Raw genomic sequence first — 56289 nt, forward strand, 5'->3', positions numbered from 1 at the left:
CGTCGGCGCCTGATCGACACAGGCGCGCAGCGCTCCTCAGCCGCACATGGCCGGAGCGAATGCGGAGGTACGCCTGATCGTTCGCGACCCGGTCGCATCCATCCAAGGAGAAATCATGAAATCCAAACTGCGTGCGGCCGCGGTCGCCTTCGGAATCCTCGCCATCGGCTACTACCTCTTCTACGGCCTCACCTACACCCCCGACGAATACACCGGCGCGATGCTCGGCTGGGTCGGTCCCCAGATGGCCCTGCCGATCATCGCGCTCACCATCGTCCCGATCGTCTTCGCCTTCACCGGCGACGGCATTCTCGAAGCCTTCACCGGCCGCAACAGCAGCGAGTTCCGCGACGCCGCGGTCGGTATCGGCACCATCACCTCGTTTCGGCAGACCGGCGTCTCGGTGAACGACCAACCACAGGTCAAGATCGCTTTCCGGGTCGAGGGGTCCGACGGAAAGGTCTTCGACTCGCACGCCAAGATGATCGTGCCGCTCACCGAGCTGGCCCTGCTGCAGCCGGGCGTCGTCCTGCCGGTCCGGTATCTGCCGGGCCGCACCGACAAGGTCGAGGTCGACCGCTCCGGCGACAACGGCGCCGCCCAGCGCGCGATGAACGAATCGCTCATCCGCAAGGGCATCACCACCCGGGGCAAGCTCGACATCGCTGAACGCGGGCTGGCTGCCCAGGCCGTGGTCCGCAGCCTGGACGTCCCCGGCCGCATCCGCGGCGGCTACACCGAGATCGCGCTCGGTCTGGTGGTCACCCGCCCGGACGGCACCACGTTCGAGACCCGCGCCGAGAAGTACCTGCCGCCCACCGCGGTCGGACACGTGCAGGTCGGCCGGATCGTGCAGGTGCACTATCTCCCGGGCAACGAGCAGGAAGTGGTGATCTCCCTTCCGGTCAACGCCTGATGACAACGTCCTGCGCACTCGGCGCGCGCTGTGGCTGATCCATCCGCGATCGGTCACAGCGCGCGCCGAGTTTTGGTCGTCCGTTCATCTACGCGTTCCCGATGGCTCGCTTGGGCTGCTTACGGTGCCCGGAGTCCGTTCTACTCAGGAGTCACCGTGAGTCCGAAACCGCTCGCCCTGTTCGTCAAGCATGACGGTCAGTCGGCACGCGCCGCCCTGACCTGTGAATACAAGTGCGGCAACGCCTGCTTTCACGAGCCCCCGAACACCTCGGAGGGTGCCTACTTCGGTGACATCGTCAGCGGCCTCAACCGCCGTGGCCTGATCAAGGGCGGCGCGGCCGCGGTGCTGGCTGTCGGCGCCGCGAGTGCGCTGGCCGCCTGTGGTGACGACTCCGAGGCCGCGAAGACCCCGGCCCCGACTCCGGCCGGAACGCCCGGCACCGGAACGGCGTTCACCGCGGTGGCGCCGAACAAGGAAGACGCGCTGACCATTCCGGAGGGCTACGACCAGCAGGTCGTCATCCGCTGGGGTGACCCCATCTTCGCCGACGCCCCCGCGTTCGACTTCGACAAGCAGACCGCCGCGGCGCAGCTGAAGCAGTTCGGCTACAACAACGACTTCGCCGCGCTGATGCCGATCGAGGGCCAGGCCAACAGCTACCTGCTCGTGGTCAACCACGAATACACCACCGGCCCGATGATGTTCCGCGGGTACAACAAAGACGCGCCGACCGACGAGCAGATCGCGATCACCAAGGCCGCCCACGGCATGGCCGTGGTCGAGGTCAAGGGCGAAGCGGGCTCCGGCAAGCTCACCCCGGTCTTCGGTAAGTACAACCGCCGCATCACCGCCGACACCGAGTTCCTGCTCACCGGTCCCGCCGCGGGCAGCGCGTTCACCGTCACCGGTGCCGACCCCTCGGGCAAGAAGGTCCTCGGCACCTTCGCCAACTGCGCCGGTGGTGTGACTCCTTGGGGCACAGTGCTTTCCGGTGAGGAGAACTTCAACGGCTACTTCGCCAACGGCGACAAGGCCTCCGACCCGCAGGGGCGCGTCAAGCGCTACGGCTTCCCCAAGGGCGGCACGCCGAACCAGTGGGAGCGCACCGACAAGCGCTTCGACCTGAGCCAGGAACCCAACGAGGCCAACCGTTTCGGCTATGTCGTCGAGGTCAACCCGTGGGATGCCGCCGCCACGCCGATCAAGCACTCCGCGATGGGTCGCCTCAAGCACGAGGGCGCGTCGATCTACGTCACCGACTCCGGTGATGTCGTCTCCTACACCGGCGACGACGAGAAGTTCGACTACATGTACAAGTTCGTGTCCTCGCGCAAGATCCAGTCCGGCACCGGCGCTTCCGCGATGCGGCACAACCTGACCATCCTCGACGCGGGCACCCTCTACGTCGCCAAGCTCACCGGCGACCACGCCGACAAGATCGACGGCAGCGGCGCGGTCCCCTCCGACAAGGGCTTCACCGGCAAGGGCCAGTGGATTCCGCTGCTCGAGACCGGCGACGACGGCAAGGGCAAGTCCCTGGTCGACGGCATGTCCGCCGCGGAGGTGGCGGTGTTCACCCGCCTGGCCGCCGACAAGGTCGGCGCCACCAAGATGGACCGCCCGGAAGACTTCGAGGCCAACCCGTTCACCGGCAAGGTCTACGTGGCGCTGACCAACAACGACAACCGCGCCAAGGACGACAAGCCGGGTGTCGACGAGGCCAACCCGCGCAAGCTGAACAAGAACGGCCAGGTCCTCGAGCTCACCGACAACCACACCGGCACCGACTTCACCTGGTCGCTGCTGCTGGTCTGCGGTGACCCCGCCGCCGCCGACACCTATTTCGCCGGCTTCGACAAGACCAAGGTCAGCCCGATCTCCTGCCCGGACAACCTGGCCTTCGACCCGTACGGCAACCTGTGGATCTCCACCGACGGCAACGCCCTCAAGACCAACGACGGCCTGTTCTCGGTGATCCTCGACGGCCCCAACCGCGGTGAGACCAAGCAGTTCCTGACCGTGCCCAAGGGCGCCGAGACCTGCGGCCCGATCGTCACCGAATCCCACGTCATCGTGTCGGTCCAGCACCCCGGCGAGGCCGATGACGCCACCCCCGACAACCCGCAGTCCCACTGGCCCGACGGCGGCACCTCTCAGCCGCGTCCCGCCGTGGCGGTCGTCTGGAAGAAGAACGGCGGACGAATCGGCGTCTAGCCGACCCCCGATCCGCTGACGAAACCGCTACTCGGCTGGGCGAGTGGCGGTTTTGTCATGTCTGTCCTCAGCTGCTGCCGAACATTCCCGACATGTTGGCGAAGTGGGCGAGGTCGCCTTGCGCGCCGCTGTAGATGTTGACGTCGGTGCCGCCGTGGATGCCGGGGACCGTGCCGCGGTCGGTGGTTTGCCAGAAGGTCCAGGTGGGCCAGTTGCCGGGGACCTCGGGCTGGTCGTTGCCGCTGTAGTCGGCGATCCAGAGCGGGTATCGGGTGAAGGCGCTGGTGTCGGCCATCGCGGTCTTCCAGAAGTGCGGGTAGGTGTAGATGATGGGCGTGCGGCCGGTGAGGGTTTGCAGCGCGTTGAGGTAGCGGTGGGTCCAGTCGATGAGGGCGGCGGGGGCCAGGCCACCCGCGGTCTCCAGGTCGAGCACCGGGGGCAGGTCGAGGGGCCCGTTCTGGCCGAGGACCGTCGCGGCGTACATCGCGGCCTGCGGTTCGGGCGGCAGTTCGGGGCGTGCGAAATGGTAGGTGCCGCGCGCCACCCCGGCGGTGCGCATGAGAATGCTGTCCTGCACGAAGAACGGATTGATGTAGTGCAGTCCCTCGGTGGCCTTCACCATCGCGAACTGGTGTCCGGCCGCGCGCACCGCGTGCCAGTCGATCATCCGGCCGTCCACATGCTGCCAGGACGACACATCCGGCCCGCTGGGCTCCGCCTGCGCGGTAGCGGGTAGCGCGCAGGCCAGGGCGATGAGCGCAACACAACCACGAACCGTCGAACTCCACCGCTTGGTGTCCATGGCCGTCGACCGTAGTGACTTGTTGCCTGTGTGACCAGTGGTGTTGGTGAGTGTCTGTGAATAGTTACGGAAAGCCTGTCGGCCCGTGCCCGTATCTTGGTGCGGACATCGGCTGACAGAAAGTGGTGGGCATGGCGCGCAAGCGTGAGGTGTGGTTCGAACCGGCGGTCGCGAAGCCGGGGGCGCTGCGACCCGCGGTCTCGCCCGGCGACGACCCGATCGACGAACTGACCGTCACCGACGTCGAATATCGCGACGCGGATTTCGCCGAGCGTCACGTCTCCGGCATCAGCGTCGAGGCCTGCGTGTTCGACAGCGTTCGGTTTCCGAGCACCCTGCGGCACAGCACCATCGCCGAGTCCACGCTGCGGGTCTGCGATCTGGCCAACGTTCAGGCCGATGACTCGTCGATGATCGAATCCCTGATCGAGCACGGTCGTCTCACCGGATTGTCGTGGACCGCGGGTGTGCTCCGCGACGTCCTGATCGACTCCACGCGCGCCGACCTGTCCTCCTTCGCTCAATCCCGTCTGCGCACAGTGGTGTTCCGCGACTGTGATCTACGTCAAGCCGACTTCCAGAGCGCCGAGTTCCGCAACGTCCGCTTCGAACGCTGCAATCTCGTCGGAGCCCGCTTCGCCGGCGCGCGCCTCCAGCAGAACCTGCGCTTCGAAGACTGCGACCTCACCGGCATCTACGGCATCACCGCCCTGCGCGGCGCCACCATCAACGGCGGCGACCCGGAGGGATTGGCGTCGACTCTCGCGCGCGAACTCGGCATCACCGTCGAATGGCACACCGACATCGCGGAGAGTTAGCCGAGCCAATCGAGAACCGAAGCGGCAGTCCAGGATTGCTGCATGCTCCCCAGCGGAGCGCCGGTGTACGGCTCGTAGTACTCGGCGAAGCTGCCGTCACTGGCCTGGCGCAGACCTTCGGCGCGGAGCATGTAGGAGCGCTCGGCCCAGCCACGGCGGGCGAAGGCCCAGGAGAACAGCCAGCTCATCACCGGCCAGACGGGGCCGCGCCAGTATTCGCGGGAGCGGAAGTCCTTGGAGACCGGCGAGGTGGACGGTGGCAGGGCGTAGCGCAAATCGGGGTGGCCGCAGAAGCGTGGGCCTTCGAAAGTGTTGAGCAGGGCGCGCTCGGCGTGGCGGGGCAGGCCGCCCGAGATCAGCGGGGCGAACATGGCGAGGGTCTCGGTACTGATCCAGCGTTGCAGGCGGACGTCGTAGTCCTTTGCGGCGCCGGTCCGTTCGTCGGTGGTGGCGACCACGCCCTTGCGGAAACGTTCGGCCCAGCCGTGCAGTTCGCGGACGTCGGCGTGCGGTTGCTTGTACTCCTCGCCGATATCGGCGAGCACCTCGCAGGCCAGTGCGAAGATCGCCGACACGAACACGTCCTCCACGGCGAAACTCATCACCGAGGTGAGCTGGAAATCGTCGTAGTTCGCGCGGCGCATCTGCTCGACCAGCCACAGGTAGCGGTCGTACTCACGGTCGCTCGGCCGCTGGGTGGGGTCGGAGATGATCGAGGTGTCCGCGCGCCGGTACGGCGGAAGATCCGTCCCCGGAACGACATTGGCGTAGGCGCGGTCCCAGCGCGGGGAGTTGTCCATGCCGGATTCCCAGCCGTGGTACAGCGTGATGCGCCCGGTTTCCTTGGGGTCGCGGGCATGTGCGAGCCAGCGGTGCCAGCGCACCAGATCGGGCCAGCGGCGGTTCAGGAATTCCTCGGCGACCGCGCGGGTGGAGCGGCCGTGCCTGCGGGAATGGTCGAGGATCCGCTGCACGGCGATGGCGTGCACCGGCGGCTGGGTGATGCCGGAGGTGTCGGGGCCGTCGGGGGCGTTGCTCGCCAGCTTGCGACATTCCCACCGCGCGGGCCCGGGAAAGTATCCGTCGACGCCGTTGGCGAACACGATGTGCGGGATCATCCCGTTCTTCCACTGCGCCGACAGCAGCGTGTCGAGCTCGACCACCGCCCGCTCCACGCTCAACGGCGCCAGCCCCACCGCCACGAACGCCGCGTCCCAGCTCCACATGTGCGGGTAGAGGCGGGGCGCGGCACTGGTCATCGTGCCCAGGTCGTTGCCCCGCAGGAGGTAGGCGGCGCGGGCCGCGAGCTGCGTCGAGGTGAAACCTGGGTCGGTCATCTATCTATTCTGCGGTGGAGCAGGGCCTATGGCATCTCGACGGCACTGTGACGATCAGTACCCGGCTTGACGCGGCGTGTTCTGCGCCGCCGACCCGACCGAGCTGAGCATGGTGGTGATGCACAGCCCGACCAGCAGGTTGATCGCCGCGGTCGCGATCTTGGCGTCCAGGTCGGCGACCAGCGTGAACGGCAGAATCACCGCGACGGCCGTCAGGAGCAGGCAGATCCAGGTGAAGAAGGTGAGCGGGCTCGGCATCGCCAGCAACAGCACCATCAACAGTGCCGTGGCCAGCAGCGCGGCGGCCGCGGCGGCGATGGCGTAGGAGGTGGTGGAGACGGTGCCGTACGCGCCCGCGCCCTCGGGCGAGAGGATCGCGATACCGAGCACCCCGCGGATGAGCATGATCGCGACGACCACCAGCAACGCGGCCACGACGGCCGTGCCGATACCGCCTGCCCACAGCTTGCCCACATTGACCTTGGGCTCCGGTTCGCCCTGGGGATAGTGGGGCTGGCCCTGGCCGTACTGGGGCTGGCCCTGGTGCTGGGGATACTGCGGGTCCGCTGGTCCGTAGTTGTACCGGGGATCGGTCATAGTCCGACGGTACTAGTCGGTGCTGTCATCCGCGCGCGGAAACGGCCAGGGTGTCGAGATCTGCCTGCCCGCTAGCGTGGGATGTATGACGGTGACCAGTACTCCCGCCCAGACCGCTCTCATCACCGGCGCGAGCCGTGGACTCGGTGCCGCGATCGCCCGCGAACTCGCGCCCACCCACGACCTGCTGCTCGGTGCCAGATCCGCCGATGCGCTGAAGCCGATTCTCACCGAGCTGCCCGAGGCGACGGGCTGGCCGGTCGCGCTCACCGACTACGCGGCGGTGGCCGCGGCCGCCGAGCCGATCTCGCGACTCGATGTCCTCGTGCACAACGCGGGTATCGCCGACCTCGGAACGGTCGCCGAGTCCTCGGTCGAGCAGTGGCGCGAAACCCTCGAGGTCAACCTGATCGCGGTTGTCGAGCTGACAAGGGTGTTGCTGCCCGCACTGCGCGCCGCGAACGGGCACGTGGTGCTCATCAATTCGGGCGCGGGATTGCGCGCGCATCCCGGCTGGGGCTCCTATGCGGCCAGCAAGTTCGGGCTGCGCGCCTTCGCCGACGCACTGCGTCAGGAGGAGCCCGCGCTGCGGGTGACCTCGCTGTTCCCCGGTCGCATCGACACCGATATGCAGCGGGCGATCGTCGCCGACGAGGGTCGCGAGTACCGGCCGGAGGAGTTCCTCACCGCCGAGACGGTGGCCGGTGCCGTGCGAACGGCCGTCGACACCCCTCGCGACGGACATCCGACCGAGATCGTGTTGCGGCCGCGCTGACCGCGACGAGGCGATTCGGTATGGTCGCCGATAGCTGCGTCCAGGGGGTCGGCGCTGGAATTCGCACAGAGGTATCCGCTGGTTCAGGCGCGCGATGGATTCGGTGGGTACCGTGCCGCTGATTTGATCGTGCCCTGGCTCGTGGCGAGGTGCACCCGGCTCGAGTAGGGGTTTCGTAAGTGGATAGACGTCGAATGCTGGCGATGTTGGCCGCGGGTACCGCTGTGGCGCTGACAGGCTGCGCGACCGCCGAGGGCGAGACCGTCGAGGCGGGTTCCGGCGGCGAGATCCCCACGCCGCCGCCCGTTCCGACCCCCGTCCAGCCCCTGCTCCCGCCCCCGCCGGGCGGTCCGAAGTCGATCATTCCCCCGAAGCCCATCACCGCGCTGCCGGGCCAGGGGCTCACCATGGCACTGACGGTCGACGACGGCGCCAGCGCCGAAGTCGTCGGCGCGTATGTGAAATGGGCGAAGGACACCGGCGCCCGCTTCACCTTCTTCGTCACCGGCTATTACGACTCCTGGACCATCCACCGCGACGCGCTGCGCCCGCTGGTGGAGTCGGGCCAGATCCAGCTCGGCAACCACACCTGGGACCACGCCGCCCTGACCAAGATCAGCACCACCGAGGTGGCCGACCAGCTCGGTCGCACGAAAACGTTCCTGCGCAACAACTTCGGCGTCGACGGCACCCCGTTCTATCGACCGCCGTTCGGATACCACAACGCCACCGTCGACAAAGTAGCCGCCGACCTCGGCTACACCGTCCCCACCATGTGGTACGGATCCCTGTCCGACTCGGGCCTCATCACCGAGGAATACCTGATCGAGTGCGCGCACAAATACTTCGCCGCCCAGTCGATCGTCATCGGCCACGCCAACTTCCCCCCGGTCACCCACTGCTACGGCCGGCTGGTCGACATCATCCGCGAGCGCAACCTGTCGATGGTCACGCTGAACGACGTCCTGGAAGTACGAATCTGATCTCGCAAGAACATGGGTAACTCACCGGGCACGAGCTGACCCGCCCACCTCACAAAGCTTGCCGCGTACCCAACTCTCCCCGTACCCGGGTCTGGCCAAAAGACCCGGGGAGGCGGCTACGGCACGATGTTGACCATCTTCCCCGGCACCACGATGATCTTGCGGGGCGCCTGACCGTCGAGCAGGGCGATGACCTTCTCGTCGGCCAGGGCGGCGGCCTCGATCGACGCCGGGTCGGCGTCGGCGGGGACCTGGATTCGGCTGCGGACCTTGCCCTTCACCTGGATCGGGTATTCCACCGAGTCCGCCACCAGCAGTGCGGGGTCGGCGGCAGGGAAGGGACCGTGGGCCAGGGAGGTGGTGTGGCCCAGGCGTTCCCACAGTTCCTCGGCGATGTGCGGAGCCAGCGGAGCGAGCATCAGCACCAGCGGTTCCACGGCGGCGCGGGGGGCGCCGGTGGGGTAGTTCTTGGTGAGGTGGTTGGTCAGCTCGATCAGCTTGGCGCCCGCGGTGTTGTCGCGCAGCGCGGCCAGATCCTCGTCGACGCCGGCGATGGTGCGGTGCACCAGGCGCAGGGTCTCGTCCGACGGGGCGGTGTCGGTGGCCTTCACCGTGCCGGTTTCCTCGTCGACCACCAGGCGCCAGACGCGCTGCAGGAAGCGGTGCGCGCCGACGACGTCCTTGGTCGCCCACGGACGTGAGGTGTCCAGCGGACCCATCGACATCTCGTAGAAGCGGAAGGTGTCGGCGCCGTAGAGGTCGCACATCTCGTCGGGCGAGATGGCGTTCTTCAGCGACTTGCCGATCTTGCCGTACTCCTGGGAGACCTCGATCTCGACGCCGTCGGCGGCGGTCCAGAAGAACTTCGCGTCACGTTCGACGACCTCGGCGGCGGGCACGTACGCGCCACGCTCGTCGGTGTACGCGTAACCCTGCACGTAACCCTGGTTGTACAGGCGGCGGTAGGGCTCGCTGCCCGACACATCGCCCAGGTCGAAGAGCACTTTCTGCCAGAACCGCGCGTACAGCAGGTGCAGCACCGCGTGCTCCACACCGCCGACGTACAGGTCGACACCGCCCGGGTCGTTCGGGCCGTGCTCGGCCGTGCGCGGGCCCAGCCAGTACTTCTCGTTCTCCTCGGCGCAGAACGTCTCGGCGTTGGTCGGGTCGGCGTAGCGCAGCTGGTACCACGACGATCCGGCCCAGTTGGGCATGACGTTGGTGTCGCGGCGGTACTGCTTGGGTCCGTCGCCCAGATCCAGCTCCACGTTCACCCAGTCGGTGGCCTTGGCCAGCGGCGGGGATGGCTCGGAGCCGGCGTCGTCGGCGTCGAAGGTGACCGGCGCGAAGTCTTCCATCTCCGGAAGTTCCACGGGCAGCATGGATTCCGGCAGCGCGTGGGCCACGCCGTCGGCGTCGTAGACGATCGGGAACGGCTCGCCCCAGTACCGCTGACGCGCGAACAGCCAGTCGCGCAGCTTGTACTGGACGGTGCCGGTGCCGTGACCCTCGGCTTCGAGGTGACCGATCATCGTTGCCTTGGCCTCGTCGACCGAAAGCCCGTTCAGGAAGCCGGAATTCACCAGCTTGCCCTCGCCCGAGTGGACCGCTTCGGCCACGTTCCCGCCGTCGATCACCTCGATGATCGGCAGGTTCAGCGCGGTCGCGAAATCCCAGTCGCGGCTGTCGTGGCCGGGCACCGCCATGATGGCGCCGGTGCCGTAGCCGCTCAGCACGTAGTCGGCGATGAAGATCGGCACCTGCGAGCCGTCGGCCGGGTTGGTGGCGTAGGAGCCGAGGAAGACGCCGGTCTTCTCCTTGTTCTCCTGACGTTCCAGATCCGACTTCGCCGCGATCGACTTGCGGTATGCGGCAACAGCTTCCGCGGGGGTGGCGCTGTCGTTGGTCCAGCGGGCATCCGTATCGGCGGGCCAGGCGGCGGCGGTCAGCTTGTCGACCAGCTCGTGCTCGGGGGCCAGCACCACATACGTCGCGCCGAACAGGGTGTCGGGACGGGTGGTGAACACCTCGATGGTCTCGCCGTCCGCGTCGAACCGCACCTGGGCACCACGCGAGCGCCCGATCCAGTTGCGCTGCATGGACTTCACATTGTCGGGCCAGTCCAGGGTGTCCAGGTCGTCGACCAGGCGGTCGGAGTAGGCGGTGATGCGCATCATCCACTGCCACATGCGCTTACGGAACACGGGGAAGTTCCCGCGCTCGCTGCGCCCGTCGGTGGTGACCTCTTCGTTCGACAGCACGGTGCCGAGTCCCGGGCACCAATTGACGATCGAATCCGATTGGTACACCAGGCGATACGAGTCGATCAGCGCACCGCGCTCAGCGGCCGGCATGGTGTTCCAGTCGCCGTCGGGAACCGGACGCGCGCCGGTGGCGAACTGCTCTTCCAGCTCCGCGATCGGCCGGGCCCGACCGGCTTCCTGGTCGTACCAGGCGTTGTAGATGCGCAGGAAGATCCACTGCGTCCACCGGTAGTACTCGGGGTCGGTGGTGGCGAACGAACGCCGCGGGTCGTGGCCGAGGCCCAGCCGGTCCAGCTGACGCTGCATGGTCGCGATGTTGGCTTCGGTGGTCACCCGCGGGTGCGCGCCGGTCTGCACCGCGTACTGCTCGGCGGGCAGGCCGAAGGCGTCGTAGCCGAGCGCGTGCAGCACGTTGCGCCCACGCATGCGGTGGTAGCGGCCGAAGACGTCGGTGGCGATATAGCCCAGCGGGTGGCCGACGTGCAGGCCCGCGCCCGAGGGGAACGGGAACATGTCCTGGATGAACAGCTTGTCGGGCGGCGTCTCCCCGGCGAGCGGCCCGACCGGGTTGGGCGCGTTGAAGGTGCCGCGCTCGGTCCAGTTCTGCTGCCAGCGGCGTTCGATCCGCCCAGCCAGCTCGGCGTTGTACCGGTGCTGAGGTACGTCAGTCTCGGTTGCACGAGTGTCCTGCACGGTCCTGCCTTCTTGTTCTCGCCGATCCCCGGTAAACATCGTCTAACAGCGTAGAACGTGGACGCGAGGCGATTTCCCAAGGGCCGAGAACATGCCGCGCGGCCACGACGGCACGCACGGGCGGTGTGTGGCCGGTCACGCTCGGCGGGGAGCCCTGATTTCGGGCCTTTACGGGTGCGCTAGCCTGCATGAATGGTCGTCGTCGCTCTCCTGTTGTTCGCGCTGGCCGCGGTCGCGATTGTGACCGGCGTGCTCGGACTGCTCGGCAAACTGCCCCGCAACCGCTTCCTCGGTGTCACCACGGAAGCCGCGCTGCACAGTGACGACAATTTCCGCATCGCCAACCGCATCGCCGCCCCCACCTCCGTCGGCGCGGGCGCCCTGCTGTTCGCCGGCGGACTGGTCGTGCTGGTCGCCGGTGGTCTCGCGAGCGTCGGCGTAGCCGCCCTCGTCGCCGTCATCGCCGTCTTCACCCTCGGCGCAGGCGCCAACGCCGCCGCCCGCACAGTAGAGCCGCTCCTCCCGCCCGCCCCCGTCGGCGGCTGCGGCTCCTCCTGCGGCGGCTGCTCGCTCCGCGACACCTGCGCCCCCGCCAACTAACCCTCTAGCGGCAGGGTCCTGCGTTCCGGTACAACGGGAGCAGGACCTTGATCGGGGGGAATTGTGAAGGTTGTCGGGGCTGGGCTTGTTCTTGCGTTGATCGGGGCGATCGCTACCGGCTATTCGGTGATCGCGGGGGTCGTGCTGATCGTCATCGGGGCGGTCGCTGTCGTGGTCGGGGGCGTTCTCGCCTTTCGCGATCCCGGGGGTTCGCGGAAGTCGAAGCGGTGGTGGGCCGCGGGCTCGTCCGCGGGCGGGGTCAGCTGGTTCGGTGACGGTGGCGGGCAGTCACACGGCGGCGGTGGCGGAAACAGCGGCAGCGGTGGGCACGGTGGCGGCGGCTGTAGTGGTGGCTGCGGCGGTGGCGGCTGTGGGGGTGGCGGCGGCGAGTGATCGCTGAGCGCATCCTCGGCAGTGGTTGAGCCACAAGGGGATTGCAAGAACGCGCGGTTATGGTCGGCCTCGGATGGCCATGACCGGCACGGTCACGATTCCCACCACGCCGAACACTCCGACAATCATCGGCGGAAGGCCATCGGGCAGATCATTCAGGCAATTCGGTGTCGACGTAATGCGGCGACGCTCATCTCGGGGGAGGAACCATGGTCTTTGTCGTGGCGTTCATCGTCGCTGTCGTCGGGCTGTTGCTCGGCGGCGGAATCGGAGCAGTGCTGCTGGCGACCACGATCGTGCTGGTGCTGTTCGGGCTCGTCATGCTCGGTGCCACACCGGAAGCCAGAAACGAACGGGACGCGGCCGCGGTTCGCCGGGCGCGTCGGCGTGCGTCGTCGGGGCAGGCGCGGCAGGCGAAGAGCCGGCGAGGGTCGGCGTCGTCGAGGGGTGCTGGCGACGGGGGCTGCTGACCGGGCGGTTCTCACCGCTAGTCGGCCGCAAGGGGATTGCAAGTGCGCGCGGTTACGGTCGGTCTCGACACACCGGTCCAGGTAGGGGGTCCCCATGAACTTCATCGATGTGATCGCCACACTGCTCGCGATCGTCGTAGTCGCGGTATTTCTCGTTGTGCTCATCGGAGGTCCGGTGATGATCATCGGGATGATCATTCGGGCGACCGATACCCCGGCCGACAGGACCAGGCGCGCGCAGCGGGCCGCGAACTTACAGCGGGCACGCACGCACCAGCGGGCACGCACGCACCAGCGGGCAAGGCGCTCGGGCTCGAGTGGCTGGAGCTCCACTGACAGCAGCTGGTCCAGCGGCAGTGCCTGGTCGGCGAGCAGCGACTCCGGATCCAGCAGCGGCAGCAGTTGCGGCGGCGGTAGCAGCAGCTGCGGTGGGGGAAGTAGCAGTAGTTGCGGCGGCGGCAGCAGTAGCTGCTGACATCTGAACGGACAATCTTCATGATCTACGGTGCGGGAATTCTGGTAGCTCTGGTCGGGCTGATCGCCACCAGCCATTCGCTGCTGATCGGCCTCGGCCTGCTCGGCTTCGCGGTGACACTGCTGACGATCGGTGGTGTGCTGAGTTTCCGGAATTCGCGCCGCCTGCGGTCGAAATACCAGCGTCTGCGGATCGACACCGGCGGCAAGGCCGGTCGACGCGGGATCGACGACGCGGACTCGCTGAACGAAACCTACGGCGGCGGTTTCGGTGGCGGCGGCGGGGACTGAGGACTGGTCGCCGCGTCGGGCCGGCTGAAAGCGAATTGCAAGGACCAGCGATTACGGTCGGTCCAGACATACCCGATCGCACCACGCGTTCGACATTCGCAGGAGGTTTCCGATGGCCGCTACGCGTTCTGACCTGCGGGGGAGCAGGGAATACATGGCCGGGGCGCTGGTGCTGCTGGTTGTCGGGCTGATCTCCGCGGCGTACGGATGGATGTTCACGGCGGCGATCCTGTTCGGCTCGCTGGTGTTCTTCATCATGGGCGTCACCCGGATCGTGCTGCGGCCGAAGCGGGGTGCGGGCGGTGCTGCGCGCAGGTCGGGATGGCTTGCCGCGGGAAGCGCCGGTGCCGGGTTCGCCGGGACCGGTGACGGTGGCAGCGGTGACGGTGGCAGCGGGGGGAGCTGCGGTGGCGGCAGTGGGTGCGGCGGCGGGGGCGGTTGCGGCGGCGGGGGCGGGTGCTGAACCACGGATGACCGGGACCTGGCGGAGGGGGCCGGGTCCCGGTCGTGGTGACCCGGCCGGTGGCCGGGTCCCGGTCGTGGTGACCCGGCCGGTGGCCGGGTCGGGTTCCGTTGCCGAAGGGGCTACCGCAGGTCGACGAGGGCAGCGTGGACGGCGTGCCCTGCTGCGGGGTCGCCGACCGTGATGCGCGCGCTACCGTCCGGGTAGGCCTTCGCTTTGATACCGGCGCGGCGCAGGGCGGTGGCCACGCCGGGTCCGGGTAGGTAGAGGAAGTTCGCGTGACTGGGCGGTACGTCGATTCCGCAGGCACGCAGAGTGATTCGCAGGCTGTCGCGTTCGAGGTTGATGCGCTCGACCCGGTCGCGCAGTTCCGTGCCCGCCGCGTAGGCGGCACGCACCGCGGCGACGGACGCGGTGGGTGTGCCGAAGGGCAACTGCTGGTGGCGGATTCGTTCGATCAGTTTTCCGCGGCCCACGCAGTAGCCGATCCGCAGCCCGGCCAGTCCGTACGCCTTCGAGAAGGTGCGCAGGATCAACAGATTCGGGTGACGGTGCAGCAGGCTGTGGATATCGAGACGGTCCGCCGGATCGAGGAATTCGACATAGGCCTCGTCGAGGAGCACCGGTACGCGGTGCGGGATCGCGGCGAGGAAGGAGCGCACCGCCGCCGCGTCGAGGACGGTGCCGGTGGGATTGTGCGGGCGGCACAGCACGACCAGGCAGGTGCGCCGGTTCACCGAGCGGCGCATGGCAGTCAGGTCCTGATTGCCGCCGGAATCGAGGGGGATCGGGACAAGGGTCATCCCGGCCATCTCGGCCATGATCGGGTAGCCGTCGAAAGTGGGTGTGCCGGTGACTAGTTCACCGGCGCCGAGCGTCCGCATCACCTGCAGGGCGACACCGGTGGCCCCCGCGCCGACCACCACGTCGTCGGGCGAGACCCCGAGGTGATCGGCGATCACCCGCGGCAGTTCCTCCGGCAGGAACTCCGGATACCGGTTGGCCTGGGTGAGGGCGGCAGTCACCGCCGTCAGCACGGAGGGCAGTGGGGGAAAGGGGTTCTCGCTGAGACCGAGGTCGAACAGCGTGGGTGTCGCCGTGGTGTGGAACCGACGGGAGGGGATCGTCGGTTCCACCAGCCGCACAGTCATCGCGCGGCGCCCCAGCGAATAGCCGCGGCACCGGCGAAATCACCCGCGTGCGCGAATGCCGACAGGAGAACCACCGACCCGTTGCACAATCGGCCTGCACGGTTCTCCGCATCGAGAGTGACGGGAATGCCCGCAGCGAACAGGTTTCCGCACTGGTCGAAGGTATCGGGATGACGTTCGGCGGGCAGCTCCAGCGCGTCGTGCCAGTTGCGCAGGAACAGCCGGTTCGGCTGATTGGTGACGAAGGTGTCGATATCGCTGCTCTTCACCCCGATCCGCTTGCAGACCTCCAGCGCCACCTCCGGCACCAGCCGGTTGCCACGCGCGAACACCTTGGTGATCTTGGATTCGGAGAAGGTCACACAGCCCTGACCCTCGCCCGGCTCCCAGTACTTGCGCGGACCGTTCGTGGAGAAGTCCATGTCACCGGCGAATTCGGGATAGGTGCGGGTTTCGATATCGAGGATCGGTCCCGAATCATCCTTGCGCAGCAGGCCGATTCCGCACCCGTCGCCCGGCACCGGCGCCTGCGCCAGTTTCCGGATATCGGGCTGGGTGAACACCGGGCCCGCACAGTTCTGCGCGGCGACGATCAGCGCGGTCTTCGCCTCGCTGGTGGCCATCATCATCCGGGCTATCGCCATCATCTGGACGAACGCGGCGCACCCGCTGTTGTGCACGTCGAGTACCTGCGCCGGACGAGCGCCCAGCCGGCGAGCCAGTTCGGGGCCCGCGCCGAGCACGGGATTGTCGGGCAGCTGGGTGTGGGTGATGATGATGTCGATCTCGGACGCGAGGTCGGCGCCGTGGCGTTCACGCAGGACGGCGAACGCCTGCTCGGCCATGTCCACGGCGGTCTCGTCGCGGCCGATGTGATGACGGCCGGTCGGCGATCGGAACATCACGTTCTTCGCCATCCGCTCCGAGCGGGAGAACTGGGTGAAGTAGTCGGTCGGGACGGGGTCGCCGGGCAGATAGCTCGCGACGTCGACCAGACTCACCTGCGGCATGTTCACTGCATCCACTCCGGCTTGATCGGCAGCCCGTTGGCCGCGCGGTATTCACAAATGGCTTTGAGGTTGTCCAGCTCGAGCTGGTGTCCGGCGGAGAACATCTCCCAGAAGTCGCCCACCCAGACGGGGCGCTTCGGCGGCGCGGTTTCGGGGTAGCCGTTCTCGTCGTAGAAGGGGTGCTTGCAGTTGATCCACGTCACCACCGAGCCGGGCTTGTTGAACACCACCTGGGCGTCGACCACCCGCATCAGGTAGATCATCCAGAGGTGCTCGGACTGGTCCCACGCGCAGTGATAGTCGACGGTCATCGCGTCGGGATGGGCGACGGTGCGGGTGAAACACTTGGTCGCGTCACCGAGACGGTCGTAGGACAGCCACAGGCCGGGCTCCTCGGTTTCGGTGAATCCGCGCAGGCTGTAGGTCCATTCCTCGAGCGAGCGGGTGTCGGCGAGGTATTCGTAGACCTCGCGCGGTGGGGCCGCGATGTAGGTCTGCACGGGGCAGTAGTCGCCGAAGATCTGGTCGTGCGGATACACCGACCGCAGCATGTCCATGATGATCGGCGTTGTGGTCTCCCGGTCGGAGTTCTCGATGCGGATGACGCCGGGCACCACCTCCTCGGGGATGTCGGACAGGGCCGGCAGGGCGCTGATGGTCACGGGGTGCTCCTGGATGATTCGAGGGCTGACAGAAAGGGGAGGAACGGCGGGACTTCGTCGGGGTCGCAGAGGATTTCGAGGAACGACGGCCCGGTGGCGGCGAAGCTGAGGTCCAGTGCGCCGGACAATCGGGGGGCGTCGGAGACGGTGCGGGCGGGCAGCCCGGGGAACATGGCGGCGATGCCCGCTCCCAGGTGTGACGGTTGAAAACGGTTGAAGCTGTAGCGATCCCGGTAGTAGAGCTGTTCACGGGTGACGCACATGGCGTGCGCGTTGTTGTTGAACACCACGAAGGTGATGGGCAGGTCGTGTTCGATCGCGGTGTGGATTTCCATGCCGTGCATGAAGAACGCGCCGTCGCCGGCGATGACGACGGTGCGATGCGGGCCGTCGGGCGCGGCGCGGCGGGCGAACGCGGATCCGATACCCGCACCGAACGCGTAACCCATTCCGCCCATCCCGAGTGCGACCGTGAAACGTCCGCGCTCGGGTACCCGTAGGTAATGCACCACCGAGGCGCCGGTGTTACCCGCGTCGGCGAAAATGTCGGCGCCATCGGGCAGCGCGCGCTGAATCGCCTCGATGACGGTGCGATAGCGCAGGCCGGGTCCCGCCGCCGCGGGAACGGGCATCGGCGTGAGCTCGGCGGAACGCTGACTTGTTGTGGCCCCCGCCCCGATCTCGGCCAGCAGCGTGGCGATGGTTTCCGCGAGATCCGCGCTGGTGGCGTAGGTCGCCGCGAGGTAGGGAGCGTGCGCGCCGATGCTGAGCACCGGCAGGTCGGCCAGGGCCGCGTCGAGCCCGGCGCGGGCAGTGACCGGCAGGCGGGTGCCGACGAGTAGGCAGGCGCTCGCGGCCGACAGGGCTTCGGCCAGCTCGGCATGACCCATGCTGCCCGCGACACCGCAGTAGCCGGGGCCGGTGTTGGAGTACACGTCCTTGGCGTCGGGGGCCACGCCGATGGCGGCGTCGAGCGTGGCCACCAGTTCGGCGAGCTCAGCGCGGGCATCGTCGCGGGCGACCTGATCACCGGCGATGATCACCACCTTCCCGGTGCGCCGGGCGTTGGTGAGTTCGGTGGCGATGGTGTGTGGGGAAGTCGCTTCCGGGGAGGCGCGATCCAGCCGTACTCCGTCGGAGGGGGCCGCGACGGTGTCGAACTGTTGAGCGACGACGGCCTCCGGCATCAGTTGCTGCTGAACATCTTTCGGGATCAACAGCACCGCAGGCCCACCACTCTCCGCGGCGGTGATCGCCGCGGCGAGCTGTGCGGGCAGCTCGAGCGGATCGGTCACCCGAGCGCAGTACTTGCTGATCGTCGCGAACAACGCTGCCGCGTCGATGGATTCGGACAAGCCGCTCGAATCCTGGAACGCGCCGAGACCTTCCAGGCTGGTCGGCGGCTGTCCGATCAGCGCCAGCACCGGAACCCGTGACGTGAACGATTCGGCGAGTCCGGCAACGAGATTCACCGCACCACCGCCGGACGTGGCGGCCACGACACCCAGCCCGCCGGTGCTGCGCGCATACCCGTCGGCCATGGTCGCCGCGGAGAACTCGTGCTTGGCGACGATCCCGGCCGGTGCGCCCCCCGCATCGAAGATCGCGTCGTAGAGGTCCTCGATATTGGCGCCGTCGACGCCGAAGATCTGGGTGATTCCCCGGTCGGCTACCGTTCGTACCAGGTAGTCCACCACTCTGTCCGGCATCGGCACTCCTTCTCCGCGACGAAATGTGACGCCGTTGTGCACCGCGTCTGATGGGGTTACGAGGCGCGCCAAGGGGGAGTTCAGAGGGTGGGTGAAAACCACCCCTTGTGTGTACGTACACATATACGTATAGTGGGTTCATGCCCAACAAGACGATCTACGTAGCCGACGACGATCTCCCCGTGTTCCAGCGGGCGCAGGAGCTCGTCGGCGGAAACCTCTCCAGCACCGTGGTCAGCGCGCTGCGCAGGCTCATCGAACTGGAGGAAGGTCGTGAGGCCGGCTTCGAGGAGGTCGTCCTGCAGGTGGGTCGCGACGGTGTCCGGCAGGTGCGCTTCCAGGGCGTGCTGCTGGGTGAATGGCGCGAGGTCGGCGACAAGCGGGTGCTGCACCAGCAGGTCTACCGCAGCCGCAAGGGCAAGCTCGTGCTCCACACGCACTCGGCGCTGTGGTCGGAATACCCGACCGGGGACGCCGCGGGCGACATGAAGGACTGGAAATACTGGCGCCGCATGTTCGGCATCGGCGATCGGGCGTGGGACTGGGGTGACTACGAGTACGAGATCCTCGACGACCTGAAGGACCTGAAGGATCGCGTGCCCGACAAGCTCTATCGCAAGGTCGAGGACATCACCGCGCACCCGCAGATCGAGGAACTCGACATCTAGCTCCGTCCTCGGACGAACAACCACACACCGCACACACCGACCGCAGCCCCTGGGGGCTGTGTCGATAACTCATGCACATATTCGCAGCAATGAATGCAATCCTCTGGAAAGGGACGACCATGGTCAACTCGGCCATCACCGCACGCGGTCTCCACAAGGCCTACGGCGACAAAACAGTTCTCGACGGCATCGACATCACCGTCGCCGAGGGCACCGTGTTCTCGTTGCTCGGCCCCAACGGCGCGGGCAAGACCACCACCGTGCAGATCCTCACCACACTGATCGCCGCCGACGGCGGCGAATGCACCGTGGGCGGCCACGATGTGGCGACCGACCGGGGCGGGGTGCGTGAGCTGATCGGCGTCACCGGGCAGTTCGCCGCGGTCGACGAGCTACTGACCGGTCGGGAGAACCTGCACATGATGGGGGACCTCAACCATCTGCCGCGCCGCGAAACCCGCGTTCTGGCCGACGAATTGCTGGCACGGTTCGACCTGGTCGAGGCAGCCGACAAGCCCGCGAGCACCTACTCCGGCGGCATGACCCGCAGGCTCGATCTGGCGATGACGCTGGTCGGCAATCCGCGGGTGATCTTCCTCGACGAACCGACCACCGGCCTCGATCCGCGCAGCCGCCGCTCCATCTGGGAGATCATCCGCGGCCTGGTCGACGATCTCGGCGTCACTGTCTTCCTCACCACGCAGTACCTCGAGGAGGCCGACCAGCTGGCCGATCGCATCGCGGTGCTCGACAACGGCCGGATCGTCGCGGAAGGCACTGCGGCAGAACTGAAGCGCCTGATCCCCGGCGGCCATATCCGCATCGATTTCACCGATCAGCCCGATGTCGACGCAGCTCAGCGCGCGTTCGGCTCGACGGCGAAGGTGGTCGAGGGCACCGACGGGCTGACCCTCGCCGTGCCCAGCGACGGCGGCGTGCGATCACTGCGTGCCGTCCTCGACCTCCTGGATGCCGAGAACATCGAAGCGGGCGGCATTTCCGTGCACACCCCCAACCTCGACGACGTCTTCCTCACCCTCACCGGCATGAGCGGTCAGCGGCCGGAGGCGGAAGCGGAGCGTGACCACGCAGGCCGCCCGAGCATGCCCATTGTCAACAGCCGCGCCACCATCGAGCAGGAGACTCTGCGATGACCACTCAGACCAAGTCCAAGTCCAAGTCCAAGTCCTACGCCGTCGCCGACACCATGACGATGCTGCGGCGCAACATGATTCACGTCAAGCGCTATCCCAGCATGACGTTCAGCATCATCATCATGCCGATCGTGCTGATGCTGGTGTTCAAGTACGTCTTCGGCGGAGCACTCGAGAAGTCCTCGGGCGGCAGCTATATCGACTATCTGGCGCCCGGCATGATGCTGCTGTTGCCCGCCTACCTGACGGTGTCGGTAGCGGTCTCGATCGCCACCGACGCGAGCAAGGGCATCGTGAATCGCTTTCGGGTGATGGCGATCTCGCAGTCGTCGGTGCTCACCGGGCATGTGCTCGGCGCGCTCATCCAGGCGATGGCGGGCGTTGTCGCGATGACCGCCGTCGCGATGCTGGTCGGCTTCCGGCCCAACGCGAACGTCGTGGAGTGGGTCGGCGCGTTCGGGCTGCTCGCCCTGGTGACCTTCGCCTTCACCTGGCTCGCCATCGCGCTCGGCCTGCTCTCGCCCACCCCCGAAAGTGCCAGCAACGCACCGTTTCCCATCGTGCTGCTGCCCTTCCTCGGCAGTGGCCTGGTCGCTACCGACACCATGCCGGTCGGCATGCGTCAGTTCGCCGAATACCAGCCCTTCACCCCGATCACCGAGACGCTGCGCGGACTGCTGATGGGTACCGAGATCGGCGCCAACGGCTGGGTCTCGCTGGTCTGGTGCGCGGTCATCGCGGGCGGCGGCTTCCTGTGGTCGAAGTCGATCTTCCGCAAGCAAGCGAAGTAGCCTGTCGCGCACACGGTCCGGTCTCCCCCGCGGAGACCGGACCGTTTCGCGTTCAGACCTGGGCGACCAGGACCGTCCGGCCGGAATCGATGGACGTGATCTCCACTGTGCTGATCGAATCCGGCGGGGCGTCGATGGTGCGATCCACCGTCAGCTCGGTGCCGGGACCCGCGGGCCACTGGTCGAGTTCGAAGCGCTGCTCACCCGCGGTCACCACGAGCCCGTAGGTGCGGGTGTAGCCGGAGCCGTAGGCGCTCGGCGCGTAGCTGCAGGTCATCACCAGGCGCGTGCGGTCGCCGTCGCGCACCAGCTTCACCTGCGCGCTCACCGGCGTCTGCTCCACCGCCCGCATCTGCTGCTCCGCGACGATCTGCTCGGTCGGCGTCTCCGAGCGCGCCACGGTGACGGTCACCGGAATCGCGATCGCCACCGCTGCCGCGGCGGCCGCCACCGCGCTGCCGACGCCCGTCCAGCGTCGCCGCCGCCTGCGCCGTTCGGCCGCCGCGGCCAGCGACGGGAGCAGATCGGGGATCTGTGACGGAACCGGCTCGGGCGAGGCGATCATCGACAGTGCGGTGTCGCGGTCGACCAGGGCGAGCATGCCCGGCATCCCGGACAGCTCGGCGACGGCCTGCTGGCAGTGCGCGCAGCCGAGCAGATGCGCCTCGTATTCACGCCGCTCGGCGGCGCCGAGCGAACCGAGGACATAGGCCGCGTCCCAGGTGCTGTACTCGTCGGCGAGGTCGGTCATCGGTTCGTCACCCCCATCTCCTGTAGCGCCAGTCGCATGGCGCGCATGCCGTAGTGCAAGCGCGATTTCACCGTCCCCGGCGGGATGCCCAGCTCGTCGGCGATCTGGGCCATGCCGAGGCCGCGATAGTAGGCCCGCACGATCACCTCGCGATGATCCGGGCTCAGCGTGCTCAGCGCGTCGGCGACCAGCCAGCCGTCGAGCGCCCGATCCGATTGATCGGGGCTCACCTGCTCCGGTGGGTTGTCGGTGCCGAACTCGCGGCGGTGCCTGGCACTGCGATGCTCGTCGACCGCGAGATTACGTGCCACGGTGAACAACCATGCGCGCGGTGAGGTTTCGGTCTGCTCCAGCACGGCCGGGCGTTGCCAGGCGCGCAGCAGAGTCTCCTGCACGATGTCCTCGGCCCGGCCGGGATCGCGTACCAGGCCGAGGGTGAAACGCCACAGCGCGGGTGCGTGCTCGGCGTAGAGCGCGCGCATCAGTTCGTCGCGACCATCGTTCATCGGCGGCCCTGGTCACTGCTCGTCGAAATTCATATGTCACTCCTGCTCGTGTGAAGGAGTAACGGGATCAGTTGCGTTCGAGTTCAATCGGGTGTGTCGCCAGCAGGGCCAGCGGCAACGGCTGACGGCGCAAGACCGCGGACCACAGGTCGTGGCGGTCGGTGGCGATCGGATCCGACGGCAGCGCCGAGACCACGATCCAATCGTCGTTGTCGAGTTCGCCGTCGAGCTGGCCCATCGACCAGCCCGCGTAGCCGGCGAAGATCCGGATCTTCTCGAGAAGCGGTCCGATCTCGGCGGGGTCGGCGTCCAGATCGACCAGCACCACCCGGCCGTCGACCCGGCGCAAGCCGCGGATGTCGGAGATGTCGACGCCGGCGCGCAGCACCCCCAGGCACAGCGCCGCATCGCGTTTGACCGGTCCGCCGATGTAGAGATCGGTCGGGGTGGCGGCCAGGTCCGCCCAGGCGGGCAGCACATCCACGACCGGGGTCTCACTCGGCCGGTTCAGCACCACGCCGAGGCTGCCCGCGTCGTTGTGCTCGATCACATACACGACGGTGCGCCGGAAAGTAGGTTCCACCAGGTCTGTCGCGGACACCAGCAGATTGCCCGCGCGGACGTTCACCGCCGGCTGACCGCGCCGCCGATCGTCGCCGTGCCCGTCGCGAGTCCGGCGCTCGTCCGGGTCGTCTCCGCCTGCCACCGAGCCATCATCGCATTGGAGCGGCGGTGCGCGCTTCCCGCGCAGCGGATCGGAACCGGAATTTCTTCGTGCGTGGACCCCGCGATCGCCCGGTAGGGTCGCGCTATGCACTCGCCCGAAGTCCTGCTCGACGACAACGACGCTGTGTACGACTACTACCTGCGGCATCAGCAGAACAGGTGGAAGGCGCTTGCCTCGTACGCGGTGCTGGCCCGGCGGTTCCGGCCGCGCGTGACGTTCGCCGAGGGCGCGAAACAGCAGTTGAAGGCGCTGATCCGCAGCGGTCGGCCGGTGATCTACGCGATCAACCACCTCTCGACCAGCGATCCGTACACGGTCGCGGCGACGGCGTGGCGCTCACCGCTGCGCTCGAAGATCGGGCGGGTGCGGGTGCTGGCGAAGGACGAGCTCTTCCTCGACCCCGAGCAGCGGCGCAAGGTGGACATGATGGGCGGGATCCCGGTGTTCCGCGGCAAGGACCACGGCATTCGCGCGGTCAATGCCGCAGGTCAGCGGATGATGGATGTGTGCGCGCAGCGGTTGGCCGCCGGTGATCACCTCGCGATCTTCCCCGAGGGGACGTGCAATGAGGTAGATCACACCAAGGTGCAGGCGGTCGGCAGCGGAATCGGGCATATCGCGTTCCGGGCGGCCAAACTGGACGCCGCGCCCGCGCTGGTCGCCATGGGGATGAACTACGGCTCCTATGCGGCCGGTGTCGAGCCGACCGCGGCGGAGGTGGTGTCGGGGAGCGCCTACTTCCGGGCGCCGATTCTCGAGTTGCCGCAGCGGCCCGCCGACATCGCCAGGCTGGTCAAAGACGAGCTGCAACTGGCTGTCGACGGGGCCGTCGCGCGCTACTGAGGTAGACCGAACAACTCTCTGGCTCGTTGCGGGACGTAGGCGATGTAGTCGGGGCGGGTGGTGATGAAATGCAGGACGACCGGGCACATCGGCAGGACGCTGAAACCTTGGTCTCTGCTGGTGTCCAGCGCGGCTTTGACCAGGGTGTTCGCCAGTCCTCGGCCTTCGAATCGGGGGTAGATCTCGGTGTGCACGAGGGCGCGTTCGTCCCCGGTGTCCTGGTATTCGATGTAGCCGGCGGGTTGACCGTCGGCGGTGAGTTCGAACCGCTCGAGCGCGGTGTTGTTGCGGACCTCGGTCGCCATAGGTCGACGCTACCGTGTTCGGGAGGACAACCCACTGAGCAAATGAGAACATGGGTCACTCCCCGACCACCTCCGAGCCGTCGCGCGCCTGATGAAAGGCAGAGAGCGAACGGTCGAGCTCGGAAACGACACTATGAATACACGGAGAGGCGGAACAGATGGCCGGCGAACCGCTTGTCGTGCTCGCTCCCGACAAGTTCAAGGGGTCGTTGACCGCGCCGGAGGTGGCCAGGGCTCTGGCCAGGGGAATCGCTCGGCGTGCGCCGAAGGCGCAGGTGCGGTGTGTGCCGGTGGCCGACGGTGGTGACGGGATGGTCGACGCTTTCGTGGCGTCGGGGTGGAAGCGGGTGGAGGTCGCCGCGCCCGGGCCGACGGGGGAGCAATCGACGGCGGTGTACGCGGTGCGGGGGGATACTGCGGTGGTGGAGCTGGCGGCTGCCGTGGGGCTGGTGAAGTTGCCCGGTGGGCGGCTGGATCCGCTGCGGGCCGATACATTCGGGTTGGGTGTTGCCATCGTGCACGCGCTCGACGGCGGCGCGCGGGAGATCGTGCTCGGGCTCGGCGGAAGCGCTTCGACGGACGGTGGGTCGGGGTTGTTGCGGGCGCTCGGATTGCGGTTGCTCGATCAGGAGGGGCGGGAACTGGCGGGCCGCGGGGACGTGGCCGCGTTGCTCGAGCAGGTCGCCTCGGTGGATCGAGGTGGGCTGCATCCGGCGGTCGCGACGACGCTGTTCACGCTGGCCTGCGATGTGGACAATCCGTTGCTCGGGCCGGCTGGTGCGGTAGCGGTGTACGCGCCACAGAAGGGTGCCACTGCTCGGCAGATGCTGAAACTCGAAGCGGGGCTTACCAACTGGGCGGCCGTGCTGGGCAGGGGCTACGCCGAGATCGGTGGCGCGGGCGCGGCGGGCGGCACCGGGTTCGGGGCGCTCGCGGTGCTGGGTGCGCAGGTGCGCAGCGGGATCGATGTACTGCTCGAGCTGCTGGAATTCCCGGCCCTCATCGACGGGGCCAGGCTGGTCGTCACCGGTGAGGGCTCACTGGATCACCAGAGCATGCACGGGAAGGCGCCGGTCGGGGTCGCGGCGGCGGCGAAGAAGGCGGGCGTGCCGGTGATCGCGGCGGTAGGGCGAACCCTGTTGTCGTCCGGGGAGATTCGAGCCGCGGGATTCGCCGCGTGTTATCCGCTCAGCGACCTCGAGCCCGATCCCGCGCGCTCGATCATCGCGGCGGCCGACCTGCTCGAACGCATCGGCGAGCGGATCGCCATGGAGCACCTGTGCCGGATGCGCTGACGGTTACAGCGCGATCCGGGAGGGCGAGGGCTGCGGGGCAGTCGGCCGGGTAGCGGTGGCCAGCGCCTCGCGATTCTCATCGCCCCAGGTCTCGAGCGGTTCCAGCGCGAGGCGAAGGGCTTCGCCCAGCGGGGTGAGCGAGTACTCCACCCGCGGCGGGATCTCGGGATAGATCTCGCGGTGCACCACGCCGGTGCTCTCCAGGTGCCGCAGGTTCTCGGCGAGCACCTTCTCGCTCACACCCTCGAGCAGCCGCCGGATCTGACCGAATCGCTGCGGCCCGGCGCCGAGCACCCACATCAGGTGCAGCTTCCATTTACCGCCGACGACGTCGATGGCCAGGCTCATACCGCACACATCGTGATCTGCGTCACTGCTCAACGTCGCCACACCCTTCTGACCGTATTTCGAACCTCTGGGTAAGCAACCACACCCGAACGTTCGGTCTTCCCGACGATACTCGCGCCGACCACCATGGAAAGCGGCGCCGAACCAACCAGTATCGAGAATCGAAGGGCCACACCATGTCCGAGCAGACCGCTCCCCGTTCCGTTTCCGTTCTCGGCCTCGGCCCGATGGGCCAGGCCATGGTCAGGGCTTTCCTCGAGGCAGGCGTCGAGGTGACGGTGTGGAATCGCAGCACCGCCAAGGTCGATGCCATGGTGGCGCTGGGTGCCAAGCGCGCAGGCACCGTCGCCGAGGCGCTCGATGCCAACGAGGTCTCCGTGCTCAGCCTCACCCATTACGACGCCATGTACGACGTGCTCGGTCAGGCGATCGACCACCTGCCCGGCAAGGTGATCGCCAACCTGTCCTCCGATTCACCGGACAAGGCGCGAGCGGGCGCGCGGTGGGTTCGTGAGCGGGGCGCCGAATTCCTCTCCGGCGGCGTGATGTCGGCGGGCGACAACATCGTCCATCCCTCGTCCTACATCTTCTACAGCGGCCCGAAGGCGGTCTTCGACGCGCACGCCGAGCTGCTGCGCCCGCTCAGCCCGCAGGAATACCTGGGTGCCGACGACGGCTTGGCCCAGATCTTCTACCAGGCCCTGCTGATCACCTTCCACCCGTGGTTGCTGGCGTTCGACCAGGCGTCGGCGATGATCGCGAACTCCGGCCACAGCATCGACCAGTTCGTACCGTTCGCCGTCCGCTCCGCCGGCGCCTACCCGTTCTTCATCGAACAGTTCGCCGAGGCGAACAAGGCGGGCGGCTTCGCGGAGCTCTCGCACCTGAAGATGATGGACGCGGGCGCTCAGCACATCATCGACGCCAGCGAAGAGGCAGGCGTCGACGCGAGCCTGTCCCACCTCGCCCAGTCGTTCTGGCGCAAGGCCGTCGCCGCGTCCGAGGCGACAGGCAGGCAGATCTCGCCGTACGCGTTGTTCCGCGGCGAGGCGTCCTGATGTCGGCTTCCGGCCGAGCGGCCGAGGCGGTCACCGTCATCGGCCTCGGCCCGATGGGGCAGCAGATCGTGCGCACCTACCGCGCCGCGGGTTTCACGGTGACGGTCTGGAACCGCACCCCCGGCAAGGCCGACGGTCTGGGTGCCCATCGCGCCGAGACGGTCGCCGACGCGGTGGCGGCGGCGGAGCTCATCGTGCTCAGCCTGACCCACTACGACGCGATGGACGAGATTCTCGGCGGCGCCGATCTGACCGGCAAGGTTGTGGTCAACCTGTCCTCGGATTCGCCGCAGCGGACTCGGCAGGGGGCGGCGTTCGTCCGGGCTCGCGGTGGCGAATTTCTCGTCGGTGGGGTGATGGCTCAGCCGCACGAGCTGGCCGGGCCTGCGGCGTACATCTTCTACAGCGGCCGACCGGCGGTATTCGAAGCACAACGAGAGTTGTTGCGGCCCTTGGCGGCCATGGAATATCTGGGTGCCGATGACGGCGCGGCCCAGGTCTTCTACCAGGCGATGCTCGCTCTGTTCCTGCCTCTGCTGCTCGGCTACGAGCAGGCGCTGGCGATCATCGACCGGTCCGGTTCCGCGATAGCCCGGTTCATGCCCTACGCCCAGCGGTCACTGGGCAGTGTCGGCGAGCTGTACGCCGCGTGGGCGGGAATCGCCGAGGACGGGGGTCCGCCCGATCCGGCGTACCTGCGAATGATGGCGGCCGGCGCGCGACATGTGGTGGCGACCGGTGCCGAGGTCGGCGTGGACACCGTTCTGGCCGAATCGGTTTCGTCATATTGGGAGCGAGCTGCCGGTACGCCCGAATCGACGTTCCAGGTATTTCGCGGATGAAACTCTCGATTCGCTGAAATCGGACTTTTCGGAAACTGTGAGCACTGCTCTTGACTTGGGCGCGCGGATCGCGCATGCTTGTACTCAACAGAGAGCAGTGCTCACAGTTCAGGAGTGATCGACATGGACAACGCGACCCGCCACCTCCCCCCGACCGGTATCGACCCGATCGTCAACAAGATCGCCAACCTGCTGCCCAAACTGGGAATCAGCATCATGGGGTCGCGGCTGCTGGCGGTGCGCGGCCGCAAGAGCGGGGAATGGCGCACCACCATGGTCAACGTGATGACGGCCGCCGACGGCGAGCGCTACCTGGTCGCGCCGCGTGGGCACGTCCAATGGGTGCGCAATCTGCGCGTGGCGGGCGACGGCGAACTACGCCTCGGCCGTAAGACCGAACGGTTCACCGCCACCGAGGTCGCCGACGCCGACAAGGTGCCGCTGCTCCGGCTGTACCTGGAGAAGTGGGGCTGGGAGGTCGGCAAGTTCTTCGAGGGTCTCACCAAAGACGCGACCGATGCCGAATTGATCGCTATCGCACCGGGTTTCCCCGTCTTCCGCCTCAGCTAGGGCTTGCTCAGGTATTCGATCGCGGCGGCATAGCCCTGGATGCCGAGGCCGGCGATGACCGCGGTCGCGATCGGGGAGACGAACGAATGGTGCCGGAACTCCTCGCGCGCGTGCACATTGCTGATGTGCACCTCGACGATCGGCACCTCCGGGATCACCAGGGCGTCGCGCAGCGCCACCGACGTATGGGTGAGGCCGCCGGGGTTGATGACGATGGCCGACACCTCGCCGCGGGCCTGGTGGATCCGGTCGATCAGCGCGCCTTCGTGATTGGACTGGAACGCGATGACCTTGCGCTCGAATCGGGCGGCGGTCTGCTCGCACAGCGCGACGACATCGTCGAGGGTGTCGGCGCCGTAGATCTCGGGCTGACGGGTGCCCAGCATGTTCAGGTTCGGTCCGTTGATGACGAGGATCGGACCGGTGGCCTGCACGGAATCTCCCATGCAGGCCACTGTAAGTCACAAGCCGGTGGGGCCCTCCGAGCGCAGGTCGTCGACCTTGCGCATGGCTTCGCGGAGTTCGGCCAGCCAGGTTTCGGCGTGTTTGCCCGCGAGTTTGACCGTCCAGGCCAGGGCGTCGGCGCGGGAGCGGGCGACGCCCGCGTCGATCAGGGTGTCGAGGACCTGGCGTTCGGGCTGACGCAGACGGGTCATCACGGGGACCGCCAAGTGGGTGAACAGGATCCGTTCGCCGTCTACTCGCACGCCCCAGGCGACACTGCGGCCGTAACGCCGCTGGGCCTCGTCGGCGATCTGCATGCGGGCCGGGCGGGTCGACTCGCGGAAGCGGGCCAGCGCGCCTTCTTTCGTGGCCGCCGGGGTGCTCGCGTCGCCGGGGACGGGCAGTTCGCCGACCACGACGATCTCGTCGCGGTCGATCTCGATGTCCACCGGCCCGGTGAACCAGTCGGCGGGCAATCGTCCGGCGAACCAGTCGGGGGCGTCGGCGGGATCGGGAAGGTCGGCTTGCTGCCAACCGCCGGGTCGGCCGAATCCGCGCTCGCGTCGATCGTTCCGCATGGAAATCACCTGCTATCTGTCTTGCGCACGTTGCGTTGATTACAAGATTACGCCGATATCAGCGCGGTGAATTCCGCTCTGCGTGAACCGGTGCGTATCGACTCGGTAAAGGCGATGCCGTGCGTGTGGACGGAGACGGCCTGGGTACCCTCGCGTTGAATCGCCGGACAAATGCGAGATCCGCACCACCTGGCGCGGCTGTCGGTACGGTTGACGCAGCAGTTGTTGCCGCTTACTGGGCGAGGTTGGAAAACGGACCCTCATCAGGGCGAGATTTCCGGCACAATCGAGGTGTCGAGGTCGGGGAGTATCCCGGCTGACCGGGGCATTGGAGACGGGTCAACTTCCGGTACGGTGGATTTGTTACCGGAGTGGCAAGAGTGAAGAGTGGGCGATATGGATGTGTGGGGATCCCGCCGCTTTCGCGTCCGGGGCGCAATGGCGATCGCGGGGGTTGCGACCCTCGCCATCGCGCTGTGCTCGTGCGGAGTGGGTGGGAAGACGAGCGAGTCGGAGACGGTGGTCCAGCGGTTCACCGAGTACCTCGACGATCAGGACTACGGCAAAGCCGCCGACCTGACCTCGTACCCCGCCGCCGCTTCGGCAACCATGAAGCAAATGTTCGAGGGCCTGCAATCGGGCACTGTCGACTACGAGGCGTCGCAGGTCATCGACCTCGACAAGCAGTCCGCGATCTTCAGCATGGAAGTGGCCTGGAACTTCGGCGAGAAGAAGGACTGGACCTACACACTGCAGGGCACCGTTCGCAAGCTCGCCATCGGCTGGCGGATCTCCTGGGAGCCCGCGGTGGTCATGCCGCAGCTGACGAACAACCGCACCGTCAAGCTCGTGCGTACCACCGCGAAGCCGCCGCCCAAGGTTGTCGACCTGCCCGGCGAAACGCTGATGACCGAGCAGACGCTCAACGTCATCAAGATCGACCCGAGCCGTACCGGCGACCTCGTCGGCACCACCAACGCGCTCGCCGACGCCATCGAGCCGGTCGCGCCCCTGATCACCGGGCCGTCGCTGATGCAGCAACTGGCAGGCTCGCAGGGCAAGCCGATCGTCGCGGTGAACCTGCGCGACGGGGATTTCGCGATCCTGGAACCACGGATGGCCAAGGTGCCGGGTGTGGTGATGGAGAAGCAGCCCAAACTGATCTCGGCCGACCGGCGCACCCGTTCGCCGATGCTCGACGCGCTGCGCGAGGTATGGCAGGACAGCCTCGAGGCCACCGCGGGCTGGGGTGTGCAGATCTTCGAGGCCGACGGCAGGTTCGTCAACCAGGTGGCCGGATACCAGGGACCGGCCGGGCCGGATATCGCCGCGACGATGGATCAGCGACTCCAGCGCGCCGCCGAAGACGCCGTGGTGAGCGCGGGGACCGCGGCGACGGTCGTGGCCATTCAGCCCTCGACCGGCGCGGTTGTCGCGGTGGCGCAGAACTCGTACGCGACGGAGAAGGGGCCGATCGCCTTCACCGGACTGTTCCCGGCGGGCGGCACGATGGAGCTGTTCCGCACCGTGGCCGCGGCGACCAAGAACAAGCCGCCGCAGGACGTCACCGTGCAGGAGGCGGCCGAGGCGGCCACCGCGCTCGGCGTCGGCGTCGACTTCAAGGTGGCCGGGCTCGACGAGGTGACCGGGCGGATCAGCACGCCCGGCCGCAGCACCGAGCAGGTGCGTCAGGGTGCGGGCGCCGATGCGGTGCAGGTGAGCCCCTTCGGGATGGCGATCGCCGCGGCGGCCATTGCGCGTGGGTCGGTGGTGCCGCCGATGATCGAGGCGGGCAAGCCGGGTACCACCGATACCCCGGTTCCCGCGCTGCCCCAGCCCGCGGTCGACCGGCTGCGCGGAATGATGAACGAGGGCATCGGCAAGCCCGAAACCGCTGCGCTGCGCGGATTCCGCGATATCACCGCCTTCGCCGCGACGGGCGGCGCCGACGGTTGGCTGCTGGCGACGATGGGCGACCTGGTCTTCGCGGTGCACATCGCCGATGTCGACAGTGGCGACGCCACTTCACGACTCGCGGCCGTGCTGCTGAAATCGCTGGCGACGCCGGAGCCGTAGAGCGAGGGTTATCACTGCTCAGTGGCTATGAACCCGGTCTCGAAGTCGATCTTGACCGGTTACGCTACGTCCGTGAAGAGATACGCGCCGTTCGGTATCGATGCTCTATTGGTGATCGTCTTCTGCGCGATCGGGAGGCGCAGTCACGACGAAGCCGTCATCGCCGGTCTGCTGAAAACGGTGTGGCCCTTCGGGTCAGGACTGATCCTCGGCTGGGTCCTTGCGGTCTACCTCGCACGGAACACGCGGTTCGACGCAACGGCGTTGTGGCCCACCGGAATCCTGATCTGGGCGAGCACCCTCGTCGGCGGGATGGTGTTGCGCGCCATCAGCGGCCAGGGCGTCGCGTTCAGTTTCATGATTGTCGCGGCCTGCGTCCTCGCGCTGTTTCTCTTGGGGTGGCGCGCCGCGATACGCGCGCTGCGGTGACACCGTTCGATAATCGGCACATGGGTAACTCATCGGGGACGGGCTAACCCGACTCCATCGTTCCGCCGGCCGCGTCCCCGGATTCCCCGCGCCTACGTCTGGCTTGAATACGCGGGGAGGCGGAATAGAACTCTTGCTCGTACTCTTCGTCGTCGGCCTGTGGTGTGCGGAACAGGAACGCGAAGACGATCCAGCCGACCACGGCGACCAGGATGAAGCTGACCAGCCGGTACACGAACGCGGCCGCGACGGCCTGTGCGGCGGGCAGTCCCGCGGCCGCGGTGAGACTGTAGATCAGCGTCGCGTCCACATAGACGATGCCGCCCGGCGCGAACGGAATCGACCCCACCGCCTTGCCCGCCGCGAAGGCGATGAGCAGCCCGGACAACTTGGGATCGGCGCCGATCGCGTAACAGGCGGTGCCCAGACACGCCACGTCGGCGAACCGGTGCACCAGCGCCCACACCCCGACGAGCGCCGCGTCCTTCTTCCCCAGATCGACCGACTCGAGTTGCGCCCGGATCTCGGCCAGCTTGGCGATGCCGTGATCGGCGGGCTTCTTCCGCAGCCGATTGACCAGCGCGAGTACCCGCCGCAGCATGGCCTCGAGCGTGCCGGGATGGCGGGCGAGATAGTTGCCGGCGAACAGGACCAGGGCGAGGACCACCAGCGAGACGACGAATTTGAAGCCGATCCCCTGTCCGACCAGCGCGGCGCCGGCGATCCCGAGCAGCGCCAGCCCCGCGGCGGCGACCACGCCGGAGAAGACCAGCTGCCAGGAGGCGACGATCGGGCTCGCGCCCCAGCGCCGAGTCTGGCGGTAGGTGAACGCGGTGGAGAAGACCTGTCCGGCGGGCAGCGTCAGCGACATCGCGGTCGCGCCGTAGACCACCGATACCGATTTCCCCTGGCTGACGTCCACCCCACCGGCGTGCAGCAGTTGTTTCTGCACCCGCCCGAAACCGCTCATCGACATCGCCTGCAACACGATGCACAGGAACAGCCAGCCCCAGTGGATCTCGGTGAGCGTGCGCCAGGATTCGTGCAGGCGGGGCCACAGATACACGCCTTCGCCGACGAGCAGCGCGAGGATCACCGCGCCGAGCACCCACTTGACCCACCGAAAGCGGCGGCGGCGCTCGGCCGGTGCGCCTGCTAGGTCGCCGTCGGCCGTCACGGTCTCAGCCTAACGAACGCATCTGTTCTTCCTCGTCCCCGCGCGGCGCGGCGATCGCGGACTTCGGCCAGGCCAGGCGGGTTTTTCTGCGTCTGCCGCGCAATTGGACCTCGTCTCCGGTTATCCAATGTTCTTGCTCGCTTTCGTCGGCGAAGTAGAGCGCGCTGCCCGAAGCGAGAACGCGGCCGGGATGATCTTTGGCCAATTCGGTGAGCCGCGACGCCTCGTTGACGGGGTCGCCGATCACGGTGTATTCGAAACGATTTGCGGCGCCGATGTTTCCGGCCACCGCCAGGCCCGCCGAGACGCCGATGCCGATGTCGAGGCTGGTCACCTCGCGCAGGGCCTCGCGCAAGTCACGGGCCGCGGCGAGGGCGGCGCTCGGTGCGTCGGGGCGATCCAGCGGGGCGCCGAAGATGGCGAGCGCCGCGTCGCCGACGAACTTGTTGACGAAACCGTGGTGGCTGTCGATCACGTCGACCACCACCCGGAAGAACTCGTTGAGCAGGCTCACCACCTCGGTCGGCGGGCGTTCGGCCGCGGCGGCGGTGGAACCGACCATGTCCACGAACAGCACCGCGACGAATCGGGTCTCACCACCGAGTTCGGTGCCGTAGTCCAGTGCCCGCTGCGCCACATCCTCGCCGACGTGCTGACCGAACAGTTCCTGCAGCTTGCGGCGTTTGGCCGCCTCGTCCATCATCCGGTTGAAGCCGACCTGCAACAGCCCGATCTCGCTGCCGTCGTAGACCTCCACCTGCACGTCACGCGAGCCGGCCTGCACCCTGTTGATGGCTTGGGACAACTGCCGCACCGGGTCGGAGATCGAGGAACCGGTCAGCATCGACAGCGCCAGCGCCTGCAGGATCACCACGCCACACAGCAGCAGGATCGAGATCGCGAGCGACTTCGCCGAGAACTTCACGTCCGAGGAGATCTGGGTGACGCACAGCAGCACGATCGCGATGGTGGGCGCGAAGGTGCCCATGCCCCAGGTCATCGCCATCCGGGTGCCGACGCCGGGGGTCAGCGTGTGGTCGAAAGTACCCTCGGTCAGCGCCTCCGCGGCGACCGGGCGCAGGATGCGTTCGCCGAGCATGTAGGTGAAGCCGAACACGATGGTGGCGGCCATGCACTCGGTGACGATCACCGCACCCGCCAGCTCGGGCGATTCGGTGATGATCAGTGCGGCCAGGATCCCGCCGCCGATGATCCACAGCACCAGGTGCACGATCGACTGCCGCAGCGGCACGTGCAGGGCCGCCATCTGCTCGCGTCTGCTCGGTGGCCCGCCGCGCATCTGCCAGCGCATCACCGGCCGCAGCATGAGGGCCGCGGCGAAGATGCTCAGCACGGCGGCCACCCCGAAAACGAGCAGCGGCGCGAGCAGACCGGTCTGGCGCACCCCACCCGGATCGCCCTCCGGAACCGGCAGGCCGTATTGGATGAAGGCCCACACCAGCACCGCGCCGAAGGCGTTCGCCAGCAGCACAGACGTCAGATACAGCGGCCAGCGCGTTCGCATGGTCTGTTTGACCGCTTCCAGGGGCGCCGACACGTCTGCCAATCTATCTGACCACCTAGCCAGGTGATCAGGACAGGCGACAGGGTGGGCATTATCGCACCGACATTCGCCCATTACCGGGTGGAAACCGAGGAAACCCCGTCGCCATTCCGCAGTAATTCATTCTGGCTATGTGTGAAAGATACTGACTGACAACATAATTCGCCGAATGGTGGCCTCGCTTCCGCTGCCGATGGCACCACGACCAGCGGCTCGGCCGAGAGCATCTTCCCGGCACTGAACAGCGGTAGTGCCAAGCCCAGCGGCGCCTCCCCCGAGGCTGTCGGGCCGCCGGAAGGCACGCCGCCGAGCTACACCGTGCCCGGCTTGGCCGGACACTGACATGCGGTTCTGTCGATAGGCAGGCGAACGCCCGGTTCCGTCGACCGGGCGTTCACCCGTAGCGGGACTGTGGTCAGAACCTCTTCCCGAGGCGCCGGCACGAGCACCGATCCGGCGTTCGGACCGATAGGCTCTCTCGAGTGACCGACCAGAAGGTAGATTCCGGGACCGCGTCAACGCCGTGGCGCTCGGACGCCGAGGCAGTTCATCCCCTGGTCCGCAAAGCCGCCGCGTGGAGTTGGCGGCTGCTGATCATCTTCGGCGCGTTGCTCGCGGTCGGAATGCTCGTGCAGAAGTTCGCCACGGTGGTGATCCCGCTGGCCATCGCGCTGCTCGCCGCCGCGCTGCTCGCGCCGATGGTCGATTGGATGCAGCGGGTGGGGATTCCGCGCTCGCTCGGCGTGTTCGTCGCGCTGCTTGGGTCGATCGGTCTGCTGGCGGGGGTGCTGACCTTCGTCGTCGAACAGTTTGTCGACGGTGTGCCGGGGCTGTCCAACGAGGTCACCAACAGCGTGCACAAGGTGCAGGACTGGTTGATCAACGGTCCGCCGCATCTGAGCGATCAGCAGATCCGCAGCGCGGGCGACACCATCGTGCGCACCATTCAGGACAACCGCGAGAGCCTGACCAGCGGCGCGCTGACCACCGCCACCGCCATCGGCCACATTCTCACCGGCGCCTTCCTGATCCTGTTCATTCTCATCTTCTTCCTCTACGGCGGAGATCAGATCTGGAACTTCGTCACCCGGATCATCCCCACCGCCCACCGCGAAAAGGTCCGCACCGCCGGTGAACTGGGCTTCGGAACGCTGGTCGGGTTCGTGCGTGCCACCGTCGCGGTGGCCGCCGTCGACGCGATCGGTATAGGAGCCGGGCTGGCGATTCTGCATGTGCCGCTGGCCTTGCCGCTGGCCTCGCTGGTGTTCATCAGCGCGTTCATCCCGATCATCGGCGCGTTCTTCGCCGGGTTCGTCGCCGTGTTCATCGCCCTGGTCACCAAGGGTCTGGTGACCGCGCTGATCGTGCTCGGCATCATCATCGCGGTGATGCAGCTGGAAGGCCATGTGCTGCAACCGCTGCTGCTCGGGCGCGCCGTGAGCATCCATCCGCTGGCCGTGGTGCTGGCCATCACCGCCGGCTTGGTGGTCGGCGGGATCGCGGGGGCACTGCTCGCCGTGCCGTTGATCGCGGTGGGCAACACGGCGATTCGCTATCTGCTCGCCGACAGTCCGGAGGAGGCCTTCGGCGAATTGGTCGCCACCGAGGAGCGAAAACGGTTCAGCGCCGAGCCGGACAAACCGGAGCCGCCGGGCCGCTTCGACGTGGCGAAGCGGCTGCGCATGGAAGAAGCCGAGTCCGGCGATGCGGACTCACACAGCTGAGCTGAGCTCGGCCGACGCCGCGACCGCGCCGCTGTGGCGGGCGGCGCAGGCGTTTCGGCTGGTCACGCTGCTGTACGCGATCGGTCAGCAGATCGCGTCGGTGTCGTATTACGAGCATCCGCGACTGAGCTGGATGCTGATCGCGGTGATGGCGATCTGGTCGGGCAGTTCGGCGCTGCTGTTGTCGCAGTGGTACTTCCCCGAGGCGACCGGGAAGATCCGCGGCTGGGTGGTGTTCGGCGATCAGGTGGTGACGATCGCGCTGATCGCCTCGACTCGGCTTGTCGCGGACTACGATTGGTACCACGGACATCAGACCCTGCCGACGACGTTGTGGATCGCGAACTCGGTGATCTCGATGGCCATTCTGCGCGGACCTGTCGCGGGTGTTGTCGCGGGACTCGCCATGTCGGCGGTCGTGGTGACCGTACGGGGTCAGTGGGGACAGGACGTCTGGGGCGACGCGACCGCACCGGTACTCGTCTCGGTCGGGTTGGCGCTCGGGTTGGCCGCCAATACCGCTCGACGGGCGCAGGGGCAGCTCGAACGGGCTTTGCGGATCACGGCGGCGGCGCAGGAGCGGGAGCGCTTGGCTCGCGAGGTGCACGACGGGGTGTTGCAGGTGCTGGCGTTCATCAAACGCCGTGGCAGCGAGATAGGCGGGCCCGCAAAGGAACTCGCGCAGCGGGCCGGGGAGCAGGAGGTGGCATTGCGGGTGCTGCTGTCCGAGCAGGCGGAGCTGCCCGATCCGGACTCGGGCGAAGTGGATCTGCGGCCATTGCTGACCGCGCACGCCACGCCGAAGGTATCGGTGGCCACGCCGGGCGATCCGGTGCTCGTAGGACGGATAGTCGCCCAGGAGATCGCGGCGGCGGTGAACACCTCGCTGTCGAATGTCTCGTTGCACGCGGGCGTCGACGCGAAAGCCTATGTGCTGCTGGAGGACACCGGTGACGGGTTGGTGGTGAGCGTGCGTGACGACGGCGTCGGCATCGCGACAGGACGGCTGGAGGCGGCCGAAGCCGAAGGACGGATGGGGGTTTCGCGCTCGATCGTCGGCCGGATCGAGGCACTGGGCGGTACGGCCGAGTTGTTGACCGAGGGTGCGGACCTCGGTACCGAGTGGGAATTCCGGATTCCGCGCCATCCGGCGCGCTGAGAAGAGGAGCTGGGCGATGCCGGCGATTACGGTCATGGTGGTCGACGACCATCCGATGTGGCGTGAGGGTGTTTCTCGCGATCTCGCCGAAGCCGGTTTCGAGGTACTGGCCACCGCGGACGGCGTCGGCACGGCCTCCCGTCGGGCCGCGGCCGTGCAGCCGGACGTGGTGTTGATGGATATGCAGCTCACCGACGGGAACGGGGCCGCGGCGACCGCCGAAGTGCTGCGGGTGTCGCCGCACAGCCGGGTGCTGGTGCTGTCGGCCTCGGCCGAGCGCGACGATGTGCTCGACGCGATCAAGGCCGGGGCCAGCGGATATCTGGTGAAGAGCGCGTCCGCCGCCGAGCTGATCGACGCTGTCAAGGCCACTGCCGCTGGTCAGCCGGTGTTCACGCCCGGGCTGGCCGGGTTGGTGCTCGGCGAGTATCGGCGGATGGCGACCGCACCGGCGGCCGCCGATCAGCCGCATCGGCCGTCGTTGACCGAGCGGGAGACGGAGGTTCTGCGGATGGTGGCCAAAGGGTTGTCGGCCAAGCAGATCGCTACTCGATTGAATCTCTCGCACCGGACCGTGGAGAACCACGTGCAGGCGACGTTGCGCAAGTTGCAGCTCGCGAATCGGGTCGAACTCACCCGCTACGCGATCGAGCAGGGGCTCGAGTAGCCACAGTGATTAGGGGTTTGCCCTGATGTGCTCGGCGGGTGTGTCTGGCTACCCTCGATGACATGGGCGGTCCTGAATCCCTCTTCGTACCCGGCGCCGCGACGGCCGGCCCCGTCGGCGACCGTGAGCTGCGTGTTTCCGATGCCGAACGTGAGCATGTCGGTCAGCTGCTGCAGCGTGCCGTCGGGCTCGGCATGTTGTCGCTCGGGGAGTTCACCGAGCGGATGGACACCGCGCTGGCCGCCAAGACCCGCGGTGAACTCAACGCCGTGCTGGTCGACCTGCCCGGTATGCGGGTGGCGGGCACACCGCAGCCCGCCGCTATGCCGCGCCCACGACACATCCCGGTTCCGGCCGGTGGGTCGAATCCGAGCGCGATCCGCAGCCGTTTGTCGGGGGTGCATCGACGCGGGCCGTGGCAGGTGCCGCCGGTGCTGCATCTCAACAACCTGATGTCGGGTGTGACCTTGGACTTCACCGAGGCGGTGATGCAGACGCAGATCGTGGAGATCCAGGTCGACGACTACTGCACGAGCCTCACGTTGCTCGTCCCCGCGGCGGCCACCGTCGACCTCAACGGTCTCGATCTGGTGGGGTCCTCGGCCAACAACAAGGTGCGTACGGGGCCGCCGATCGGACCTCTGCACCTTGTCGTGCACGGGCGTATCCGGTTCGGGTCGGTGACGGCGAAGTATCCGCTGATGGTGCAGTGGCGACGGTTTCTGGGGTCATGACCCCGGGTAGTCGGGGAGACATCGAGGGCTACCCGGGCTGATTCGGGTAGGAACCGGGGGCTGACGGGGGTTTCTACTCATGTTCGGCGGGTGTCGGGCGCCGACGATGGGGAGATGAGTACCGCTATTGATCCCGCGCTCGTAGCGCGGCTCTCGGGGGAGTTCACCGCGCTGGGCGCCCGGATGGGTCAGCTGGGGGGCGATCTGGACGTGCTTTCCGCGCAGTTGCGGGCTGAAGAAGCGCTGCGCGAAGGCGAGGTGGTGCCCCCGACGTCGAGTGCGGCTGCTGTGGGGCCTGCGCCTGTTGCGGGGCCTGCATCTGTTGCGGGGTCGCCTGCTGCGGGGGCTGCGCCCGTTGCGGGCCCGCCGACTGTCGCGGGCTTCGGGCCTGTTCACGGCGGTCCACCTCGAGGCGCTCCCTTCGGCCAGGCGGGGTGGGCGGGTGGTCGGCACACAGCGACCTACGCGCCGGCGCCGGGAACGGCTGTGCCCGTGGGCGCGGGGCAGGGGCGTCAGGTCGGGTCCGGATGGGGGCAGGGAACTCATCCGGCTGGTCGACCCTTCGCGCCGATGCCGATGCCGATGCCGATGCCGATGCCGATGCGGGGTCCGGCGCGCGAGCCTCGGGTGCCGTGGTGGCAGCGGGAAGGGGTGATTTCGCGGGTGCTGGCGGTGGCCGGGGTCGGGGTGACCTTGGTCGGCGTGCTGATGCTGCTGGTGCTGGCCGCGCAGGCCGGCCTTTTCGGTCCGGTGGCGAGAGTCGGTGCCGGGGCCGGTCTTTCGGTGGTGCTGGTCGGGCTCGGGTGGCGCGTTTTCGGGCGGCCCGGTGGGCGTGTCGGTGGAATCGCCTTGGTGGCCACCGGTATCGCTGGGTTGTATCTCGATGTTGTCGCGATGACCGGGTACTACCGATGGGTTCCGGGTGAGGTCGGGCTCGCGGCGGCGCTGGCGGTGGCGTTGATCGGGGTGGGAGTCGCGGTGCGGTGGCAGTCGCAGCCGTTGGCCGTGGGAGTGGTGGTGGGCGCCGCGGTGTTGTCTCCGGCGTTGACCACCGAGCTGATGTTGCTCGGGTTCCTGGTGGTCTTGCAGGCGGCAGGCGTTCCGGTGCAGATGCGCAGAGCTTGGCCGGTGCTGCACGTGGCGCGCACCTTGCCGGTGGTGCTCGCCGTGCTGGGGATGGCGGCGTTCAGCGGGATCGAACGGGCGATCTCCGGCACTGCGGCCGAGCAGCGGCAGGGTCTGCTGGTTGCCGCGATCGCCTGTGCGGTGGTCGGTCTGGTCGGCGCGCTGCTCGCGGTGCGGCGCAGGCCCGATGACATCACCGCGAGCATCACGATCGCGCTGACCGCACTTCCGGTGCTCGCGGTCGCCGTACTGTTCGACCGAATGGTGAGCGCCTCGATCACCGCGGCTCTGGCCGCTGTCCTGCTCGGCCTCGCGGCCACTGCGGTGATTCCGCGCCTGACGGGAGTGGGCCCCGCCGCGACGACTCCCCGCCCCGCGAATGCTCCCGATGCCGAGGATGTTCGGCCTGTCGCAGTGTGGCGGATCGCGCGGCACACGGCACTGGTGGCGGGACTGACCGGTGCCGTAGCTCTGTCGCAGACCTGCGTGGCGGCGACGAGCGGTCAGCCTCGACTGCTACCGACCACGCTGTTCGCGGCCGGTCTGGGGTTTCTCGCGGTGGCCGCCGTCAGTCGCACCCGGGTGGCCGCCGGGCTCGGTATCGCGTTCGCGGTACTCGGTGGGCTGGTGATGCTGGCGACAGCTACGCCGGAAACACTTGCGCTGCAAGGGCTCGCGGAGCGGGAACTCGATGTCGCGACGGCAGTGGCGGCCATGGTCGGGTTGGGTGTGGCGGCGATGGTGGCGTGGACCGTGCCACGGTTGCCGCGGTGCGACGATCCGGCGCTCGTCACCGGGGTGTGGATCGCGGTGAGTATCGCGGGGCTGTACTACGTGCTGGTCGCCGCGGTGTCCCTCGGCGTATCTCTCGGCGGTGCCGATGGTTTCATCGTCGGGCACAGCCTCGCGACCATCGTGTGGATGGTGGTGGCCACCGGCGCACTGTTCTTCGGTTTGCGTCGTCTCGCCAGTTCACCCGCCGTGGCGAAAGTCTGCCTGGTGTCCGGCCTGCTGGTCGCCGCGGCCGCACTGGCGAAACTGTTCCTGTTCGATCTGGCGACACTGTCCGGCCTGGTCCGCGTCACCGCGTTCCTGGCAGTCGGAATCCTGTTGCTGCTCACCGGAACCCGTTACGCGCGTGCCTTCGCCGAGGCAGCACCACCGCGCCAGGCCTCCTAGAAACAACGAACCGGCGGGGCTCGAAAGCCCCGCCGGTCGTGTGTCAGCACTGCGAACGTCAGTCGTCCTCGCGTCGGCGCAGCAGTTCGTTCACGCTCACCGTCCGGCCCTCGTTGCCGTGGTGGCGACCCTCGTCCGCGGCCGTACCGCGGCGCGACGAGCGCAGCTGAGCCATCCAGTTCTCGATCTCGTTGCGCGTATCGGCGGGGGATTCCGCTGCGGTGGCATCGGTTTCGGCGGCGGGGGTATCCGGGGACGCATCGTCGGAAGGCTCCGCAGGCGATGCGGCCGGCGTCGGAACAGCGGTGAAACCGGAAGGCGCCTGCCACTGACCGGGGCCACCGATCTGGTCGGTCGCCGGTGCCTCGCCGGCCGGTTCCCCACTGGCGGCCGATGTTTCGCCGGTTGCCGAATCCGGCTGCCGGGGTGAAGGCGCGGTCTCGGGTCGGACCTCGGTGAATCCGGGCGGCGCGATCTGCGGACGCACCACGTCTGCCGGTCGAGCCGACGTCGGCCGGTCGCCGGAGGAATCGACGACAGGACGATCACGGTTCGCCTCGTCGGCCGAGGACGGGGTGACCGGTGAGAAGCGAGGTCCGCTGTCCTGGTCGGACGAGGTGAAACCGCGTGGTGTGCCGGGGCCGGTCATGCCGTTGTTCCACGGGGCGCTCGGCTGCGGTTCCACGGGTACCGCGGTGCCGAAGACGCCCTGCGGCGGGATCGGCGACTCGGGTTCCGTTTCCGCGCGAGCCGGACTGCCCTGGTAAGACTCGGCGCGATGCGCGCCGGGCGCCGCTGTGAAGTCAGGGCTCGCGGTATCGACTTCGTGCGGGCGCGAATCCGTCTCGCGCACAGGGAGATCGGCCTGCTCGGTCGGACGGCTCTGTTCGAAGGGACGGCTCTGCTCGGTCGGACGGCTCTGCTCGGTCGGACGGCTCGGCGCGAATGGACGGCTCTGTTCGAACGGATGACTCTGCTCTGACGGACGGCTCGGCTCCGCCGGAGGGGCCGCATCGACCGGATCGGGCGCGGGGGAGTCGGGCGTGACCGGCCTGAGGTTCGACGCGGTCACCGGGCTGAACCCGTTGAAAGTTCCGCTCGACGGAGTCTCGCTCGGCGGCGCGGGGGGCGTCGCGTTCGGGGGCGTGTTCACGATCCTCGGCGCCTGCGGCGGGACGATCCCACGCGGCGGCGGTGTCGCCGTGTTCGGCCTGGCCGGGGGCACAATGCTGGGTCGCGGCGGGGAACCGGCAGGGGGGGTGCCGAATCCGGCGCTGTCGCCGGTCTCGTCGGGGGTCGACACCCGGGGCACCGGCGGAGTCTCGCCGATCACGCCGGAGGTGTTGTAGCCCGAAGGCGGCTGTACGCGTTCGGAGCCACGCGGCGCAACCCCGGTGACGATGCCGGGCAGATCGAGACCGGACCCGTTGTCGACCGGTCCGGGCCGCGAGATCGACGGGCCGGTGGGGGTTTCGGCGGTGCCGTTCGTGCGCCCGCGCCCGTTGGTCGAGCGAGCGGCGCCGCCGGGGCCGGTTCGCGGATCGCCGAGATCGGCGAGGGGGATGGGGGGTGTGCCGAAGCTCGGCCCCGAATAGCCACGGTCTTCGTCCTCGGTGGTATCCGGGGTCGAATCATCAGGTCCCTGAACGGGTTTCGGAGCATCCGGCTTCACGATCGGCAGTACCTGGGTCGGCTCGCCGGAAACGTACTTCGGCAGGTCGGGACCGGAGTCCTCCTGCTTCGCCGTGTCCTCCGGAGCGGCTTTCGCCGGCGTACCCGGCTTGACCACGGGCAACTCCCGGGTCGGCTCACCCGAGGACAACATCGAGGCGCGAGGACGCGTCGGATCGGGCGACATCGGCTGGCGCGAACGGGCGGGTTCGTCGGTGTCGGTGATCTTGTCGATGCGCTGAGTCGGGGCCTCGGCCTCGATCTCGGCGACCGTGCGCGGCCTGCGTGGGGTGCGAGCCAGCTTGGAGTCGGGGACCGCCGTCATCTGCATGGTCGGCGGGTCGGTGATCGGGGTGGTCTTCACCAGGTCGACCACGCCACCGTGTTCCGGGCGCTCGTCGTCGAGGATGGGTTCGCCGAGGCCGATCTTCTCCTGGATGCGCTTCATCCACTTCGGCGCCCACCAGCAGTCGTCGCCGAGCAGCTTCATGATCGCCGGGACGAGCAGCATGCGCAGGATGGTGGCGTCGATGAACAGCGCCGCGATCATGCCGTAGGCGATGTACTGCATCATCACCATGTCGGAGAACGCGAACGCGCCGGTCACCACCAGCAGAATCAGGGCGGCGGCGGTGATGATCCTGCCGGTTTGGGCGGTGCCGATCCGCACGGCTTCGGTGGTCGACGCGCCTTGGGCACGTGCCTCCACCATGCGGGAGAGCAGGAAGACCTCGTAGTCGGTCGACAAGCCGTAGATGATCGCGATAATCAGCATCAAGACCGGCGCGCTGATCGGCTGTGGTGTGAAGTTCAGAAGTGTGGCGCCGTTGCCGTCGACGAAGATCCACGTGAGGATGCCGAGAGTCGCACCGAGACCGAGCGCGCTCATCAACGCGGCCTTGATCGGCAGTACCAGCGAACCGAACGTCAAGAACATCAGGATTGTGGTGGTGACCAAGACGAGCAAGATCATCCACGGCATCAGGTTCAGCAGCGTATCGATACTGTCGGCCATCAGTGCGGGCTGACCGGTGACGTACATCGTGACGCCGTCGGGTACCGCGATCGAGCGCAGGTAGTCGATCGTCGGCTCGGCGTTGTTGGTGGGATCGAGCAGGGTCGCCGAGGTGCGGAACACCTCGGGGTTGGTCGGCGACTTTGTCGGCACCTCGAAGGGGCCGACCAGCCCGGGCGCTTGGTTGGCTTCCTTCCAGACCTTGCCGATCGCGTTGGTGTTGTCCGAGACGAAGACCAGCTGGATCGGGTCGGTCTTCTTCTGCGGGAAGACTTCGTAGAAGTGCTCGAGTGCGGACCGGGTCGGATTGTCCGGCGGGAGGTACTTCTCGTTGATACCGCCGAACGACAGATCCTTGACCGGGATGATCAGCAGGAGCAGGCCGATCGTGATCGGGATGGCGATCTTGAGTGGATGCCGCATGACCCAGCGGGTCATGTTGCCCCAGAAGCCGTTCTCGACCTGCTCGGCGGTCTTGGTCTTGCGGAAGCGCTTGAGACCGAGCATGTCGACGCGCGGGCCGAGCACGGCCAGCATCGCGGGCAGGATCGTCACCGCCGTCAGTGCCGCGAGGGAGACGGTGGCGATGGTGCCGTAGGCGACGGACCGCAGGAAGCCCTGCGGGAAGATCAGGATGCCGCCGAGGCTGGCGATGATCATCGTCGCGGAGAACACGACTGTTCGCCCAGCGGTCATCACCGATCGCCGAACGGCGGCGCGCGTGCTGTAGCCCTCGGCTATTTCTTCACGGAAACGGCTGACGATGAACAGGCCGTAGTCGATCGCGAGACCGAGACCGATCATCGAGACGACACCGGTGACAAAGGAGTTGACCTCGGTGAAGTTGGTCAGCACCATGACGAGGCCGGTTGCGCCGAGGATGGTCAGACCACCGATGATCAGTGGCAGGGCGGCCGCGACGATGCCGCCGAAGATGAAGAACAGCAGGATCGCCACCGCGGGAATGGCCAGTACTTCCATCCGCTTGGAGTCGTGCGTGATGGTGTCGTTGAGCGTGACCGCGATGGCCTGCAGGCCCGAGACCTCCACGTCGACGCCGGGGATGTAGAAGACGTCCGCCACGGTGCGGTAATTGGCCATCATGGTGGTGTCGTTGTCACCGGCGATGGCGATCGACGCGAACGCGTGCTTCTTGTCCTTGGACCCGAACGCAGAGGGCACGGCCTGCGCGTCGCCCACCTTCCAATAGGTGGCGTTGATCTTGGCGATCTGATCGGGATACTTGGCGACGACCCCGGCCAGGCTGTCGACAACCTTCTTCGAGAACTCCGGATCATCGATCGTCTTGCCCTCAGGAGCGTTGTACATGACGATCACGTCCGCCAAGTGGTCGCGCCCGTATGACCCGTCGGCGATCTGCGCGCCCTGCACCGACTCCGAGCCGGGATCGAACCAGCCACTCTGGCTCAGTCGAGGGCCGAGCCCCATGCCGTAGGCGCCCAGCGCCAACATCGCCGCACCGACGACAACGATGACGGCGAAGCGGAAACGGTAGACCAGATCGCCCCAGCGGGTGAACACTTAAGCGACTCCTTGACCAGGGCGAGAAGTGAGTAGCGCAGACAGCGGCCGGAACGGCTGCAGCCAAGCGCCCTCGTCGGGCAGCGACTCGAGACTCACCCGCGGTAGCGGTTCGCGGAACACGCCGGGGATGTCCTCGAGGTCGACGAACCCGAGGGTATCCGAAGTGACCGCCCAACTCGCGTGCTCACGGAATCCGAGCACCTGAGCTGGGATTCCCTTGGCCGCGATGGCTTCCAGCGGTTCACGGAAGGCTTGGCCGTCGGCCGAGGCGACCATGATGCCGGCTAGACCACCGTCGCGTTGCCGGGTCGCGATGTGCGCGAGCATATCGGCGTCGACATCGGAGTCTTCGTCGATCTTGGGCTTGGCGAACACCGCGAAACCGACATTGCGCAGCGCTTCCACCCACGGGCGGACCACGTCGGCGGTGCCGGGCGCGATATTGGTGAAGACGGTGGCCTCGGCCTCGATGCGACCCTTGGAGGCGACCGAGATCTCGGCGGTGCGGGCCAGCAACCAGCGGCCGAGGGCGTCGAAGCGGGGGCGATACGCGGCGGTGGGACGTCCACCGAGGATGGCGCCGAGCCCCATGTCGAGGTTCGGCGCGTCCCAGACCAGTAGGACGCGTCGAACATCGGAACCGCTCAACGCCTCGGAACCGGAGCCTGCCTGGGCGGGCACCGGCATCTCGGGGGCGATCTCACTCACGCTCATCTGTCGATCTTCCCCCATATGAACTCGTTGATGGCGCTACCGGCACGCAGGCCTTTGCCTTCGAACTTGGTGACGGGCCGTTCGAAACCGATCGGCGCGGTAGTGCGGTTGGCGGCGCTGTCGCCGCCGGTGGTGTCGTTCAGGCCGGTGAACAGCGGTTCCTTGGAGCCTACTTCGAGAATATGCTCGGCGTAATCCGCGTGGTCGGTGGCCACGTGCAGCACGCCGCCGGGCTTGAGTCTGCTGGCGATCAGGGCGAAGGTCGGCGCCTGGAGCAGCCTGCGCTTGTGGTGGCGGGCCTTCGGCCACGGGTCGGGGAAGAACACCCGAACACCGATCAGCGACTCCGGGGCAACCATGTTCTCCAGGACGTCCACGGCGTCGCCGCGCAGCAACCGGATGTTCTCGATCTCCTCGCGCTCGATCTGCTGGACCAGCTGGGCAAGCCCGGGCTGATACACCTCGATGCCGATGAGATTCAGGTGCGGTTCGGCCTTCGCCATGGCCGCTGTCGCCGTGCCGGTGCCGGTACCGATCTCGATCACCAGCGGCGCCTCGCGCCCGAACCAGGCGTCGGCCTCGACCGGATCGTTGGACACATCGCGCCCGATCACCGGCCAGGTGCGGTCCCATGAGGTCTGCTGATTCGGCGTCAGCGCGCCTCGCCGCGAGCGGAAGCTCGTGACGCGCGGGTACAGCCGGGAGCCGGTGAGCGAGCGCCTGCCCGCGTCGTTCGGCATCTCCGACAGCTTGTGGCTGGTCGGCTCGGCGTGGTTGGCGGCGTCGTTCACGTCGTCCATTGTCCAGCATGCGCGCAGCTGCGTCGCAGGCGAGTTCGGGGGACCGCTGATCCGCCCAGGTCGGCAGAAGGTTCGCCCCGCCCCGGCTCGGCGCGGATCTGACACAATGCCCTGCGAAAAGGGGGTGCGCGCAATGCCGACAGCCACTGAATTCGCACAGACACGACCCGCGGACCAGCTCGACGCGCTGATCGCGGTTCTAGGTGCAGGTCGCGGGGGTGATCCGGGGATCGCCGAACAGCTCGCCGCGGCGGCTGCGCGCCGTCGTCGTCCGCTGCACATCCAGATCACCGGGCGTGCGCTGAGCGGGCGGACCACCGTGATGGCCGCGCTGGCCTTGTTGTCGGCGCAGGAGACCGCGCCGGTCGATCAGCCCGAGCTGCCCGACCCGGTCCTCGACGGCGATCTGGTCATCTACGTGCTGGCCGGCGCGCCGCAGGCCGCCGACTACCGCCTGCTCGCGACCGTGCCGCAGGGTCGCGGCGTGGTGGTGCTCAACAAGGCCGACGCGGTGGGCGCGCGCTGGGGCGAGGCCGTGGCCGCGGCGCAGCGGCACGCGCAGGAACTCGGCCTGCCGATCGTGCCGATCGTCGCCTCGGTCGCTGCCAGGACCAGGTCGGGAGCGGTGAGCGCCGAGGATCTGAGCGATCTGCGCAGGCTCGCGGTCGGCCCCGATGTGCCGTCGGTGCTCGCCGCCGATCTGTTCATCGGCGTCGGCTCCGACCAGGAAGCGCGCAGACGGCTGATCGCCAACTGGGATCTCTACGGCGTGGACTGCGCGCTGTCGGCCCTGCGCGCTGATCCCGATCTGCCCGCGTCGGCGATCATCCAGATCCTGCACTCCGCGAGCGGGATCGATCCGCTGCACAAGCTGGTCCACCGCCGGTACGAGCAGGTGGAAGCAGTGCGCGGCGGCGAACTGCTCGACGAGCTGACCCGCCTGGCCGCCCGCGCGGTCCCCGGCGACGGTGGCCGCGCGCGAGAACTGATCGAGCAGTATCTCACCGGAGACGAAGCGCTCTGGGCCGGTCTGTGCGCCGGATTGGCCTGTCCGCAGGTCTCCCACCTGGCCGCGGGCTACCCGTCGCCCGCGCCCGGCGACGCCGACGAGGCGCTCGCCCGCGCCACCCGCTGGCGTGCCGTCGTGTCCAGCGACATGCCCCCCGCTGCCAGGCGAGCCGCGCTGCGCGTTCACAACGGCTATGTCAGAGCCTGGGAGCGGATGTCCAGTGCAGGCCTCTGAGGTCCCGCCCGGCCAACGCTCGGCCGTCGACGACCCCGGTGCCCTACCCGAGGCGGTGGACGCGGTGATCGACCGGTGGAATCCACAGGGTGGCGCCCTGCTCCGGGCGATGGCCGCCGCGGGGGAGGGCAGCAGCGTCGACTTCTACGCCCCCGACGACGCCAACACCACCCTGCTGCGCACCGAACTCGCCCGCTTCGAACCCCATATCGACCTGGCCGATCCGACCGTGGGCAACGACCCGGCCGCGGCGCTCATCCTCTTCGACGCGGGCAGTGTCCTCGGCGCCGACATGTTCGCCCTGATCGACCGTCTGCGCGCCGCCGATCAGCGAATCCTGCTCGCCATGAACGGCTTTCACGCCTATCAGGACTGGCGCGCGACCCGCGACCGCAATCTGGAACTGCTCGCCGCGCGTGGCATCACCGACCTCGACATCGTCGCCGTCTCGGCCCGGCTGGCCGCCGCCGCCCGCGCCACCGACGATTCGGCCCTGCTCGATCGCTCCGGCGTGGCCGGACTGCACGCCACCCTGGCCGCGGCCACCGCGAAGGGACCGGCCGACGGTGCCCAGCGCCGCACCGTCGTCCGCACCCGGGTACTCGCCGACACCAGGGCGAGAATCGACGAACAGATCACCGCACTGCGCTCCGGCACGGACACCGCACGGATCAGGGAGGAACGCATCGGACTGGTCGCCGAGCGCGACGGCGGCCGCCAGACCGGCCTCGCCGCCGTGCGGAGCCAGGTGCAGCTCGCTCGCGTCGACCTGACCACCGAGCTCGGCGCGATGGTGCGCGCGCTACACACCCGGTCGCGCGCCGAACTCGACCGCAGCGACCGCGCCGAACTGCGCGCCTACCCACAGCGTGTGCAGCAGGCGGCCGGTGAACTGTCGGTCTCGGTCGACGCCGTCATCGACGCACGGGTCAGTGAAGCGGCGCGCCGGATCGGTACCGCCGCGCCGACCACCCGGCGCCGCGATCCGGCGCCGCGAGTCGGTCCGGATCCCGGTAAGAGACACCGAGGTGTCGAAGATCACCTCATGATCGCCCTCGGCGCGTCGGCCGGCGTCGGCCTCGGCCGATTGATCGTGGCGCCGCTGTCGCTGGTCCCGACACTCGACGTGGCGAGCGTTCCGGTGACGCTGCTGCTCGGCGCGGGCGCGGCCTACTGGGTCGTGCGCGCCCGCGGCCAGCTCGCCGAACGCAACCACATGGCCCAGTGGGTCTCCGAGGCATTGGTGAACGTCAAAGCCCAGCTCGAACAGCGTGTCGCGGGAGTGCTCGTGGACATCGAGGCCGAACTGGCCGAGCACGTGGTGCGGGAATCGACCGCGCGGGCCGTGGCCGTGGATCGGCGTGTCACCGAGCTCGACGCGCTCGCGCGCAGGCTCGTCGCGGAGCGTCCCGCACAGCTGACGGCCTGTGAGCGTGACATCGCCACGCTCGATCGACTGTGAGCGTGGGATTGACCGATACACCTGTGGGTACCTGTTAGGGAGCCCGATGCCATATCGGTCGTCATATCGCGTTAACCTTGAGGCAGGAACCTGGGCGTCCGCTCTTGCCAGTCGATGCGCGGCCACCGTCCGTGTACGGCCTTCCTAGCCGTCTATCGGGGTTGTGCGACGGTTGGTCACTGCGGACGCCTTACCCGCCCATGGTGGCGATCGATGGATCGAACAACCGCCCATCTCAGGAGAGTTTTCATGACCTCAGCGACCATTCCTGGTCTTCGTGGATCCGACGGCACGGCGCCGACCGAGCACAGTGAACTGCTCGCCTGGGTACAGGAAGTCGCAGAGCTCACTCAGCCCGATCGCGTGGTCTGGGCCGACGGCTCCGACGCGGAATGGGATCGCCTGACCACTCAGCTGGTCGAGGCAGGCACCTTCAAGCAGCTCGACGAGAAGAAGAAGCCCAACTCCTTCCTCGCGCTGTCCGATCCTTCCGATGTGGCCCGTGTCGAATCGCGCACCTACATCTGTTCCGCCACCGAGGCCGACGCCGGTCCGACCAACAACTGGGTCGACCCCGCCGAGATGCGCGCCACCATGACCGAGCTGTACCGCGGCTCGATGAAGGGCCGCACCATGTACGTGGTGCCGTTCTGCATGGGCCCGCTCGGCGCCGAGGACCCCAAGCTGGGCGTGGAGATCACCGACTCCGAGTACGTGGTCGTCTCGATGCGCGTGATGACCCGCATGGGCCAGGCCGCGCTCGACAAGCTGGGCGCCGACAAGCCGTTCGTGAAGGCGCTGCACTCCGTGGGCGCGCCGCTGGCCGAGGGCCAGGCCGACGTGCCGTGGCCGTGCAGCGACACCAAGTACATCACCCACTTCCCCGAGGACCGTGAGATCTGGTCCTTCGGTTCGGGCTACGGCGGCAACGCGCTGCTGGGCAAGAAGTGCTACTCGCTGCGCATCGCCTCGGCGATGGCCCACGACGAGGGCTGGCTGGCCGAGCACATGCTGATCCTCAAGCTGATCTCGCCCGAGAACAAGAACTACTACGTCGCCGCCGCGTTCCCGAGCGCCTGTGGCAAGACCAACCTCGCGATGATCCAGCCGACCATCCCCGGCTGGCGCGCGGAGACCCTGGGCGACGACATCGCCTGGATGCGTTTCGGCAAGGATGGTCAGCTCTACGCGGTGAACCCGGAGTTCGGCTTCTTCGGCGTCGCGCCGGGCACCAACCACAGCTCCAACCCCAACGCGATGGCCACCATCGACGCGGGCAACACCGTGTACACCAACGTCGCCCAGACCGACGACAACGATGTGTGGTGGGAGGGTCTCGAAGGCGACCCGCAGCACCTGATCGACTGGAAGGGCAACGACTGGACCCCCGAGTCGGAGGGCCACGCCGCGCACCCGAACTCGCGCTACTGCACCCCGATGTCGCAGTGCCCGACCCTCGCGCCGGAGTGGGACGACCCGCAGGGCGTGCCGATCTCGGCCATCCTGTTCGGCGGTCGCCGCAAGACCACCGTTCCGCTGGTGACCGAGTCGTTCGGCTGGGAGCACGGCGTGTTCATGGGCGCCACCATGGGCTCGGAGCAGACCGCCGCCGCCGAGGGCAAGGTCGGCACCGTCCGTCGCGACCCGATGGCGATGCTGCCGTTCCTCGGCTACCACGTGGGCGACTACCTCAACCACTGGATCGACCTCGGCAAGAACGCCGACGCGAACAAGCTGCCGAAGATCTTCTACGTGAACTGGTTCCGTCGTGGCGACGACGGCCGCTTCCTGTGGCCCGGATTCGGTGAGAACTCCCGCGTGCTGGAGTGGATCGTCGGCCGTATCGAGGGCCGCTCGGGCGCCACGGCCACCGCGGTCGGCAACGTGCCCTCCGCCGCCGATCTCGACCTGGACGGCCTCGACGTGGTCGCCGCCGATGTCGACGAGGCACTCGCGGTGAACGCCGACGAGTGGCGCAAGGAGATCCCGTCGATCGAGGAATGGTTCGAGTTCGTCGGCGACAAGCTGCCTTCGGGCGTGCGTGACGAGTTCGAGGCACTCAAGGAGCGCCTGGGCTGATCCCCCGAACACCAAAAACCGCCCGTACCGTTTCGGTACGGGCGGTTTTGCTTGTCCACAGTTCGTCCGACGATTCCCGCGAACTCTTTATGGGTACATCTGTCTGTGATCAGAGCGTCGCTGGTGGTGTCAGCGCAACTGTCGCTTATATTCCTCTCGAGCTGAAACCCCTGCGAGACTCCTGCACCGCCACGCGGTCAACGACGAGATCGACGCTGAGAGGTGGTTTGACGCATGACCGATCTGGTGACCGGATTCGAGTCCGACACCTATTCGAGCACGCCCATGCAGCGCGTGGCGGGCCGACTGGAGCGGGTCCTGCCCCCGGGCTGGCGGGTCGAGGTCGTCGACCTACCTGCCCGGGGTGATGTGGCCGCGCAGCCGGTTCTCCGGGTCCATATGCCGGAAAACTAGGAGGCGGAGTCGGTCCAGCGGAGTGATGCGCACGCGTTGGTGTGAGTGCGCATGTCGGACTACTCGGCGGTCCAGCCCATGGGCATCAGGACCGACTTCTGCTCACAGAACGCGTCGAGGCCCTCGGGGCCGTTCTCGCGGCCGATGCCCGAGTTCTTGTAGCCACCGAACGGTGCGGTCGGGTCGAAGGCGTACCAGTTGATCGCGAAGGTACCGGTGCGGATCCGGGCCGCGACCTCGGCGCCGTGCTCGATATCGGTGGTCCACACCGAACCGGCCAGGCCGTAGTCGGAGTCGTTGGCGATGGCGATGGCCTCGTCCTCGGTCTCGTACGGGATCACCGAGAGCACCGGGCCGAAGATCTCCTCCTGGGCGATGGTGCTCGAGTTGTCGACGTCGGCGAAGATCGTCGGCTCGACGAACCAGCCGCGGTCCACGCCCGCCGGCCTGCCGCCGCCGAGCACCAGCCGCGCACCCTCGGCCTTGCCCTTGGCGATGTAGCCCTCCACGCGGTCACGCTGCTTTTCGCTGATCAGCGGGCCGAGCTGGGTGGCGGGATCGGTCGGATCACCGGTCTGCATGGTCTTGACGTGCGCGACCAGCGCCTCGACGATCTCGTCATAGCGACTGCGCGGCGCGAGGATTCGGGTCTGCGCGACGCAGCCCTGTCCGCTGTTCATCAGCCCGGAGAACGCGAGCACGGGAATGCTCGCGGCGAGGTCGACGTCGGGCAGCACGATGGCGGCCGACTTGCCGCCGAGCTCCAGCGACACGGTCTTGAGCTGCGCACCGGCCAGCGCGGCCAGCTTCCTGCCGACCGGGGTACTGCCGGTGAAGGTCACCTTGTCGACGCCGGGGTGGCCCGCGAGGTATTCACTGGCCTCGGCGTCGGCGGGCAGCACCGAGAGCACGCCGTCGGGCAGGCCCGCCTCGGTGAAGAGGTCGGCGAGGATGTTCGCGGTCAGCGGAGTCAGTGGCGACGGCTTGAGCACCACAGTGCAGCCGGCCAGCAACGCGGGTCCGAGCTTGTTCGCGGCGAGGAACAACGGGACATTCCAGGCGGTGATCGCGGCGACGACACCGCGGGGTTCCCGTGAGACACGCGAGGTTCCGAACAGGCCGACTCGAGTCTCGTTCCAGGCGAACGTCTTCGCGAGCTCGGTGAGTGCGTCGAGTGCCGCGACGGCGGGAATCTGGTTGAGTGTCAAGGCCGCTAACGTCGGCGCGCCCATCTCCGCGGTGAGCGCGGCGAGCAATTCCGGCGAACGCTGCTCGATCAGCCGCGCAACCTTGGTGAGTACCTCCGCTCGTTCCAGTGGAGGTGTGGATGGCCACGGCCCGCTGTCGAACGCGTCGCGCGCCGCGGCGACCGCGGCGTCGACATCGGCATTCGTTACCGCCGGCACGCTGCCGACGGTCTCCTCCGTTGCAGGGGAGACCACCGAAATGCGGTCACTACCGGCCGGGGTGGTCCACTTCCCGCCGATGAACAGACTGTCGTAGTGCATGAGAACACGTTACAGTTTTGCGGGCGAATTGTCTGCAACCTGTTCTAATTCGCTGCGGCGCAACGACTGTGAAGATTGCGAATTCCAACCTGTCGGTTCGCTTTTCGGGGAAACGCACTATTGCGTTCCGGTGGTGAAAAGGGGATGCTTTAGCTACTGATCAGCTCGCTCGATTCATCGGACATTAACAGCGAATTGGGGAGACCGACTCATGGCTGTGCAAGTGATCGGCCGATCGTTGATGACCAGCGACCAGACCGACCATCAAGCGAAAAGTGTGGGCAGTGGCGGATGGGTTGTCTCATTCCTGCCGGGCCGCACGCTCACGATCGAGCAGGCGACTGCCGCTATCCAGGCCGCTGAGGCGGTCGCGATGGTCGGCGCGCTGGCCGATCAGGTCGGCCTGACCACGTTGGAGACCGTAGGCCTGGCGATTCAGGAATCGCCGTGGGTCAGGGTGTTGCCCGAGCCGATGCGGAGGTCGCGGCGCTTGAGCTGGCTGGCGTGATCATGGTTTGGTAGCTACCACGACCAGGTTGCTGACCAGTAGCTCGCGAATGACCGGAACTCGGACGAGCCACCAGGCCCAGTGTGGGTGATAACGCGGAAAAATAGTCCGCACGTCGGCTGAAGTCGTTGCTGCCCAGTGCAACCCATCGGCCGCGGTCACCGCGAACAGTGATCGGCCGAACCTGTTCTTCGGTTCGTGTCCGTTCTTGCGCCGGTACCGGCGGGCCGCGTACTCGCCACCGAGGTAGTGCCAGAGACCGGTCTCGTGCCCACCGAACGGTCCGTGCCACACCGTGTACGAGTACACGATGAGGCCGCCGGGCTTGGTCACCCGCACCATCTCGTCCGCCATCAGCCACGGCTGCGGCACGTGTTCGGCGACGTTGGAGGAGAAGCAGACGTCGAAGGAGTTGTCGAGGAACGGCAGTGCCATCCCCGATCCGCGGACCGAACCCGACACCCGCAGCCCGGCCGCGTGCATCTCCGACGGGTCGGGCTCCACCGAGACGTAGCGCGCGCCCACCGCGGTGAACTCGTCGGCGAAGTAGCCGGGGCCGCCGCCCACGTCGAGGACGACGGTGCCGGTGAGATCGCGGCCGGTGATGTCGGCGTAGAAGTCGCCGATCAGCTCCGCGCTGTCGGTGGCGATGCCGCCGTAGAAGCGGGCCGGGTCGGACTGCTCGAAGCGGAAGCTGGTGAGCAGGCGCAGCGAGCGGCGCAGAGTGGCCCGGCGCGCGAACCTCGATCGGTCGCGTCGATGGACGGGCTGCTCGGTTGTCGGCTGGGTGGCGATCGGCACGGGCAGGAGTTTATGGGCAGACCCTTCGGTCGCGGCTGGTGGTGGGGGCGTTGGGTGGTGGGGGTGGAGATCGGTGGGGTCTTGGCGCAATCACCTGTTTCGGCGTTGTGGAGTCGGAAAAACTGACTGGACGGGGTTCGATTGGGTGATTGCGCCGGGTTCGTCTTCACGGGGTCAGCTCGGGTGCGACGGGCTGATCTGGGCGGGCGGGGTCGATACAGCCGTGTTGCGTGGAGCACACCCGCTAGTGTGGGGGCCGACGTTTGTCTGCCACCGAACCGAATGCGAGCCCCGACCGTGCGTGAAGTCCTCCTACTCTGCTGGCGTGACACCGGGCACCCACAGGGTGGCGGCAGCGAACGGTATCTGGAGCAGGTAGGCGCCCAGCTGGCCGCGCGGGGCATCAAGGTCACCCTGCGTACCGCGGGTTACCCGGGTGCCCCCAAACGGGAGCGGATCGACGGCATCGACATCAGTCGCGCGGGCGGTCGATTCACCGTTTACCCCCGCGCGCTCGCCGCCATCGTGGCCGGTCGGCTCGGTATCGGCCCGCTGCGCGGCCTGCGCCCCGACGTCGTGATCGACACCCAGAACGGCATTCCCTTCTTCGCCACCGCGACGGGTGTGCCCTCGGTGGTGCTGGTGCACCACGGGCACCGTGAGCAGTGGCCGGTCGCCGGTCGCCTGGTCGGGCGGATCGGCTGGTGGATCGAATCCACGCTGTCCCCGCGCGTGCACCGCGACAACCAGTACCTCACCGTGTCGCTGCCGTCGGCCGAGGAGCTGTCGGCGCTCGGTGTGGACCGTGAGCGCATCGCCGTGGTCCGCAACGGGGCCGAACCGGTCCCCGCCGCGGTCGTCCCCGGCGACGACGCCACCCGCGCCACCCACCCGCGCATCGCGGTCCTGTCGCGCCTCGTCCCGCACAAGCAGATCGAAGACGCCCTCACCGCGGTCGCCCACCTGCGCGAACGCTTCCCCGACGTGCACCTCGACGTCATCGGCGACGGCTGGTGGGCCCCCAACCTGCGCGCCTGCGCCGACGCACTCGGCATCGCCGACGCCGTCACCTTCCACGGCCACGTCGACGAACGCCGCAAGCACGAGATCCTCTCGACGGCCTGGGTCCACGTGATGCCCTCGCGCAAGGAAGGCTGGGGCCTGGCCGTCATCGAAGCCGCCCAGCACGG

The 56289-nt window shown here is 67.8% G+C and carries 53 protein-coding genes and 1 pseudogene (2 of these 54 running past the window's edge); 32 read left to right on the plus strand and 22 right to left on the minus strand.

All coding sequences use genetic code 11. The annotated features are described in order from the left end of the window. The 3 genes from ACWF99_RS20470 to ACWF99_RS20480 form a co-directional block, all read left to right on the plus strand. Positions 1–13, plus strand: the 3' portion of a protein-coding gene (locus ACWF99_RS20470; protein WP_378634938.1) for a lipoprotein LpqH. The gene continues 503 nt to the left of window position 1, outside the view; only the last 13 of its 516 coding nucleotides appear in the window; its start codon lies off the left edge, out of view; the stop codon is at positions 11–13. 102 nt (positions 14–115) lie between these two features. Continuing rightward, positions 116–916, plus strand: coding sequence for a hypothetical protein (locus ACWF99_RS20475; protein WP_378634940.1), 801 nt, complete (start codon positions 116–118; stop codon positions 914–916). A 156-nt stretch (positions 917–1072) separates the two neighbouring features. Beyond that, positions 1073–3133 carry a PhoX family protein gene (locus ACWF99_RS20480; RefSeq protein ID WP_378634943.1) on the plus strand — a complete coding sequence of 687 codons (2061 nt, stop codon included), beginning with the start codon at positions 1073–1075 and terminating at the stop codon, positions 3131–3133. 67 nt (positions 3134–3200) lie between these two features. Here ACWF99_RS20480 and ACWF99_RS20485 read toward each other — a convergent pair whose 3' ends face one another. Beyond that, entirely contained in the window at positions 3201–3935 is a 735-nt protein-coding gene (locus ACWF99_RS20485; RefSeq protein ID WP_452537109.1) for a glycoside hydrolase family 25 protein, read from the minus strand. Between the two features lie 131 nt (positions 3936–4066). Between ACWF99_RS20485 and ACWF99_RS20490 the strand changes: the two genes are divergently transcribed. Then, positions 4067–4753 (plus strand): pentapeptide repeat-containing protein, encoded by a 687-nt coding sequence (locus ACWF99_RS20490; RefSeq protein WP_452537110.1) that lies wholly within the window; start codon positions 4067–4069, stop codon positions 4751–4753. Here ACWF99_RS20490 and ggh read toward each other — a convergent pair. Both ggh and ACWF99_RS20500 read right to left on the minus strand, forming a co-directional pair. Next, positions 4750–6090: a glucosylglycerate hydrolase gene (gene ggh, locus ACWF99_RS20495; protein WP_378634949.1), complete on the minus strand. Its 1341-nt coding sequence runs from the start codon at positions 6088–6090 to the stop codon at positions 4750–4752. The two genes, ACWF99_RS20490 and ggh, sit on opposite strands and share 4 nt — an antisense overlap. Positions 6091–6144: 54 nt before the next feature. Next, a complete protein-coding gene (locus ACWF99_RS20500; protein ID WP_378634952.1) occupies positions 6145–6687 on the minus strand; it encodes a DUF6069 family protein in 543 nt (180 codons plus the stop codon). 85 nt (positions 6688–6772) lie between these two features. Between ACWF99_RS20500 and ACWF99_RS20505 the strand changes: the two genes are divergently transcribed. Continuing rightward, on the plus strand, positions 6773–7462 hold the full coding sequence (locus ACWF99_RS20505) for an SDR family oxidoreductase (RefSeq protein ID WP_378634955.1): 690 nt from the start codon (positions 6773–6775) through the stop codon (positions 7460–7462). 194 nt (positions 7463–7656) lie between these two features. Continuing rightward, positions 7657–8445, plus strand: coding sequence for a polysaccharide deacetylase family protein (locus tag ACWF99_RS20510; protein WP_452537174.1), 789 nt, complete (start codon positions 7657–7659; stop codon positions 8443–8445). A 116-nt stretch (positions 8446–8561) separates the two neighbouring features. Here ACWF99_RS20510 and leuS read toward each other — a convergent pair whose 3' ends face one another. After that, positions 8562–11402 (minus strand): leucine--tRNA ligase, encoded by a 2841-nt coding sequence (gene leuS, locus ACWF99_RS20515; protein WP_452537111.1) that lies wholly within the window; start codon positions 11400–11402, stop codon positions 8562–8564. A 192-nt stretch (positions 11403–11594) separates the two neighbouring features. Here leuS and ACWF99_RS20520 point away from each other — a divergent pair, with 192 nt between their 5' ends. The 5 genes from ACWF99_RS20520 (at position 11595) to ACWF99_RS20540 (ending at position 14093) form a co-directional block, all read left to right on the plus strand. Further along, complete coding sequence (locus ACWF99_RS20520; RefSeq protein ID WP_452537112.1) at positions 11595–12002, plus strand: SdpI family protein; 408 nt, start codon at positions 11595–11597, stop codon at positions 12000–12002. 96 nt (positions 12003–12098) lie between these two features. Next, complete coding sequence (locus ACWF99_RS20525) at positions 12099–12395, plus strand: hypothetical protein (protein ID WP_452537113.1); 297 nt, start codon at positions 12099–12101, stop codon at positions 12393–12395. 209 nt (positions 12396–12604) lie between these two features. Beyond that, the gene (locus tag ACWF99_RS20530; RefSeq protein WP_452537114.1) at positions 12605–12865 is read left to right on the plus strand and encodes a hypothetical protein; all 261 of its coding nucleotides are present in this window, start codon (positions 12605–12607) and stop codon (positions 12863–12865) included. 495 nt (positions 12866–13360) lie between these two features. Then, complete coding sequence (locus ACWF99_RS20535; protein ID WP_378634967.1) at positions 13361–13630, plus strand: hypothetical protein; 270 nt, start codon at positions 13361–13363, stop codon at positions 13628–13630. Positions 13631–13742: 112 nt separating this feature from the next. Then, positions 13743–14093, plus strand: coding sequence for a hypothetical protein (locus ACWF99_RS20540; protein WP_378634970.1), 351 nt, complete (start codon positions 13743–13745; stop codon positions 14091–14093). Between the two features lie 122 nt (positions 14094–14215). Here the strand turns inward: ACWF99_RS20540 and ACWF99_RS20545 are convergent, their stop codons facing one another. The 4 genes from ACWF99_RS20545 to ACWF99_RS20560 are packed head-to-tail and all read right to left on the minus strand — an operon-like array spanning position 14216 to position 18625. Further along, positions 14216–15244, minus strand: a complete 1029-nt coding sequence (locus tag ACWF99_RS20545) for an aminotransferase class I/II-fold pyridoxal phosphate-dependent enzyme (RefSeq protein WP_452537115.1) — start codon at positions 15242–15244, stop codon at positions 14216–14218. Continuing rightward, positions 15241–16254, minus strand: a complete 1014-nt coding sequence (locus tag ACWF99_RS20550) for a 3-oxoacyl-ACP synthase III family protein (RefSeq protein WP_452537175.1) — start codon at positions 16252–16254, stop codon at positions 15241–15243. The genes ACWF99_RS20545 and ACWF99_RS20550 overlap by 4 nt, the downstream gene beginning before the upstream one ends. Before the next feature lie 2 nt (positions 16255–16256). Next, complete coding sequence (locus ACWF99_RS20555) at positions 16257–16916, minus strand: SRPBCC family protein (protein ID WP_378634976.1); 660 nt, start codon at positions 16914–16916, stop codon at positions 16257–16259. Then, entirely contained in the window at positions 16913–18625 is a 1713-nt protein-coding gene (locus ACWF99_RS20560) for a thiamine pyrophosphate-binding protein (protein ID WP_452537116.1), read from the minus strand. Before ACWF99_RS20560 ends, ACWF99_RS20555 begins: the two co-directional genes overlap by 4 nt. A 140-nt stretch (positions 18626–18765) precedes the next feature. Between ACWF99_RS20560 and ACWF99_RS20565 the strand changes: the two genes are divergently transcribed. The 3 genes from ACWF99_RS20565 to ACWF99_RS20575 all read left to right on the plus strand — a co-directional run bounded on the left by ACWF99_RS20565 (position 18766) and on the right by ACWF99_RS20575 (position 21238). Continuing rightward, entirely contained in the window at positions 18766–19293 is a 528-nt protein-coding gene (locus ACWF99_RS20565; RefSeq protein WP_378634981.1) for an EXLDI protein, read from the plus strand. A 119-nt stretch (positions 19294–19412) separates the two neighbouring features. Continuing rightward, on the plus strand, positions 19413–20447 hold the full coding sequence (locus ACWF99_RS20570) for an ATP-binding cassette domain-containing protein (RefSeq protein ID WP_452537176.1): 1035 nt from the start codon (positions 19413–19415) through the stop codon (positions 20445–20447). Beyond that, positions 20444–21238 carry an ABC transporter permease gene (locus tag ACWF99_RS20575; protein ID WP_452537117.1) on the plus strand — a complete coding sequence of 265 codons (795 nt, stop codon included), beginning with the start codon at positions 20444–20446 and terminating at the stop codon, positions 21236–21238. The genes ACWF99_RS20570 and ACWF99_RS20575 overlap by 4 nt, the downstream gene beginning before the upstream one ends. A gap of 52 nt (positions 21239–21290) precedes the next feature. Here the strand turns inward: ACWF99_RS20575 and ACWF99_RS20580 are convergent, their stop codons facing one another. From ACWF99_RS20580 to ACWF99_RS20590, 3 genes are all read right to left on the minus strand, one after another. Further along, entirely contained in the window at positions 21291–21989 is a 699-nt protein-coding gene (locus tag ACWF99_RS20580; protein ID WP_378634987.1) for an anti-sigma factor family protein, read from the minus strand. Beyond that, positions 21986–22495 (minus strand): sigma-70 family RNA polymerase sigma factor, encoded by a 510-nt coding sequence (locus tag ACWF99_RS20585; protein ID WP_067455024.1) that lies wholly within the window; start codon positions 22493–22495, stop codon positions 21986–21988. Before ACWF99_RS20585 ends, ACWF99_RS20580 begins: the two co-directional genes overlap by 4 nt. Positions 22496–22562: 67 nt before the next feature. Further along, a complete protein-coding gene (locus ACWF99_RS20590; protein ID WP_378634989.1) occupies positions 22563–23201 on the minus strand; it encodes a YqgE/AlgH family protein in 639 nt (212 codons plus the stop codon). Between the two features lie 105 nt (positions 23202–23306). Between ACWF99_RS20590 and ACWF99_RS20595 the strand changes: the two genes are divergently transcribed. After that, the gene (locus ACWF99_RS20595) at positions 23307–24065 is read left to right on the plus strand and encodes a lysophospholipid acyltransferase family protein (protein ID WP_378634992.1); all 759 of its coding nucleotides are present in this window, start codon (positions 23307–23309) and stop codon (positions 24063–24065) included. On the opposite strand, the gene ACWF99_RS20600 is transcribed toward ACWF99_RS20595, so the two are convergent. Further along, a complete protein-coding gene (locus ACWF99_RS20600) occupies positions 24059–24370 on the minus strand; it encodes a GNAT family N-acetyltransferase (RefSeq protein WP_378634994.1) in 312 nt (103 codons plus the stop codon). The genes ACWF99_RS20595 and ACWF99_RS20600 overlap by 7 nt on opposite strands. Positions 24371–24528: 158 nt before the next feature. Between ACWF99_RS20600 and ACWF99_RS20605 the strand changes: the two genes are divergently transcribed. Then, positions 24529–25665 (plus strand): glycerate kinase, encoded by a 1137-nt coding sequence (locus ACWF99_RS20605; RefSeq protein ID WP_378653817.1) that lies wholly within the window; start codon positions 24529–24531, stop codon positions 25663–25665. A gap of 3 nt (positions 25666–25668) precedes the next feature. On the opposite strand, the gene ACWF99_RS20610 is transcribed toward ACWF99_RS20605, so the two are convergent. After that, entirely contained in the window at positions 25669–26013 is a 345-nt protein-coding gene (locus ACWF99_RS20610; RefSeq protein WP_378635278.1) for a winged helix-turn-helix transcriptional regulator, read from the minus strand. Positions 26014–26189: 176 nt separating this feature from the next. Between ACWF99_RS20610 and ACWF99_RS20615 the strand changes: the two genes are divergently transcribed. The 3 genes from ACWF99_RS20615 (at position 26190) to ACWF99_RS20625 (ending at position 28483) form a co-directional block, all read left to right on the plus strand. Continuing rightward, on the plus strand, positions 26190–27071 hold the full coding sequence (locus ACWF99_RS20615; RefSeq protein WP_378653820.1) for an NAD(P)-dependent oxidoreductase: 882 nt from the start codon (positions 26190–26192) through the stop codon (positions 27069–27071). Beyond that, complete coding sequence (locus ACWF99_RS20620; protein WP_452537118.1) at positions 27071–27913, plus strand: NAD(P)-dependent oxidoreductase; 843 nt, start codon at positions 27071–27073, stop codon at positions 27911–27913. The genes ACWF99_RS20615 and ACWF99_RS20620 overlap by 1 nt, the downstream gene beginning before the upstream one ends. Before the next feature lie 123 nt (positions 27914–28036). Next, positions 28037–28483, plus strand: coding sequence for a nitroreductase/quinone reductase family protein (locus tag ACWF99_RS20625; protein WP_378635005.1), 447 nt, complete (start codon positions 28037–28039; stop codon positions 28481–28483). On the opposite strand, the gene aroQ is transcribed toward ACWF99_RS20625, so the two are convergent. Further along, positions 28480–28929 (minus strand): type II 3-dehydroquinate dehydratase, encoded by a 450-nt coding sequence (gene aroQ, locus ACWF99_RS20630; protein WP_378635007.1) that lies wholly within the window; start codon positions 28927–28929, stop codon positions 28480–28482. The two genes, ACWF99_RS20625 and aroQ, sit on opposite strands and share 4 nt — an antisense overlap. 15 nt (positions 28930–28944) lie before the next feature. Beyond that, entirely contained in the window at positions 28945–29505 is a 561-nt protein-coding gene (locus ACWF99_RS20635) for a hypothetical protein (RefSeq protein ID WP_378635010.1), read from the minus strand. Positions 29506–29901: 396 nt separating this feature from the next. On the opposite strand from ACWF99_RS20635, the gene ACWF99_RS20640 reads away from it, so the two are divergent. Both ACWF99_RS20640 and ACWF99_RS20645 read left to right on the plus strand, forming a co-directional pair. Beyond that, entirely contained in the window at positions 29902–31581 is a 1680-nt protein-coding gene (locus ACWF99_RS20640) for an NTF2-like N-terminal transpeptidase domain-containing protein (RefSeq protein WP_378653829.1), read from the plus strand. Positions 31582–31653: 72 nt separating this feature from the next. Then, positions 31654–32010, plus strand: a complete 357-nt coding sequence (locus ACWF99_RS20645) for a DUF3054 domain-containing protein (protein WP_378635016.1) — start codon at positions 31654–31656, stop codon at positions 32008–32010. Between the two features lie 43 nt (positions 32011–32053). On the opposite strand, the gene ACWF99_RS20650 is transcribed toward ACWF99_RS20645, so the two are convergent. Next, positions 32054–33187, minus strand: coding sequence for a lysylphosphatidylglycerol synthase transmembrane domain-containing protein (locus ACWF99_RS20650; protein WP_378635018.1), 1134 nt, complete (start codon positions 33185–33187; stop codon positions 32054–32056). A gap of 4 nt (positions 33188–33191) precedes the next feature. After that, complete coding sequence (locus tag ACWF99_RS20655) at positions 33192–34745, minus strand: adenylate/guanylate cyclase domain-containing protein (protein ID WP_452537119.1); 1554 nt, start codon at positions 34743–34745, stop codon at positions 33192–33194. A 488-nt stretch (positions 34746–35233) separates the two neighbouring features. Here ACWF99_RS20655 and ACWF99_RS20660 point away from each other — a divergent pair, with 488 nt between their 5' ends. The 5 genes from ACWF99_RS20660 to ACWF99_RS20680 all read left to right on the plus strand — a co-directional run bounded on the left by ACWF99_RS20660 (position 35234) and on the right by ACWF99_RS20680 (position 41339). After that, positions 35234–36475 (plus strand): AI-2E family transporter, encoded by a 1242-nt coding sequence (locus ACWF99_RS20660; protein ID WP_378635021.1) that lies wholly within the window; start codon positions 35234–35236, stop codon positions 36473–36475. Then, positions 36456–37634 carry a MacS family sensor histidine kinase gene (macS, locus tag ACWF99_RS20665; RefSeq protein ID WP_452537120.1) on the plus strand — a complete coding sequence of 393 codons (1179 nt, stop codon included), beginning with the start codon at positions 36456–36458 and terminating at the stop codon, positions 37632–37634. The genes ACWF99_RS20660 and macS overlap by 20 nt, the downstream gene beginning before the upstream one ends. Before the next feature lie 16 nt (positions 37635–37650). Continuing rightward, positions 37651–38301 (plus strand): response regulator, encoded by a 651-nt coding sequence (locus ACWF99_RS20670; RefSeq protein WP_452537121.1) that lies wholly within the window; start codon positions 37651–37653, stop codon positions 38299–38301. Between the two features lie 62 nt (positions 38302–38363). Beyond that, on the plus strand, positions 38364–39035 hold the full coding sequence (locus ACWF99_RS20675; RefSeq protein ID WP_378653837.1) for a DUF1707 SHOCT-like domain-containing protein: 672 nt from the start codon (positions 38364–38366) through the stop codon (positions 39033–39035). A 570-nt stretch (positions 39036–39605) separates the two neighbouring features. After that, on the plus strand, positions 39606–41339 hold the full coding sequence (locus ACWF99_RS20680; RefSeq protein ID WP_452537122.1) for a DUF2339 domain-containing protein: 1734 nt from the start codon (positions 39606–39608) through the stop codon (positions 41337–41339). Between the two features lie 2065 nt (positions 41340–43404). Here the strand turns inward: ACWF99_RS20680 and ACWF99_RS20685 are convergent. From ACWF99_RS20685 to trmB, 3 genes and pseudogenes are all read right to left on the minus strand, one after another. Further along, positions 43405–45567, minus strand: a pseudogene (locus ACWF99_RS20685) (MMPL family transporter); the annotation flags it as partial. Further along, complete coding sequence (locus ACWF99_RS20690; RefSeq protein WP_082844190.1) at positions 45568–46284, minus strand: NYN domain-containing protein; 717 nt, start codon at positions 46282–46284, stop codon at positions 45568–45570. Then, complete coding sequence (gene trmB / locus ACWF99_RS20695) at positions 46281–47084, minus strand: tRNA (guanosine(46)-N7)-methyltransferase TrmB (RefSeq protein WP_378635039.1); 804 nt, start codon at positions 47082–47084, stop codon at positions 46281–46283. Before trmB ends, ACWF99_RS20690 begins: the two co-directional genes overlap by 4 nt. 133 nt (positions 47085–47217) lie before the next feature. Between trmB and ACWF99_RS20700 the strand changes: the two genes are divergently transcribed. The 4 genes from ACWF99_RS20700 to ACWF99_RS20715 all read left to right on the plus strand — a co-directional run bounded on the left by ACWF99_RS20700 (position 47218) and on the right by ACWF99_RS20715 (position 52282). Beyond that, positions 47218–48327 (plus strand): hypothetical protein, encoded by a 1110-nt coding sequence (locus tag ACWF99_RS20700; protein WP_378635041.1) that lies wholly within the window; start codon positions 47218–47220, stop codon positions 48325–48327. After that, positions 48314–49789, plus strand: a complete 1476-nt coding sequence (locus ACWF99_RS20705; protein WP_452537123.1) for a hypothetical protein — start codon at positions 48314–48316, stop codon at positions 49787–49789. The genes ACWF99_RS20700 and ACWF99_RS20705 overlap by 14 nt, the downstream gene beginning before the upstream one ends. A gap of 249 nt (positions 49790–50038) precedes the next feature. After that, a complete protein-coding gene (locus ACWF99_RS20710; protein WP_378635046.1) occupies positions 50039–51868 on the plus strand; it encodes a phosphoenolpyruvate carboxykinase (GTP) in 1830 nt (609 codons plus the stop codon). A gap of 234 nt (positions 51869–52102) precedes the next feature. Next, the gene (locus tag ACWF99_RS20715; RefSeq protein WP_378635048.1) at positions 52103–52282 is read left to right on the plus strand and encodes a hypothetical protein; all 180 of its coding nucleotides are present in this window, start codon (positions 52103–52105) and stop codon (positions 52280–52282) included. 59 nt (positions 52283–52341) lie between these two features. Here ACWF99_RS20715 and ACWF99_RS20720 read toward each other — a convergent pair whose 3' ends face one another. Next, positions 52342–53790 (minus strand): aldehyde dehydrogenase, encoded by a 1449-nt coding sequence (locus ACWF99_RS20720; RefSeq protein ID WP_378653847.1) that lies wholly within the window; start codon positions 53788–53790, stop codon positions 52342–52344. A 211-nt stretch (positions 53791–54001) separates the two neighbouring features. Here ACWF99_RS20720 and ACWF99_RS20725 point away from each other — a divergent pair, with 211 nt between their 5' ends. Then, positions 54002–54298, plus strand: coding sequence for a hypothetical protein (locus ACWF99_RS20725; RefSeq protein WP_056823697.1), 297 nt, complete (start codon positions 54002–54004; stop codon positions 54296–54298). Here the strand turns inward: ACWF99_RS20725 and ACWF99_RS20730 are convergent, their stop codons facing one another. Then, positions 54299–55099 (minus strand): class I SAM-dependent methyltransferase, encoded by an 801-nt coding sequence (locus ACWF99_RS20730; protein WP_378635054.1) that lies wholly within the window; start codon positions 55097–55099, stop codon positions 54299–54301. A gap of 297 nt (positions 55100–55396) precedes the next feature. On the opposite strand from ACWF99_RS20730, the gene ACWF99_RS20735 reads away from it, so the two are divergent. Then, positions 55397–56289 carry the 5' portion of a glycosyltransferase family 4 protein gene (locus ACWF99_RS20735; protein WP_378635057.1) on the plus strand. It continues 274 nt past the right edge of the window, so only the first 893 of its 1167 coding nucleotides appear in the window; it begins with the start codon at positions 55397–55399; its stop codon lies off the right edge, out of view.

It is taken from the genome of Nocardia sp. NPDC055002, from assembly GCF_053608825.1.

Bases quoted from the DNA above. Each gene is read 5' to 3' on its own strand.
- ACWF99_RS20475 (WP_378634940.1), top strand. From the start codon at position 116: ATGAAATCCAAACTGCGTGCGGCCGCGGTCGCCTTCGGAATCCTCGCC.
- ACWF99_RS20485 (WP_452537109.1), bottom strand. From the start codon at position 3,935: ATGGACACCAAGCGGTGGAGTTCGACGGTTCGTGGTTGTGTTGCGCTC.
- ACWF99_RS20490 (WP_452537110.1), top strand. From the start codon at position 4,067: ATGGCGCGCAAGCGTGAGGTGTGGTTCGAACCGGCGGTCGCGAAGCCG.
- ggh (WP_378634949.1), bottom strand. From the start codon at position 6,090: ATGACCGACCCAGGTTTCACCTCGACGCAGCTCGCGGCCCGCGCCGCC.
- ACWF99_RS20500 (WP_378634952.1), bottom strand. From the start codon at position 6,687: ATGACCGATCCCCGGTACAACTACGGACCAGCGGACCCGCAGTATCCC.
- ACWF99_RS20505 (WP_378634955.1), top strand. From the start codon at position 6,773: ATGACGGTGACCAGTACTCCCGCCCAGACCGCTCTCATCACCGGCGCG.
- ACWF99_RS20510 (WP_452537174.1), top strand. From the start codon at position 7,657: ATGCTGGCGATGTTGGCCGCGGGTACCGCTGTGGCGCTGACAGGCTGC.
- ACWF99_RS20520 (WP_452537112.1), top strand. From the start codon at position 11,595: ATGGTCGTCGTCGCTCTCCTGTTGTTCGCGCTGGCCGCGGTCGCGATT.
- ACWF99_RS20530 (WP_452537114.1), top strand. From the start codon at position 12,605: ATGGTCTTTGTCGTGGCGTTCATCGTCGCTGTCGTCGGGCTGTTGCTC.
- ACWF99_RS20535 (WP_378634967.1), top strand. From the start codon at position 13,361: ATGATCTACGGTGCGGGAATTCTGGTAGCTCTGGTCGGGCTGATCGCC.
- ACWF99_RS20540 (WP_378634970.1), top strand. From the start codon at position 13,743: ATGGCCGCTACGCGTTCTGACCTGCGGGGGAGCAGGGAATACATGGCC.
- ACWF99_RS20545 (WP_452537115.1), bottom strand. From the start codon at position 15,244: ATGACTGTGCGGCTGGTGGAACCGACGATCCCCTCCCGTCGGTTCCAC.
- ACWF99_RS20550 (WP_452537175.1), bottom strand. From the start codon at position 16,254: ATGCCGCAGGTGAGTCTGGTCGACGTCGCGAGCTATCTGCCCGGCGAC.
- ACWF99_RS20560 (WP_452537116.1), bottom strand. From the start codon at position 18,625: ATGCCGGACAGAGTGGTGGACTACCTGGTACGAACGGTAGCCGACCGG.
- ACWF99_RS20565 (WP_378634981.1), top strand. From the start codon at position 18,766: ATGCCCAACAAGACGATCTACGTAGCCGACGACGATCTCCCCGTGTTC.
- ACWF99_RS20570 (WP_452537176.1), top strand. From the start codon at position 19,413: ATGGTCAACTCGGCCATCACCGCACGCGGTCTCCACAAGGCCTACGGC.
- ACWF99_RS20575 (WP_452537117.1), top strand. From the start codon at position 20,444: ATGACCACTCAGACCAAGTCCAAGTCCAAGTCCAAGTCCTACGCCGTC.
- ACWF99_RS20580 (WP_378634987.1), bottom strand. From the start codon at position 21,989: ATGACCGACCTCGCCGACGAGTACAGCACCTGGGACGCGGCCTATGTC.
- ACWF99_RS20585 (WP_067455024.1), bottom strand. From the start codon at position 22,495: ATGAACGATGGTCGCGACGAACTGATGCGCGCGCTCTACGCCGAGCAC.
- ACWF99_RS20595 (WP_378634992.1), top strand. From the start codon at position 23,307: ATGCACTCGCCCGAAGTCCTGCTCGACGACAACGACGCTGTGTACGAC.
- ACWF99_RS20600 (WP_378634994.1), bottom strand. From the start codon at position 24,370: ATGGCGACCGAGGTCCGCAACAACACCGCGCTCGAGCGGTTCGAACTC.
- ACWF99_RS20605 (WP_378653817.1), top strand. From the start codon at position 24,529: ATGGCCGGCGAACCGCTTGTCGTGCTCGCTCCCGACAAGTTCAAGGGG.
- ACWF99_RS20610 (WP_378635278.1), bottom strand. From the start codon at position 26,013: ATGAGCCTGGCCATCGACGTCGTCGGCGGTAAATGGAAGCTGCACCTG.
- ACWF99_RS20615 (WP_378653820.1), top strand. From the start codon at position 26,190: ATGTCCGAGCAGACCGCTCCCCGTTCCGTTTCCGTTCTCGGCCTCGGC.
- ACWF99_RS20620 (WP_452537118.1), top strand. From the start codon at position 27,071: ATGTCGGCTTCCGGCCGAGCGGCCGAGGCGGTCACCGTCATCGGCCTC.
- ACWF99_RS20625 (WP_378635005.1), top strand. From the start codon at position 28,037: ATGGACAACGCGACCCGCCACCTCCCCCCGACCGGTATCGACCCGATC.
- aroQ (WP_378635007.1), bottom strand. From the start codon at position 28,929: ATGGGAGATTCCGTGCAGGCCACCGGTCCGATCCTCGTCATCAACGGA.
- ACWF99_RS20635 (WP_378635010.1), bottom strand. From the start codon at position 29,505: ATGCGGAACGATCGACGCGAGCGCGGATTCGGCCGACCCGGCGGTTGG.
- ACWF99_RS20640 (WP_378653829.1), top strand. From the start codon at position 29,902: ATGGATGTGTGGGGATCCCGCCGCTTTCGCGTCCGGGGCGCAATGGCG.
- macS (WP_452537120.1), top strand. From the start codon at position 36,456: ATGCGGACTCACACAGCTGAGCTGAGCTCGGCCGACGCCGCGACCGCG.
- ACWF99_RS20670 (WP_452537121.1), top strand. From the start codon at position 37,651: ATGCCGGCGATTACGGTCATGGTGGTCGACGACCATCCGATGTGGCGT.
- ACWF99_RS20675 (WP_378653837.1), top strand. From the start codon at position 38,364: ATGGGCGGTCCTGAATCCCTCTTCGTACCCGGCGCCGCGACGGCCGGC.
- ACWF99_RS20680 (WP_452537122.1), top strand. From the start codon at position 39,606: ATGCCGATGCCGATGCCGATGCCGATGCCGATGCGGGGTCCGGCGCGC.
- ACWF99_RS20690 (WP_082844190.1), bottom strand. From the start codon at position 46,284: ATGAGCGTGAGTGAGATCGCCCCCGAGATGCCGGTGCCCGCCCAGGCA.
- trmB (WP_378635039.1), bottom strand. From the start codon at position 47,084: ATGGACGACGTGAACGACGCCGCCAACCACGCCGAGCCGACCAGCCAC.
- ACWF99_RS20700 (WP_378635041.1), top strand. From the start codon at position 47,218: ATGCCGACAGCCACTGAATTCGCACAGACACGACCCGCGGACCAGCTC.
- ACWF99_RS20710 (WP_378635046.1), top strand. From the start codon at position 50,039: ATGACCTCAGCGACCATTCCTGGTCTTCGTGGATCCGACGGCACGGCG.
- ACWF99_RS20715 (WP_378635048.1), top strand. From the start codon at position 52,103: ATGACCGATCTGGTGACCGGATTCGAGTCCGACACCTATTCGAGCACG.
- ACWF99_RS20720 (WP_378653847.1), bottom strand. From the start codon at position 53,790: ATGCACTACGACAGTCTGTTCATCGGCGGGAAGTGGACCACCCCGGCC.
- ACWF99_RS20725 (WP_056823697.1), top strand. From the start codon at position 54,002: ATGGCTGTGCAAGTGATCGGCCGATCGTTGATGACCAGCGACCAGACC.